This window comes from Sphingomonas sp. 8AM, assembly GCF_902506455.1.
In the GTDB taxonomy this organism is placed as follows: domain Bacteria; phylum Pseudomonadota; class Alphaproteobacteria; order Sphingomonadales; family Sphingomonadaceae; genus Sphingomonas.
Genome location: NZ_LR733844.1, coordinates 7,501 through 61,904 on the forward strand (window position 1 = coordinate 7,501; position 54,404 = coordinate 61,904).

Annotated in this window: 56 protein-coding genes, 3 pseudogenes and 1 riboswitch (2 of these 60 only partly in view); of the genes and pseudogenes, 25 read left to right on the top strand and 34 right to left on the bottom strand. The window is 68.3% G+C overall.

Annotation, left to right across the window (positions count from 1 at the left end; translation table 11 throughout):
- Positions 1-217, top strand: the 3' portion of a protein-coding gene (locus BACI71_RS00045) for a Txe/YoeB family addiction module toxin (protein ID WP_159753339.1). It extends 50 nt beyond the left edge of the window; only the last 217 of its 267 coding nucleotides appear in the window; the start codon falls outside the window, past its left edge; its stop codon occupies positions 215-217.
- A gap of 66 nt (positions 218-283) precedes the next feature.
- Here the strand turns inward: BACI71_RS00045 and thiC are convergent, their stop codons facing one another.
- The 6 genes from thiC to BACI71_RS00075 form a co-directional block, all read right to left on the bottom strand.
- Positions 284-2,131 (bottom strand): phosphomethylpyrimidine synthase ThiC, encoded by a 1,848-nt coding sequence (thiC, locus tag BACI71_RS00050; RefSeq protein ID WP_159753342.1) that lies wholly within the window; start codon positions 2,129-2,131, stop codon positions 284-286.
- Between the two features lie 40 nt (positions 2,132-2,171).
- Positions 2,172-2,282: riboswitch (TPP riboswitch) on the bottom strand.
- Between the two features lie 90 nt (positions 2,283-2,372).
- Positions 2,373-3,428, bottom strand: coding sequence for a ferritin-like domain-containing protein (locus tag BACI71_RS00055; RefSeq protein ID WP_159753345.1), 1,056 nt, complete (start codon positions 3,426-3,428; stop codon positions 2,373-2,375).
- 63 nt (positions 3,429-3,491) lie between these two features.
- Positions 3,492-4,538 (bottom strand): ferritin-like domain-containing protein, encoded by a 1,047-nt coding sequence (locus BACI71_RS00060; RefSeq protein WP_159753348.1) that lies wholly within the window; start codon positions 4,536-4,538, stop codon positions 3,492-3,494.
- A gap of 298 nt (positions 4,539-4,836) precedes the next feature.
- Positions 4,837-5,658, bottom strand: coding sequence for a MipA/OmpV family protein (locus BACI71_RS00065; RefSeq protein ID WP_159760676.1), 822 nt, complete (start codon positions 5,656-5,658; stop codon positions 4,837-4,839).
- A gap of 122 nt (positions 5,659-5,780) precedes the next feature.
- Complete coding sequence (locus BACI71_RS00070) at positions 5,781-6,167, bottom strand: DUF2141 domain-containing protein (RefSeq protein WP_443018489.1); 387 nt, start codon at positions 6,165-6,167, stop codon at positions 5,781-5,783.
- Positions 6,070-6,942: a sterol desaturase family protein gene (locus BACI71_RS00075; RefSeq protein ID WP_159753351.1), complete on the bottom strand. Its 873-nt coding sequence runs from the start codon at positions 6,940-6,942 to the stop codon at positions 6,070-6,072. Before BACI71_RS00075 ends, BACI71_RS00070 begins: the two co-directional genes overlap by 98 nt.
- 46 nt (positions 6,943-6,988) lie before the next feature.
- Here BACI71_RS00075 and BACI71_RS00080 point away from each other — a divergent pair, with 46 nt between their 5' ends.
- Positions 6,989-7,807: an inositol monophosphatase family protein gene (locus BACI71_RS00080; RefSeq protein WP_159753354.1), complete on the top strand. Its 819-nt coding sequence runs from the start codon at positions 6,989-6,991 to the stop codon at positions 7,805-7,807.
- A gap of 102 nt (positions 7,808-7,909) precedes the next feature.
- On the opposite strand, the pseudogene BACI71_RS00085 reads toward BACI71_RS00080, so the two are convergent.
- From BACI71_RS00085 to hisS, 6 genes and pseudogenes are all read right to left on the bottom strand, one after another.
- Positions 7,910-8,014, bottom strand: a pseudogene (locus BACI71_RS00085) (IS630 family transposase); the annotation flags it as partial.
- A gap of 373 nt (positions 8,015-8,387) precedes the next feature.
- Complete coding sequence (locus tag BACI71_RS00090; RefSeq protein ID WP_159753375.1) at positions 8,388-8,828, bottom strand: CBS domain-containing protein; 441 nt, start codon at positions 8,826-8,828, stop codon at positions 8,388-8,390.
- Positions 8,829-8,972: 144 nt separating this feature from the next.
- The gene (locus BACI71_RS00095; protein WP_328803959.1) at positions 8,973-9,944 is read right to left on the bottom strand and encodes a DUF4167 domain-containing protein; all 972 of its coding nucleotides are present in this window, start codon (positions 9,942-9,944) and stop codon (positions 8,973-8,975) included.
- A gap of 91 nt (positions 9,945-10,035) precedes the next feature.
- A complete protein-coding gene (gene prmC, locus BACI71_RS00100) occupies positions 10,036-10,857 on the bottom strand; it encodes a peptide chain release factor N(5)-glutamine methyltransferase (RefSeq protein WP_159753394.1) in 822 nt (273 codons plus the stop codon).
- A 548-nt stretch (positions 10,858-11,405) separates the two neighbouring features.
- Entirely contained in the window at positions 11,406-12,482 is a 1,077-nt protein-coding gene (gene prfA, locus BACI71_RS00105) for a peptide chain release factor 1 (RefSeq protein WP_159753397.1), read from the bottom strand.
- Positions 12,483-12,759: 277 nt separating this feature from the next.
- Positions 12,760-13,983: a histidine--tRNA ligase gene (gene hisS, locus BACI71_RS00110; protein ID WP_159753400.1), complete on the bottom strand. Its 1,224-nt coding sequence runs from the start codon at positions 13,981-13,983 to the stop codon at positions 12,760-12,762.
- 52 nt (positions 13,984-14,035) lie between these two features.
- On the opposite strand from hisS, the gene BACI71_RS00115 reads away from it, so the two are divergent.
- From BACI71_RS00115 to ppa, 3 genes are all read left to right on the top strand, one after another.
- Positions 14,036-14,686, top strand: a complete 651-nt coding sequence (locus BACI71_RS00115) for a DUF1345 domain-containing protein (RefSeq protein WP_159753403.1) — start codon at positions 14,036-14,038, stop codon at positions 14,684-14,686.
- A gap of 70 nt (positions 14,687-14,756) precedes the next feature.
- A complete protein-coding gene (locus BACI71_RS00120; RefSeq protein ID WP_159753406.1) occupies positions 14,757-16,679 on the top strand; it encodes a M61 family metallopeptidase in 1,923 nt (640 codons plus the stop codon).
- Positions 16,680-16,712: 33 nt separating this feature from the next.
- Positions 16,713-17,291: an inorganic diphosphatase gene (gene ppa / locus BACI71_RS00125; RefSeq protein ID WP_159753409.1), complete on the top strand. Its 579-nt coding sequence runs from the start codon at positions 16,713-16,715 to the stop codon at positions 17,289-17,291.
- Positions 17,292-17,549: 258 nt separating this feature from the next.
- Here ppa and BACI71_RS00130 read toward each other — a convergent pair whose 3' ends face one another.
- The 7 genes from BACI71_RS00130 to ispG all read right to left on the bottom strand — a co-directional run bounded on the left by BACI71_RS00130 (position 17,550) and on the right by ispG (position 21,603).
- Positions 17,550-17,921: a TfoX/Sxy family protein gene (locus tag BACI71_RS00130; RefSeq protein WP_159753412.1), complete on the bottom strand. Its 372-nt coding sequence runs from the start codon at positions 17,919-17,921 to the stop codon at positions 17,550-17,552.
- Between the two features lie 4 nt (positions 17,922-17,925).
- Positions 17,926-18,246 carry a DMT family transporter gene (locus BACI71_RS00135; RefSeq protein WP_159753415.1) on the bottom strand — a complete coding sequence of 107 codons (321 nt, stop codon included), beginning with the start codon at positions 18,244-18,246 and terminating at the stop codon, positions 17,926-17,928.
- Positions 18,246-18,728 (bottom strand): GNAT family N-acetyltransferase, encoded by a 483-nt coding sequence (locus BACI71_RS00140; RefSeq protein ID WP_159753418.1) that lies wholly within the window; start codon positions 18,726-18,728, stop codon positions 18,246-18,248. Before BACI71_RS00140 ends, BACI71_RS00135 begins: the two co-directional genes overlap by 1 nt.
- 149 nt (positions 18,729-18,877) lie before the next feature.
- A complete protein-coding gene (locus BACI71_RS00145; RefSeq protein ID WP_236552745.1) occupies positions 18,878-19,792 on the bottom strand; it encodes a DMT family transporter in 915 nt (304 codons plus the stop codon).
- A complete protein-coding gene (locus tag BACI71_RS00150; RefSeq protein WP_159753421.1) occupies positions 19,785-19,952 on the bottom strand; it encodes an AbrB/MazE/SpoVT family DNA-binding domain-containing protein in 168 nt (55 codons plus the stop codon). Before BACI71_RS00150 ends, BACI71_RS00145 begins: the two co-directional genes overlap by 8 nt.
- Positions 19,937-20,473: a hypothetical protein gene (locus BACI71_RS00155; RefSeq protein ID WP_159753424.1), complete on the bottom strand. Its 537-nt coding sequence runs from the start codon at positions 20,471-20,473 to the stop codon at positions 19,937-19,939. Before BACI71_RS00155 ends, BACI71_RS00150 begins: the two co-directional genes overlap by 16 nt.
- Before the next feature lie 5 nt (positions 20,474-20,478).
- A complete protein-coding gene (gene ispG, locus BACI71_RS00160) occupies positions 20,479-21,603 on the bottom strand; it encodes a flavodoxin-dependent (E)-4-hydroxy-3-methylbut-2-enyl-diphosphate synthase (RefSeq protein WP_159753427.1) in 1,125 nt (374 codons plus the stop codon).
- A 72-nt stretch (positions 21,604-21,675) separates the two neighbouring features.
- On the opposite strand from ispG, the gene BACI71_RS00165 reads away from it, so the two are divergent.
- Positions 21,676-22,842 (top strand): acyltransferase family protein, encoded by a 1,167-nt coding sequence (locus BACI71_RS00165; protein ID WP_159753430.1) that lies wholly within the window; start codon positions 21,676-21,678, stop codon positions 22,840-22,842.
- A gap of 156 nt (positions 22,843-22,998) precedes the next feature.
- On the opposite strand, the gene BACI71_RS00170 is transcribed toward BACI71_RS00165, so the two are convergent.
- The 13 genes from BACI71_RS00170 to BACI71_RS00230 all read right to left on the bottom strand — a co-directional run bounded on the left by BACI71_RS00170 (position 22,999) and on the right by BACI71_RS00230 (position 34,042).
- Positions 22,999-23,901 (bottom strand): flagellar motor protein MotB, encoded by a 903-nt coding sequence (locus BACI71_RS00170; RefSeq protein WP_159753433.1) that lies wholly within the window; start codon positions 23,899-23,901, stop codon positions 22,999-23,001.
- Positions 23,902-23,906: 5 nt separating this feature from the next.
- A complete protein-coding gene (gene motA, locus BACI71_RS00175) occupies positions 23,907-24,770 on the bottom strand; it encodes a flagellar motor stator protein MotA (RefSeq protein ID WP_159753436.1) in 864 nt (287 codons plus the stop codon).
- Positions 24,771-25,006: 236 nt separating this feature from the next.
- Complete coding sequence (locus BACI71_RS00180; RefSeq protein WP_159753440.1) at positions 25,007-25,846, bottom strand: flagellin N-terminal helical domain-containing protein; 840 nt, start codon at positions 25,844-25,846, stop codon at positions 25,007-25,009.
- A gap of 62 nt (positions 25,847-25,908) precedes the next feature.
- Positions 25,909-27,252, bottom strand: coding sequence for a flagellar hook-associated protein FlgK (flgK, locus tag BACI71_RS00185; protein ID WP_159753443.1), 1,344 nt, complete (start codon positions 27,250-27,252; stop codon positions 25,909-25,911).
- Between the two features lie 193 nt (positions 27,253-27,445).
- Positions 27,446-27,799, bottom strand: coding sequence for a rod-binding protein (locus tag BACI71_RS00190; protein WP_159753446.1), 354 nt, complete (start codon positions 27,797-27,799; stop codon positions 27,446-27,448).
- Complete coding sequence (locus tag BACI71_RS00195) at positions 27,799-28,893, bottom strand: flagellar basal body P-ring protein FlgI (RefSeq protein WP_159753449.1); 1,095 nt, start codon at positions 28,891-28,893, stop codon at positions 27,799-27,801. Before BACI71_RS00195 ends, BACI71_RS00190 begins: the two co-directional genes overlap by 1 nt.
- Positions 28,893-29,618 (bottom strand): flagellar basal body L-ring protein FlgH, encoded by a 726-nt coding sequence (locus tag BACI71_RS00200; protein ID WP_443018490.1) that lies wholly within the window; start codon positions 29,616-29,618, stop codon positions 28,893-28,895. The genes BACI71_RS00195 and BACI71_RS00200 overlap by 1 nt, the downstream gene beginning before the upstream one ends.
- A gap of 14 nt (positions 29,619-29,632) precedes the next feature.
- A complete protein-coding gene (gene flgG / locus BACI71_RS00205; protein ID WP_028967528.1) occupies positions 29,633-30,424 on the bottom strand; it encodes a flagellar basal-body rod protein FlgG in 792 nt (263 codons plus the stop codon).
- 14 nt (positions 30,425-30,438) lie between these two features.
- Positions 30,439-31,191: a flagellar basal body rod protein FlgF gene (locus BACI71_RS00210; protein WP_159753455.1), complete on the bottom strand. Its 753-nt coding sequence runs from the start codon at positions 31,189-31,191 to the stop codon at positions 30,439-30,441.
- Positions 31,192-31,223: 32 nt separating this feature from the next.
- Positions 31,224-32,510 (bottom strand): flagellar hook protein FlgE, encoded by a 1,287-nt coding sequence (locus BACI71_RS00215; protein ID WP_159753458.1) that lies wholly within the window; start codon positions 32,508-32,510, stop codon positions 31,224-31,226.
- 39 nt (positions 32,511-32,549) lie between these two features.
- Positions 32,550-33,275 (bottom strand): flagellar hook assembly protein FlgD, encoded by a 726-nt coding sequence (locus tag BACI71_RS00220; RefSeq protein WP_159753460.1) that lies wholly within the window; start codon positions 33,273-33,275, stop codon positions 32,550-32,552.
- Positions 33,276-33,277: 2 nt separating this feature from the next.
- Entirely contained in the window at positions 33,278-33,688 is a 411-nt protein-coding gene (flgC, locus tag BACI71_RS00225; protein ID WP_028967532.1) for a flagellar basal body rod protein FlgC, read from the bottom strand.
- Positions 33,689-33,691: 3 nt separating this feature from the next.
- Entirely contained in the window at positions 33,692-34,042 is a 351-nt protein-coding gene (locus BACI71_RS00230) for a flagellar basal body rod protein FlgB (protein ID WP_159760682.1), read from the bottom strand.
- Between the two features lie 311 nt (positions 34,043-34,353).
- Here BACI71_RS00230 and BACI71_RS00235 point away from each other — a divergent pair, with 311 nt between their 5' ends.
- The 9 genes from BACI71_RS00235 to BACI71_RS18010 all read left to right on the top strand — a co-directional run bounded on the left by BACI71_RS00235 (position 34,354) and on the right by BACI71_RS18010 (position 40,829).
- Positions 34,354-35,043 (top strand): motility protein A, encoded by a 690-nt coding sequence (locus BACI71_RS00235; RefSeq protein ID WP_159753463.1) that lies wholly within the window; start codon positions 34,354-34,356, stop codon positions 35,041-35,043.
- Positions 35,040-35,570 (top strand): OmpA family protein, encoded by a 531-nt coding sequence (locus BACI71_RS00240; RefSeq protein ID WP_236552747.1) that lies wholly within the window; start codon positions 35,040-35,042, stop codon positions 35,568-35,570. The genes BACI71_RS00235 and BACI71_RS00240 overlap by 4 nt, the downstream gene beginning before the upstream one ends.
- Positions 35,567-36,076, top strand: a complete 510-nt coding sequence (locus BACI71_RS00245; protein WP_159753466.1) for a flagella basal body P-ring formation protein FlgA — start codon at positions 35,567-35,569, stop codon at positions 36,074-36,076. Before BACI71_RS00240 ends, BACI71_RS00245 begins: the two co-directional genes overlap by 4 nt.
- 68 nt (positions 36,077-36,144) lie before the next feature.
- Positions 36,145-36,453 carry a flagellar biosynthesis anti-sigma factor FlgM gene (flgM, locus tag BACI71_RS00250; RefSeq protein WP_236553042.1) on the top strand — a complete coding sequence of 103 codons (309 nt, stop codon included), beginning with the start codon at positions 36,145-36,147 and terminating at the stop codon, positions 36,451-36,453.
- Entirely contained in the window at positions 36,440-36,751 is a 312-nt protein-coding gene (locus tag BACI71_RS00255; RefSeq protein ID WP_159753472.1) for a flagellar protein FlgN, read from the top strand. Before flgM ends, BACI71_RS00255 begins: the two co-directional genes overlap by 14 nt.
- A 184-nt stretch (positions 36,752-36,935) precedes the next feature.
- Positions 36,936-37,775 (top strand): transglycosylase SLT domain-containing protein, encoded by an 840-nt coding sequence (locus BACI71_RS00260; RefSeq protein WP_159753475.1) that lies wholly within the window; start codon positions 36,936-36,938, stop codon positions 37,773-37,775.
- 3 nt (positions 37,776-37,778) lie between these two features.
- Positions 37,779-39,842 carry a flagellar biosynthesis protein FlhA gene (gene flhA, locus BACI71_RS00265; RefSeq protein WP_159753478.1) on the top strand — a complete coding sequence of 688 codons (2,064 nt, stop codon included), beginning with the start codon at positions 37,779-37,781 and terminating at the stop codon, positions 39,840-39,842.
- Positions 39,839-40,636, top strand: coding sequence for a sigma-70 family RNA polymerase sigma factor (locus BACI71_RS00270; RefSeq protein ID WP_159753481.1), 798 nt, complete (start codon positions 39,839-39,841; stop codon positions 40,634-40,636). The genes flhA and BACI71_RS00270 overlap by 4 nt, the downstream gene beginning before the upstream one ends.
- A 58-nt stretch (positions 40,637-40,694) precedes the next feature.
- On the top strand, positions 40,695-40,829 hold the full coding sequence (locus BACI71_RS18010; protein WP_268894049.1) for a hypothetical protein: 135 nt from the start codon (positions 40,695-40,697) through the stop codon (positions 40,827-40,829).
- Positions 40,830-41,781: 952 nt separating this feature from the next.
- Here BACI71_RS18010 and BACI71_RS18170 read toward each other — a convergent pair.
- Both BACI71_RS18170 and BACI71_RS18175 read right to left on the bottom strand, forming a co-directional pair.
- Positions 41,782-42,036, bottom strand: a pseudogene (locus tag BACI71_RS18170) (flagellin); the annotation flags it as partial.
- Between the two features lie 714 nt (positions 42,037-42,750).
- Positions 42,751-43,158, bottom strand: a pseudogene (locus BACI71_RS18175) (flagellin N-terminal helical domain-containing protein); the annotation flags it as partial.
- A gap of 259 nt (positions 43,159-43,417) precedes the next feature.
- Between BACI71_RS18175 and BACI71_RS00280 the strand changes: the two are divergent.
- The 10 genes in view from BACI71_RS00280 to BACI71_RS00325 are tightly spaced (at most 57 nt apart) and all read left to right on the top strand, a layout consistent with a single transcriptional unit that may run on beyond the window.
- Entirely contained in the window at positions 43,418-44,686 is a 1,269-nt protein-coding gene (locus BACI71_RS00280) for a sigma-54 interaction domain-containing protein (protein ID WP_159753487.1), read from the top strand.
- A complete protein-coding gene (gene fliE, locus BACI71_RS00285) occupies positions 44,683-45,045 on the top strand; it encodes a flagellar hook-basal body complex protein FliE (protein WP_159753490.1) in 363 nt (120 codons plus the stop codon). The genes BACI71_RS00280 and fliE overlap by 4 nt, the downstream gene beginning before the upstream one ends.
- Before the next feature lies 1 nt (position 45,046).
- The gene (gene fliF / locus BACI71_RS00290) at positions 45,047-46,780 is read left to right on the top strand and encodes a flagellar basal-body MS-ring/collar protein FliF (RefSeq protein ID WP_159753493.1); all 1,734 of its coding nucleotides are present in this window, start codon (positions 45,047-45,049) and stop codon (positions 46,778-46,780) included.
- On the top strand, positions 46,777-47,814 hold the full coding sequence (gene fliG / locus BACI71_RS00295) for a flagellar motor switch protein FliG (RefSeq protein ID WP_268894050.1): 1,038 nt from the start codon (positions 46,777-46,779) through the stop codon (positions 47,812-47,814). Before fliF ends, fliG begins: the two co-directional genes overlap by 4 nt.
- Positions 47,807-48,577: a FliH/SctL family protein gene (locus BACI71_RS00300; protein ID WP_159753496.1), complete on the top strand. Its 771-nt coding sequence runs from the start codon at positions 47,807-47,809 to the stop codon at positions 48,575-48,577. The genes fliG and BACI71_RS00300 overlap by 8 nt, the downstream gene beginning before the upstream one ends.
- Positions 48,571-49,902 (top strand): FliI/YscN family ATPase, encoded by a 1,332-nt coding sequence (locus BACI71_RS00305; protein ID WP_159753499.1) that lies wholly within the window; start codon positions 48,571-48,573, stop codon positions 49,900-49,902. Before BACI71_RS00300 ends, BACI71_RS00305 begins: the two co-directional genes overlap by 7 nt.
- Positions 49,895-50,302 (top strand): hypothetical protein, encoded by a 408-nt coding sequence (locus BACI71_RS00310; protein WP_236552748.1) that lies wholly within the window; start codon positions 49,895-49,897, stop codon positions 50,300-50,302. The genes BACI71_RS00305 and BACI71_RS00310 overlap by 8 nt, the downstream gene beginning before the upstream one ends.
- 57 nt (positions 50,303-50,359) lie before the next feature.
- Entirely contained in the window at positions 50,360-52,852 is a 2,493-nt protein-coding gene (locus BACI71_RS00315; RefSeq protein WP_159753502.1) for a flagellar hook-length control protein FliK, read from the top strand.
- 16 nt (positions 52,853-52,868) lie between these two features.
- A complete protein-coding gene (locus BACI71_RS00320) occupies positions 52,869-53,534 on the top strand; it encodes a flagellar basal body-associated FliL family protein (protein WP_159753505.1) in 666 nt (221 codons plus the stop codon).
- 6 nt (positions 53,535-53,540) lie between these two features.
- Positions 53,541-54,404, top strand: the 5' portion of a protein-coding gene (locus tag BACI71_RS00325; protein ID WP_159753508.1) for a flagellar motor switch protein FliM. Its footprint extends 75 nt past the window's final position; 864 of the gene's 939 nt are visible here — the first part of the coding sequence; the start codon lies at positions 53,541-53,543; the stop codon falls past the right edge of the window.

A 54,404-nucleotide genomic window follows, 5' to 3' on the forward strand; every position in this document is an offset into this window, starting at 1 on the left:
TGCTCACGACGCCAAGCTGTTCGCCAAGGTCAACGCGCTGATCGAGGAATGTCGGCGGCATCCGTTCAGGGGCACGGGCAAGCCGGAGCCGCTCGGAGGCAATTTGTCAGGCTGGTGGTCGCGCCGGATCAGTCATGAGCATCGGCTGGTGTATCGGGTCGCGGGAAGCGGCGAGGAGCGGGTGCTGCAGGTGGCGCAGTGTCGGTATCATTATTGAGCCCGGCGCTCTGACCGCCGGGCTCCTGTTGACCGCCTGATTTAAGAGGCCGGATGAGCGGAAAGCTTACTCCGCTGCCGGCAGATAAACCTCGCCGCCCTTCTCCTTGAACCGCTCGCTCATCTCCGCCATCCCGGCCTCGGCTTCCTCCGCCGCGACGAACGTCTCCACCGGCGCATTCTGCTTCGCCGCGAAGTCTCTCACCTCCTGCGTAATCTTCATCGAGCAGAATTTCGGCCCGCACATCGAGCAGAAATGCGCGGTCTTCGCGCCTTCCGCCGGAAGCGTCTGGTCATGGTACGATTCCGCCGTATCGGGATCGAGCGACAGATTGAACTGGTCGCGCCAGCGGAACTCGAAGCGCGCGCGGCTCAGTGCGTCGTCGCGCAGCTTGGCGGCGGGGTGGCCCTTGGCCAGATCGGCGGCGTGCGCGGCGAGCTTGTAGGTCACCACGCCGACCTTCACGTCGTCGCGATCGGGCAGCCCCAGATGCTCCTTGGGCGTGACGTAGCAAAGCATCGCGGTGCCGTACCAACCGATCATCGCCGCGCCGATGCCCGACGTGATGTGGTCGTAACCCGGCGCGATGTCGGTGGTGAGCGGCCCGAGCGTGTAGAAGGGCGCTTCGCCGCACGCTTCGAGCTGCTTTTCCATGTTCTGCTTGATCTTGTGCATCGGCACATGGCCGGGGCCCTCGATCATCACCTGCACGTCCTGTTCCCAGGCGCGCTTGGTCAACTCGCCGAGCGTGTACAGCTCGGCGAACTGCGCCTCGTCATTGGCATCGGCGATGCTGCCGGGGCGCAGGCCGTCGCCGAGCGAATAGGCGATGTCATACGCCTTCATGATCTCGGTGATCTCGTCGAAGCGTTCGTAGAGGAACGATTCCTTGTGATGGCTGAGGCACCATTTCGCCATGATGCTGCCGCCGCGCGAGACGATCCCGGTGACGCGCTTCGCGGTGAGCGGGACGTAGGGCAGGCGGACGCCGGCGTGGATCGTGAAGTAATCGACGCCCTGTTCGGCCTGTTCGATCAGCGTGTCGCGGAAGATTTCCCACGTCAGCTCCTCGGCGATCCCGCCGACCTTCTCCAGCGCCTGATAGATCGGCACGGTGCCGATCGGCACCGGCGAGTTGCGGATGATCCACTCGCGCGTGTCGTGGATATTGCGCCCGGTCGACAGGTCCATGACGGTGTCCGCGCCCCAGCGGATCGACCAGACGAGCTTGTCGACCTCCGCCGCGACGTTCGAGGCGACCGCGCTGTTGCCGATATTGGCGTTGATCTTGACCAGGAAGTTGCGGCCGATCGCCATCGGTTCGGATTCGGGATGGTTGATGTTGTTCGGAATGATCGCGCGGCCGCGCGCGACCTCGTCGCGGACGAACTCGGGGGTCACGTAATCGGGGATGCTCGCGCCGAAGCTCTCGCCGTCGCGGACGTATTCGCGGAGCATCTCGCGGCCGAGATTTTCGCGGGTCGCGACATATTCCATCTCGGCGGTGATGATGCCGCGGCGGGCGTAATGCATCTGGCTGACGTTCGCGCCGGCTTTTGCGCGCAGCGGGCGGCGGTTGACGTTCGGGAAGGGCTGGACGCCGCCCGACCGGTCGGGGCCGAGCTGGCCGTTGTCCTCGGGACGCAGTTCGCGGGCGTCATAGGCCTCGACATCGCCCCGCCCGATGATCCACTCGCGACGCAGCGCAGGCAGGCCCGCACCAATGTCGATGCGCTCGGTCGGGTCCGTGTACGGGCCGGAGGTGTCGTAAACGTTGAGCGGCGGTTCGCCGGACGACGGGTCGAGGTCAATTGCACGCATCGCGACGTTCAGCGGGCCGACATGGACCTTGCGGCTGCCGCGGATCGGGCCGGTGGTGACACCGATTTCGGTACGGGCGGGAACGTCGGCCATCACGTCTTCTCCTCTAGTCCGGGAGAAGGAAGGGTGGTCCGGAGACGCCGCATCCACTCCCTACGCCGGTGTCAGCCGGATCAGGTTCAGCGGGTCGAGGGCTGCGGCCCTCCTCTCAACCGCAGCATCGGCGGTCCCCCGGGGAGTGGCCGGTATACGCGCGCCAACGCCGCGACACCAACGAAAAAGGCCGCGCTCCGACGGTTGCGGAGCGCGGCCCTGCCGGCATCGGAAAGACGGATCAGCTTGCCTTGCTGAAGTCGCCGCTGGTGCGCAGCGCCTCGATCGAATTGTTGGTGCCGGCCGGAAAGAAGCCGCCCGAGGTCTTCGCCGCATCGGTCAGGTAGACGATGTTGTGGACCTGCAGCGTCGAGCGGCTGAACGCGATCCCGTTGCTGTCAGCGGGGACGATGTTGGCCACCTCCGCCCCGCTGACCGTGGCAGTGATCCCTTGGTCGAGATCCTTGCGGTCGGTCGCGCCGTCGAGGGGCCTGCCATCGAGCGAGTCCCGCGCGTCGGAGATCTTGTTCGCCTTGACCCGCGCTTCCGAGCCGCGGCGGTAAAGCTCGGCACGGATCAGGCCGGCGTGATACGCCTCCGCCGCGAGAATGCCTGCGGCGGCTTCCAGGTAGATCGCGCTGCTGATCAGCGGCGACGCGCCCTTGTAGGCGGTGACCCCGACATCCTCGAACAGATAGGCGGCAAGCAGGAAATTGTCGTCGTTGAGGTACGGATCGAATTCGCCGTTGCCGTCCGCAATCCCCGCTGCGCGCGCAGCGGCGCTGAACGCGCCGGTCGCCCCGCCGTCGATGTTGATCGCCGGCTGGTGGATCACCTGCGCGGCGCTGACCGAGGTAATGACGGCGCGCAGCGCGTTGACATGCGCCAGTTCGTCGGCGGCGATCTCGCGCGCATAGCTGGCGATGATCGGGTCCGAGAAGGTGACCTTGCGCCCGCCGGTCACGCCACCGCGCGTACCGACCGTGCCGGTGAGGCTCGCCTCGGGCAGCGAACGCCCGAACGCCGCGAACGAATAGAATTGGGCCTCGAGATATTCGAGGTTGAGCGCCAGTTGCAGGATCGCGACGTCGGTGGAGACGCTGCCGGTCGCGGTCGGCGTCGGGGTGGGAGTCGGACTTGGCGTCGTGCTGTTGTTGTTGTCGCTGCCGCAGGCGGACAACAGCGCGAGCCCGCCGGCCGCGGCGGTGCCAGCGCCGGCCAGCTTGAGGAAGCGGCGGCGCTCGGCCCGGCGGGCCTCGGCGAGTTCGAGCGCGGCGAAAACGGAATCCTTGATCATGGCGTCATTCCCTGTTGCGGGGCGTATGGGCAAAGGCGGGGAGGCGGTGCGAGCCGCCTCGCGTCAGGCCGATGCCGCGCTTGTCTTGATGTTGCCGTTGACCCCGGCCGGGAAGAAGCCGCCGCTCGGTACCGCCGCCTGGTTGAGATAGACGATGTTGAGCACCTGCAGCGGCGTGCGGCTGAACGCGATGCCGTTGCTGTTGAGCGGCGCGATGTTCGATACGTCGAGCGACACGCCATTGTCGACGATGGTGCCGGTCGCCAGCCCCGTATCGTCGACGGGGCCGATGCCGCGAACCAGGTCCTCGGTCGGGCTGCCGTCCAGCGTGTCGCGCGCCCTGGAAATGCCGGTGGTCGCCTCGATGAGCTGGAGCGAGGGCGTCTGCAGCCCCTTGCGATACAGCACGGAGCGGATGATCGCGGCGTGATACGCCTCGACCGCGAGGATGCCGGCGGCGGCCTCCAGATAAATCTTGCTGTTGATGAGCGCGGGCGCGGCGCCCTTGTAGGCGGTGACGCCGACATCCTCGAACAGATAAGCGCCGAGCAGGAATGCCTCGTCCGAGCCATAAGGGTCGAAGGCGACACCCTCGCCGACCAGCCCGGCACGGCGTGCGGCGGTGCTGAATGCGCCCGACGCGCTGGTGCCGAGGTCGATCACAGGCTGAGCGAGCCGTGATGTATCGGTGAACTGCGCGCGCAGGAAGCGGACGTGCGCCAGCTCGTCCTGATAGATTTCCTGCGCATATTGCTGGACGATCGGGTCCTTGAACCCGACCGCGCGCCCGCCCGTGGCTGCACCGGCGGTGCCGACCGAGCCGCTGATGTCCGCGGCGGCGAGCCCGCTGCCGGTGACAGCGAAGGAATAGTAATTCGCCTCGAGATATTCGAGGTTCAGCGCGAAGTTGAGCACGTCGACCTCGGTGAAGGTCGGAGTGGGGGTGGGCGAGGGCGACGGGGTGGGAGTCGCGGTCTGCGCCTGCGCGGCGCCCGACAATGTTGCGGCGGCGGCCGCGGCACCCAGCGCACCGGTGAAGAAGGCGCGACGCGAATCGCGGCGACGCACGCGCGCGTCGAGCGTCTCGATCAGCTGCTCGCTATCGGTCATGGCAGGCTCGTCCCTTCTGTTACTCGCGCCGGTACGCGGCGTTGAGGCGCGTGATAGGCCAGCAGCGCGCGAGGGGCAAAGACGGGATTTGATTTTTTGGAAAGCGCGTACCTTCGCCGCTCCCGCGGACTTGATACGGGGCTCTGCCTTTTCTCGGGAAAGGTGAAGAGAGCGCCCCTATCGGCTCCCGGGGCAATGGGTCGCCGCGGCAAAGCTGCGTCGTCGGTCGGGGCGAGGCCCCGCCGGCCGGTCTCGGGCGAGGTCGACGGAGCTGCGCTCCGGCGACCCGCCCTGCGAATTAAAACGTATATCCCAGACCAATCGCCGCGAGCCACTGGCTACGCGACCCCGCGATCGACACCACCGGCGTGTCGCCGAAATCGTTGAGCATCTTCTTGTAGGTGACGCCGCCGATCGCTTTCCAGCCTTTCAGCAGATTGCCGGTCAGCGAATAGGTGCCGGCCATGCCGACCGTCCAATGCTTCCAACCGCCGCGCGTGCGATATTGCGGTAGCCCGCTTGCCAGCGACTGTGCTGCGTCGACATCGAAATAGGTGCGTGCGAAACCGCGCTCGACGCGCTCGGCGGAGGCGAACAGCCCGACGCCGGCCTTCAGGCTGAGCGGGGTGAAGTAATTGACCGACGGCGACCAGATGCCGCTGTCGTGTACGCCGCTGACGTCGTGGCGATAGCTGAGCGAGGCCGACAGCTTGTCATACGGGCTGGTGAGCACGCCCGTCTTCCCAAGCCCGACGTAGCCGCCCAGCTCGATCGCGGTGTCGCGCTCACCCAACGCACGGATGCGGCGGTCGTCGATCGAATTGTTGTTGGTGCGGTTGAAGTTGATGACGCCGACCGGCCCGGCCTGCACGTCCCAGCTTGGCCCCGAGGCGTTCGGGATCAGATCGATCGAGGCACGGTTGCCGATCACCTGGAATGCAAAATTGTGGAACGAGCCAATCGCCGCCGGCCCGGGGACGACGCGATAATGGTCCGAGCCTTCGTAGTCGGGCAGATAGGCCGCCGCGACTGCCACCGTCACCGTATCGCCGACCAGCGCCGGGTCGGGCGCGGGGTTGGGCTCGGCCGGGACGGATGCGCCTTGCGCGAGCGCCGGCATCGCGACACAGGCAAGCCCGGCGGCGAGCAGCGCGCGAGCGGCAGAACGATTGACGTGCACGTAAATTCCCCTTCGATCTGCGCGCCCAACCGTTCGCGGGGAATTTTGCTCCATGTTGCTCGTCAGAGCATGTAGCGCATCCGGATCTGTTGCTCTTGGGCATCAGTGGTCAGCGAGAACCGTGCCGCCGAGAAGCGCGGCGGGCCGAACCGGATCGCGGGATTGCGCGAGAAGCCGAAGCCTTCCTTGGGTATGCCCGCGAACGTGTCCAGCTTCCTGTTGCCATTCTCGTCGTGGATCACCGCCACCGCATAATCGCCGCGCGGCAGGCCCGGGAAACGAATGCTGGTCTGCCCCGCCGGCACCGAGCGCGTTACCGCGTCGCGATCGTCGACGCAGTTCGGGAAATTGTCAGGATCGGCGGTCAGGCACAGCCGCAGCATCCCCTTGGCCGAGCGCAGATGGTCGATGTCCACCTGCAGCGAGCCGACCGGCGCCGCGCCGATCAGCGGCACCGCCAGCAACGCCAGACCCGACACGGCGAGCCGCTTTCGCGTGATCGCGCGCGAAATCGCCGAGCCCGTCGTCGGTGCCACAGAGCCGGTCCCAGAAGCGGAAATATAGGCCATAGTTACATCCGTACCGTTCATGGTGCCGCTGGTGATGGCTGGCGGTAATCAGCCACCGGCCCACCCGTCCCCCCCACATGAACCGCGGGAACATTTCCCAGCCCATATGATTGGTCACACCCATAATCGTCATGATCGTCAGCACCACCCCCAGTGCGGTGACATGGATCGGAATCACGAACACCAGTAGCGGAATGGCAACAGCGCCGGTCACCGCTTCGATCGGGTGAAACGCCATTGCCGCCCATGCCGTCGGCGGGCGGCTGGCATGATGCACCGCATGCGCCAGCTTGAAGACGCGCGGGCGATGCATCCAGCGATGCGTCCAGTAGAACCACGTGTCGTGCGCGATCAGATAGAGCAGCACCGACACCGGCAAATACCATAAAGGCCAGGCATGGACGTCGTCGTAGATCCGCGTCCAGCCGCGATTCTGCCAGCCCCAGGCGATGATGCCGGCAGGTACGCCATAGATACCGGCCGAGGCGAGGCTCCACAGGATCTCGCGGCGGATCTGCGGATCGAGCCCTGCGTAGAGCCGCGGGTGCTTCAGCCGCGTGGCGAGCGCGAAGCCGGCGCTCGCGGCCAGATAGCGCACGCCGACGATGAGGCTCATCGCCAGCGCCGACAACAGGATAGCGATTGCAGCGGACATGGGCATGGCTTCTAGCGCATCGCCGACGGGCGCGATAGGCAGGGCCATGCCTGTACGCCCCGCCGATATCGCGCTCGCCCACCGCCTCGCCGACGCCGCCGGCGCGGTGATCCGTCCGTACTTCCGCCAGCCGGCCGGGCTGGAGCTGAAGGAGGACCGCTCCCCGGTGACGCGCGCCGACCGTGAGGCCGAGGAGGCGATGCGGCGGCTGCTCGACGCCGAATGTCCCGGCGACGGCGTGGTCGGCGAGGAACATGGCGTGAAGGAGGGCGTGACCGGGCGGCGCTGGGTGCTCGACCCGATCGACGGCACGCGCAGCTTCACCGCCGGCCGCGCGATCTTTGGAACACTGATCGCGCTGGTCGAGGATGGCTGGCCGGTGCTGGGGATCATCGACCAGCCGGTGCAGCGCGAGCGCTGGACGGGCGTGACCGGGCGACCGACCCTGCTCAACGACGCGCCGGTGCGGACGCGGGCGTGTGCGGCGCTGGAGGGGGCGATCGTCGCGACGACCAGCCCGCATCTGTTCGAGGACGCCGACGTGCCGCATTTCATGGCGCTGGTGACCGCGGCGAGCGGCGGCGCACCGCGGCAGGGACCGGTCTATGGCGGCGACTGCTACAATTACGGGCTACTGGCGAGCGGCTTCCTCGACATCGTCTGCGAATCCGGGCTCAAGCTGTACGACTTCGCGGCGCTGGCGCCGATCGTCGAGGGCGCTGGCGGGCGGATGTGCGACTGGAACGGCGATCCGCTGACCGCCGACAGCGCCGGCCATGTGCTCGCGATCGGCGATCCGGCGCGGGCCGACGAGGTGCTGGACGCATTGCACCACGTCGGAGGGCATGATCACCACGATCATTGAGCGTCCTTCCGCCGCCCCGGCCTCCTGAGCTGCCGAAGGGACCGGCAGGGCGGAATCTGGCGGCGGGCGGCACGGGCCGATCGCCGCTAGAGTGCGATCCATCTAAGTTGAAGCGTAGCCGCTGTTGCGGAGATAGTTGGCGCATTCGTGGGGTGGGAAGGCGTCGAGAAGCGAGCCGATCTGCTGCCATGTCGTCTCGACCGATCGGGATGGAAAACGTAAAAAAGACACATGAAACGACTTAACTTCTGACGAACCCTCACACACCTTGAATGTGCAAGACCCGCAGAGCCGCCGCCCACATGTCCCTTCATCTTACCTACAATGTCAAAGAGCCCGCCGACAACAAACCGGACAATCGATCAATCCCGCTATCTCTAGCGAAAGACCGCTGTCCGTCTATGTGGCGACCAACAGAACCGCGCCTCAGTGGTGCGCCCCGTCGGTGAAAAGCCCTCTACGGGGAGGAGCCAAGGTCGTCAAACACTTTTTGCAATTTTATGTCGCTGCGCGCGGAAAAGCGCGGAAAACCGTCGCTTTCCCGCGTCGCTCCCGTCCTCCACCCGTCACAAACCACGAATCACGCCTGCTGGATGTAGTCGCGCATCGCCGCGGCATCGGCTTCAATGCGGTCGATGCGGTGCTTGACGAGATCACCGATCGAGACGATCCCGACCAGACGGCTGTCCTCGACGACGGGGAGATGCCGGATTCGCCGGTGCGTCATCAGCGAGAGCGCCGCGAGAATCGAATCGTCGCGCGTGGCTGTCAGCGGTTCGGCGGTCATGACCGATCCGACCGGCGTCGACAGCAACGCGGACGCCGCATCGCCGGCATCGGCGAGCAAGCGGACCATGTCGCGTTCGGAGAAGATGCCGCGCACCGCACCATCGTTACCGACCACTGGTAAGGCGCCGATGCGGTGCTGCGCCAGCATCGCGATCGCCCGTGACAAGGGAAGGTCGGTCGGGATGGAGACGACGTCCGTCCCCTTTTGCGCGAGAATGGCTGCGATCGTCATGATCCCCTCCGATGCTGTCCGCGATCTAGCGTCGCCTGCGCATCATCCTCTCTTTGCGCGCAAAAACAAGCACTGCCGGAAACGACAACGGCCGGCGCTCCCCTTCGGGAACGCCGGCCGTGCATCGGCAGGTCAGCCCTCGCCTTATTCGGCTGCGGCCGCCTCGGAAGGCGTGGCGCGCACGCGGCGACGTCGCGGCTTGGGCGCCTCGGCTTCCTCACTGCTCACCGGCTCGGCGGTGACGCCGAGTGCCGGCGGGAGGCGATCCGCGTCAAATGCCGGCGCCTGTTCGACGGGAGCGACCGCCTCTTCGCGCGGCTTGCGAGCGCGGCGGCGCCGCGGGGCGGTATCGTCCTCGCCGGTCGCGACGGTCACGTCGGGTTCCGGCGCGACGACCTGCTCGGGCTGCTGCTGCTCGGCGTAGGCCGGGCGGTTGTCGCGCTGGCGCTCGCCTCGTGGCCGGTCGTCGCGCTGGCGGTCGTCACGCTGACGATCGTCACGCGGCCGGTCGTCACGGGGACGATCGTCGCGTTGCTGCGCACGCTGGTCGCGGAAGCGTTCGCCGCGGCCGTTATTCTCGGTCTCGCTGGCGCGCGGCTGCTCCTCGGCGCGGATCGCATCGCCCTCGTCGCCGAAATCGTCGCCGTCATCGAACTGGTCGAAGTCGTCGCGCTGACGCCGCATCGGCTGCTGATCGTCCGACCGGCCGCGCTGGTCCGCAAGAACCCGGAAATAATGATCCGCGAATTGCAGATAATATTCGGTGTTGACGCGATCACCCGCCATCTGCGCGTCGCGGGCCATGTTCTTGTACTTTTCGAGCAACTGCGGCGCATTGCCGCGTGCGCGACTGTCGATCCGGTTGCCGCTGTCACGCTGTCCATGACCGCCGCCGCCCTGACGCTGCGGCTGGCCACCACCACGGCCGCGACGGCGACCGTTCTGACGGTTGTTGATCAATTCACTGTCCTCGTCCTGGAACCAAAACCGGCATTCGCTCCCGATGCACGGGGTGCAATCGTTCCCCGGCGCCGCGACCTGTTCGGTAACGCGGGCCTGCCATGGCCACCGGACTGCAGCGGCTGATGACGAAGGGAGGGCAGGCGCGCCATCCAACGTATGTCGGTGAGTTCGCGAGCCCCTGCGCCGTCTCTAGACGCCCGGCCGGCGTTCTCAAAGCAAAATATTGGAGCGCGTCCCGCCAAATTCAAGGCGTGACCACCAGACAGCGATCGTGATCACCCAGATCGCGCCGCACCGTGACCGACAATCCCGCCGCGCGGAACAGGGCTGCGGCGGACCGCCCCTGCGTCGCGCCGATCTCCACGCACGCCACCGCGCCGGGCGCGAGCAGCGCCGGGAGTTGCGTGGCAATGCGGCGATAGTCGTCGAGCCCGTCGCTTCCGGCGAACAGCGCGGCGGCAGGCTCGTAGCGCGCGACCTCGTCGGGGAGCGTCGTATCCGTCTCGATATAGGGGGGGTTCGCGAGAATGAGGTCGAAGGTCTCGGCGATGTCGTCCGCCCAATTGCCATGGGCGAAGCGCGCGCGATCGGCTATCCCGAGCGCGGTTGCGTTGCGGCGGGCATAATCGAGCGCGACCGGCGAGGCGTCCACGCCCTGCCCCGTCGCCGCCGGCCATTGATCGAGCGCGGCGAGCAGCAACGTGCCCGGCCCGCTGCCGAGGTCGAGGATGCGGCGCGGACCAATCGTCCCGGCGAAATGATCGACCGCCGCCTCGATCAGCGTCTCGCTGTCGGCGCGCGGGATGAGGACGCCGGGGCCGACTTCGAGATCGATCGTCCAGAAGGCGCGGGTGCCGGTGAGATAGGCGACCGGCTCGTGACGCGCGCGGCGGTCAACAAGGTCGGCGAAGGCGGGCGGGACGTCGTGGTCGTCGAGTGAGAGCAGCAGGCGGTTGCGGTCGATGCCGAGCGCGTGCGCGAGCAGCAGCTCGGCGTCCAGCCGCGCGGTCGGCGAGAAGGCGAAACGCGCGGCGGCGTCGCGGAGAGCGTCGCGGGGGGTGGTCATGCGGGGATGCGCGGCGTGAATGTTGCGAATGTTGAGACGGTGGCGGGGTGTCTCAACGTTCGGGATTGGGGGTGTGGATTGGTGTTGTGGACGGTCGAGAGTGGGCCGTTTCGGCTGTAATGGGTTGATCTTGCGCATTCTTCTGTCGCCCCGGCCTTGAGCCGGGGTCCCGCTTTCACTTCGGTCGGCAAGAAGCGGGGCCCCGGCTCAAGGCCGGGGCGACGGGGGTATGGTGTGGCTTGTGGTTGGCCCCTTGCGTGAGTGCCGCATGTGAAGGTTGGGACGGTGGCATTGCGCCTTAACATTCGTGGTCCAGCCGTCATTGCGAGCATAGCGAAGCAATCCAGAGCGTCCGGGCGAAAACCCCGGATTGCTTCGCTGCGCTCGCAATGACGATGGGGCATGGGGACCGTTCTTACCGAAAGAAGGGAGGATAGCGTGACAGGGCGGCTGTAGGACAGCGCCGCGGCAAAGCCGCGTCGTCGGTCGAGGCGCTGCCCCGCCGGCCGGGCTTGCGCGAGTCTTGCCGCGGCACGCAGCAAGCCGCGTCAAGCCTCCAGCGTCGCCAGCCGTTCCGCTTCGTCCTCGGCAATCAACGCCCCGATCAGCTCGTCCATCTCGCCCGCCAGTATCTCCGGCAAGCGGTGGAGCGTCAGGTTGATGCGGTGGTCGGTGACGCGCCCCTGCGGGAAATTGTAGGTGCGGATGCGTTCCGAGCGGTCGCCCGAGCCGACCATCGCCTTGCGCGTGCCCGAGCGTTCCGCCGCCAGCCGCTCGCGCTCCGCCTCGTAGAGCCGGGTGCGCAACACCTTGAGCGCCTTGGCCTTGTTCTTGTGCTGCGATTTCTCGTCCTGCTGGATCACCACCAGCCCGGTCGGCAAGTGGGTGATCCGCACCGCCGAATCGGTGGTGTTGACCGACTGCCCGCCCGGCCCCGACGAGCGGTACACGTCGATGCGCAGGTCCCTGGCCTCGTCGATCTGGACGTCGACGTCCTCCGCCTCGGGCAGCACCGCGACGGTCGCCGCGGAGGTGTGGATGCGTCCGCCGCTTTCGGTCGCGGGGACGCGCTGGACGCGGTGGACGCCGCTCTCGAATTTGAGCTTCGCGAACACGCCCGAGCCGGTGACGCTGGCGACGACTTCCTTATACCCTCCGGCATCGCTGTCGGAGGCGGAGATCAGCTCGACGCGCCAGCCCTGCCGCTCGGCATAGCGCTGGTACATGCGGAACAGGTCACCCGCGAACAGCGCCGCCTCGTCGCCGCCGGTGCCGGCGCGGAGCTCGAGCATCGCCGAGCGCTGGTCGGCGGTGTCGCGCGGGAGCAATGCGAGCGCGAGCTTGCGGTCCGCGCCGTCGAGGGCGGCGCGGTTCTCGCGCAATTCCTCTTCGGCCATTGCCCGCAGTTCGGCGTCGGCGTCGCTCGCCATGAAGGCAAGGCTCTCGGCCTCCTGCCGCAGCCGCCGCACCTCGCTGGCGGCCTGCGCGACGGGTTCGAGTTCGGCATATTCCTTCGATACCGACACGAAGCGGTCGCCGTCGAGATTGCCGGTCGCCATCTGCGCGGCGAGTTCGTCGCGGCGCGCCTCGATCTGGCGGATGCGGTCGATCGAGATACTGGTCATGCGCGACCTGCCTCCGTCACCCCGGACTTGTTCCGGGGTCCCGCTTTTGCGAGACCTTTGCGAACGTGCGGGATCTCGCGTTCCTGCAACCGTACCCCGGCGGAGGCCGGGGTCCAGTTGGAAAGGTGTTTCAGGTACTTACCGGTGCCTCCCAACTGGGCCCCGGCCTTCGCCGGGGTACGAAAGGCAGACGTTCGCAACGGTGTTGCTTCTATCGCCGCGTCGGAAAGGAAGCGGGGCCCCGGCTCAAGGCCGGGGCGACGACGAGGGGGAAGGATCACGCGAGGATCTCGGCGACGCGCGAGGTGTCGCCGCGCAGCACGCGTCCGCGCGTCGTGACCGTATCGCCGTCCATCGCAAACGTCAGCGTTTCGGCCGGATCGAGCTTGAGCGCCTTGTCGTAGCGCTTCTTGGGCGAACCGGTCGCGACCAGCTCCGCCGCCACCCCCGCGCGACGCAGCTTTGCGAGCGTCGCGACCGCCTCAATATGCGCGGCGTCGTTCTCGACCACCAGCACGACGTCAGGCCGCGCCGCCGCCGGCTCTTCCAGCAGCATCGCGAGCCGCTCGACGCCCGCCGCCCAGCCCACGCCCGCCGTCGCCGGGCCGCCGAGGCTCTCGACCAGCCCGTCATAGCGCCCGCCAGCCAGCACCGTGCCCTGCGCACCAAGCCGGTCCGTGACGAACTCGAACGCGGTGTGGCGATAGTAATCGAGACCGCGCACCAGCCGCTCGTTGCGGGTCCAGTGCACGCCGGCCGCGTCGAGGCCCTTCTGGACGCTCTCGAAGAACGCGCCGGCCTCGGCGCTCATGTAGGAATCGATGCCCGGTGCGGCGTCGGCGATCGGGCGGTCGCGCGGGTCCTTGCTGTCGAGGATGCGCAGCGGGTTCTTGTCGAGCCGGGTCAGGCTGTCTTCGGACAGCTCCCCGCGATGCGCCTCGAAATGCGCGACCAGGGCATCGCGCCATGCATCGCGGGTCGCGGCATCGCCGAGCGTGTTGAGTTGCAGCGTCACGCCGTCCGCGACGCCCAGCTCCTGCAAGAGCTGATCGGCGAGCGTCAGCAGCTCGACGTCCGCCGCCGGCTCGGGCGCACCGAGCACCTCGGCGTCGATCTGGTGGAACTGGCGATAGCGGCCCTTTTGCGGGCGTTCGTAGCGGAACACCGCACCGCTGGTGACCAGCTTGAGCGGCGCGAACTGCTGCCAGCCATTGGTGATATAGGCGCGCGCGATCCCGGCGGTGAATTCGGGACGCAGTGTCAGCAGGTCGTCGCCCTTGTCGGGGAAGGTGTACATCTCCTTCGAGACGACGTCGGTGGTCTCGCCGATCGAGCGCGCGAACACCTGCGTGTCCTCGAACACCGGCACCTCGACGCGCTCGAAGCAATAGAGCCGGCGGACGCGGTCGAAGGTGTCGAGCACGTGCGCGAAGCGGCGCTGCTCGTCACGGAAGATGTCCTGCGTGCCGCGCACGCGCTGCGGGGTGGGAATACGGGCCATAAGAACGTGCGCTACTAGTCGGCGCGTCGCGCAAGCGCTAGCGGCTGTTCGCATGAACGATCGCGCGCGCTGGTGGGGATTGGGACGGCGGATCGCACCGCCGCGCTTCGTGCTGTTCGCGGCGGTACTGGTCGTGGCGATCGCGGCTTTGTGGTCGCCGTTTGGCGAAGGCCGCGCGGCGATGGCGGGGTTCGATATCGCGGCGGTCGTCTTCCTGCTCAGCATGATCCGGCTGCCGCGCCACGACAGCCCGGCGCAGATGCGCGTCGTGGCGCAGGCCAACGACGCCAATCGCACCCTGCTGCTGGCGATCACCGCGGCGGTGATGCTGGTGATCCTGACCGCGGTGCATGAGGAATTGCAGGGGCGGCAGAGCAACCCGATGCGGTTGCTGGTGATCGTCACGCTGGCGCTGGCGTGGCTGTTCTCGAACATGGTCTATGCGCTGCATTATGCGCATCTGTTCTATATGCCCGGCGAGGACGGAAAGGATGCGGGCGGGATCGACTTTCCGGGGACCGACACGCCCGATTACTGGGACTTCGTCTATTTCAGCTACACGCTGGGGATGACGTTCCAGACCTCCGACGTCTCGATCCGCTCCGGCACGGTGCGGCGCGCGGTGCTGGGACAGTGCCTGGCCGGGTTCGTGTTCAACCTCGGGGTGATCGCGTTCAGCATCAACGTGCTGGGCGCCAACTGAGCGGCGGGACTGGACGCGGGGCGCGCGGGCTGATTAACCGGGTCAGTCACCCTGTCCTTTGGGAGCCCCGATGATCGCCCGTTTCGCGTCCGCCGCCCTTCTCGCCTCCGTCGCCCTCACCCCGCTCGCCGCGCAGGTGCCCGCCGGCAACAGCGCGCCGCAACCGGTGCCGTTCACCGACACGATCCCCGCGCCGCGCGACGTGCGCTTCCCCGGTACGCTCAAGCTGAACGTCGACGCCAGCGATCCGTCGCAGGGGATCTTCCGCGTGACGGAGACGATCCCGGTGCCGCAGGCCGGGCATATGGTGCTGCTGTTCCCGAAATGGCTGCCCGGCGCGCATAGCCCGCGCGGCGAGATCGAGAAGCTGGCCGGGCTCATCATCACCGCGAACGGCAAGCGCGTGGAATGGACGCGCGACCCGGTCGACGTCTTCGCCTTCCATATCGACGTGCCGACGGGCGCGAAGACGGTCGAGGCGCAGTTCCAGTTCATCTCGGCGACGCAGACCAATCAGGGTCGGATCGTGATGACCCCGACGATGATCTCGCTCCAGCCAAATTCGGTCAGCCTGTATCCGGCCGGGTATTTCACGCGGCAGATCCCGGTCCAGATGAATGTGAAATACCCCGAGGGCTGGACCGCGGCGGGCGCGATCCCGGCCAGGAAGGCAGGGTCGACCTATAGCTATGACACCACCAATTACGAGGTGCTTGTCGACTCGCCGGTGCTGGCGGGCAAGTATGGCAAGGTCTGGCCGCTGTCCCCACGCGTCAACCTGAACGTCTTCGCCGACGATCCCGCCGAGCTGGCCGCGACGCCCGAACAGATCGCCGGGCACCAGCGGCTGGTCGAGCAGGCGGTGAAGACCTTCGGCGCGCAGCATTACGACAAATACGAATTCCTGCTGTCGATCACCGACAAGCTGGGCGGGATCGGGCTGGAGCATCACCGGTCGAGCGAGAATGGCGTGACGCCGGGCTATTTCACCAAGTGGAACGACGGCCCCGGCCGCCGCAACCTGCTGCCGCACGAGTTCACGCATAGCTGGGACGGCAAGTTCCGGCGCGGTGCCGACCTGTGGACTCCCGACTTCCGCACCCCGATGCGCGGGTCGCTGCTGTGGGTCTATGAAGGGCAGACGCAATTCTGGGGCTATGTGCTCCAGGCGCGTTCGGGGCTGGTGAGCAAGCAGGACACGCTCGACCAATATGCTGCGATCATGGCGCTCTACGACAGTCAGCCAGCCCGGGCGTGGCGGTCGCTGGTCGACACCACCAACGATCCGGTGATCTCGCAGCGCCGGCCGAAGGGCTGGACGAGCTGGCAGCGCAGCGAGGATTATTACAACGAAGGGCTGCTCGTCTGGATGGACGTGGACTCGCTGCTGCGCGAGAAGTCGGGCGGCGCGAAGTCGATCGATGATTTCGCCAAGGCGTTCTTCGGCATCCGCGACGGCGACTGGGGCGAGGTGACCTATACGATCGACGATGTCGCCAAAACGCTGAGCGGCATCGTGCCGTTCGACTGGGCGGGTTATCTGCGCCGGCGGCTGACCGAACATGCCGCGGGCGCGCCGACCGACGGATTCGCGCGCAACGGCTACCAATTGTCCTATAGCGAGACGCCGACGTCGTCGTTCAAGGCCGCCGAAGCCGCGGCCAAGTCGACCAACCTGACCTATTCAGGCGGCATGGTGCTCGACTCTGCGGGCACGCTGACCGGCGTCACGTGGGACAGCGCGGCCTTCAAGGCGGGTTTCACCGTCGGCGACCAGATCGTCGCGGTCGATGGCGAGGCGTATAGCGCCGACAAACTGAAGGCCGCGATCACCGCCGCGAAGGGCACGAAGACCGCTATCCCGTTGACCGTGAAGCAAGGCGACCGGTTCCGCAGTGCAGCACTCGACTATCATAATGGCTTGCGTTACCCGCGCCTTCAGAAGATCGGCACCGGCGAGACCGGTCTCGATCGTCTTCTTGCGCCCCGCTGATCCGGGGCGTTTGCACCTCAAGAGGGGAAGAGAATGCGTATCGACCTGATCCCGGTGGGGAAGAACCCGCCCGACGACCTGAACGTGGTGATCGAGGTGCCGACCGGCGGCGAGCCGGTGAAGTATGAGTTCGACAAGGCATCGGGGGCGCTGTTCGTCGACCGCATCCTGCACACGCCGATGCGCTATCCCGCGAACTACGGCTTCGTGCCGCACACGCTGTCGCCGGACGGCGATCCGCTCGACGCGCTGGTGATCGCGCGCTCGCCGTTCATCCCGGGCTGCGTCGTCCGCGCGCGCCCGATCGCGGTGCTGAACCTCGAGGACGAGGCCGGCGGCGACGAGAAGCTGGTGTGCGTCCCCGTCGACGAGGTGTTCCCTTATTACTCGAACGTCGATGGCCGCGCCGACGTGCCGGAGATCGTGTTCGAGCAGATCGAGCACTTCTTCACGCACTACAAGGACCTCGAGAAGAAGAAGTGGGTCCGCGTCGGCGTCTGGGGCGACCGCGACGAGGCGCGTCGCATCACGCTGGAAGCGATCGAGCGCTACAACGCCGCCAAGTCGCAGGGTGAAGAACCGCACGATCACGACGTGCCGGGTCGCGACTGAGACCTGATCGACATTTCCGGCTCACGCCCGTCATTCCGGACCTGATCCGGGATTCCGCTTCGGCCTCGCCCGCCACGAAGAAGCGGGGCCCCGGATCAGGTCCGGGGCGACGAGGCAGGAGGTATCCCGACTGAAGTCGGGCGGTCCGCCTTGAAACCCTAAATGTCGATCGGCCCTTGCAGCTGACCGTTTCCCTTGAGGCTGGCCCCAGGAGGCGACGTTCCAACCATCAGCCGGCACCCCGGCGATGAAGCGTGATCAAGCCCGCTGCTTCCGGGAGGCGGGCTTTTTCTTCGCCGGTGCGCGCCGCCCCGCCGCCACGCCAAGCAGCGCCCATTGGCGCAGCGCCTCGCCGTCGTCGTAGCAATCCGCGGGCGCACGCCGATAGTTCATCGACGCCACCGTCCCGTCGCTGCGCGCATAGGTGAAGCGCGCGCACTCCGCGGCGTCCCAGGCCGCATCACTCTCGGCATCGCTCTTGAACCACAGGCTGCCGTCGCCATCGACGATCGCGAAGACCGCGCCATCGAGGTAGAGCGTCGCCCCGCCCATCATCCGGCGGTGGGTGACGCTGCCGTCCGCCGCCAGCGCCTCCGCGACCCAGTCGATCAGCCCGTGGTCCAGCGCCATCGTCTCAATGCCCTGCGGTCAGCTTGAGCCCGGCGATACACCCGACCGCGCCGAGGATCAGCAACAGCCGCACCGGCGTCGCCGCCTCGCCGTAGAAGAAAATGCCGGTCAGGACGGTGCCGAGCGCGCCGATCCCGGTCCATACCGCATAGGCGGTGCCCATCGGGATGCTGCGCGCGGCGATTTCCAGCAGCAGCATCGACATCGACACCGAAGCAAGAAAGGCGAACGTCCAGCCGATGTGGCGAAAGCCGTCGGCGTTGCGCAGGCACGTGGTGAAGCCGACCTCGAACAGCCCGCCGACGATCAGCCAGACCCACGCCATCAGCCCCGCCCTGCCAGCGCCAGCAATGCCGCGCCGTCGACGCGCTGCACGGTCCATTCGTCCTGCGCGACCGCCCCCTTGGCGCGATAGAAGTCGATCGCGGGGGTGTTCCAGTCGAGCACCCACCATTCGAAGCGCGCATAGCCACGATCGACCGCGATCCCGGCCAGCGCCTTGAGCAATGCCGCGCCCGCGCCCTGCCCGCGCGCCTCGGGGGCGATGTAGAGGTCGTCGAGCCAAATGCCGCGTTTGCCGGTCCAGGTCGAGAAGGTGAGATAGAAGATCGCGAAACCGACCGCGCGGCCGTCGAGATCGGCGATCAGCGCCTCTACGGCCGGTTGCGCGCCGAACAATGCGTCGTGGAGCATCGGTTCGGTCGCCTCGACCGCGTCCGGCGCCTTTTCGAACGCGGCGAGATCGCGGACGAAGCCAAGCATTTTGGGCACGTCGGCGGGCGTGGCGGGACGGATCGTGAGCGTCATGCGCGTGGGTCTAGCGTGTCTTGGCGCGTCTGCCCAAGCCTCTCACGTTATTCCCGCCCAGGCGGGAATCCAGAGCTTCCGACCTTCCGCTTCGATCGACAGACCCGCGCGTCTGGATTCCCGCTTTCGCGGGAATGACGTATGCGTGGTTAAGCCGCACCCTCAAGCGCGCCCTGCGGCACCGTCCGCCGGCCCGCGGCATAGAGGCACGCCGCGACGATCACGCCCGCGCCCACCAGCGTCGTCGGCGCAACCCGCTCGCCGAAGCACAGCCAGCCCAGCACCGCGGCATAGACGAACGAGGTATATTCGGTCGTCGCCAGAAACCCGGCCTCGGCATGCGCATAGGCCCAGCCGAGCAGGAACAGCGACGCAGACGCGAGCAGCCCGGCGACCGCGATCTTCCACCACAACGCGATGGCGGGCGGCGACGCCAGCCACGGCGCGGCGCACAGCAGCAGGAGTGCGATGATCGCGGACTGCACGAAGGCGATCTCGCCGGGCGTCGCGGCCTGGCTCTGGAGCCGCGCGACGATCAGGTTAACCGCGTAAAGGATCGCCGAGGCGAGGATCGCGCCCGCCCCAACCAGCGCGTCGGGCCCGAGCGTCATCCGCGTCTGCCCGGCGAGGATCACCGCCACACCCGCCAGCGCCGCGAGCGACGCGCCCACCACCCGCGCGCCGACGCGCTCACCCAGCAACCATGCGCCGAGCAGCAACGCGAGCAGCGGCGCGATGTAGGTCAGCGCGATCGCCTGCGCCATCGGGACGCGCGCCAGCCCCCAGAAGAACAGGAGCGCCATCGCGGTGGTCAACGTGCCACGGGCGAGATGCAGCCGCAACGCCCGCGCCGCGATCCGCCGCCCGCCGCCGACGCGCCACGCCGCGCCGCCGATCAGGGTCTGGAGCGCCGTCCGCCACAGCAAGGCATTGTAGACGCCGATCGCCAGCACCAGCGACTTCATGAACGCGTCCATGATCGAGAACAGCCCGATCCCGCCCGCCGCGACGCCGAGCGCCAGCGCGGGGGAGAGGTGGCGCGGGATGGTCATCGGATCAGTCATGCGGCCCGTCGTCGCGCGGATCGCGGCGATCAATGCGGATGCCGCCGTCGATCAATTCGAGCGTCACCTCGTCGCCCTCTGCCAAGCCGCAATCGCGGAGCAGATCGGGCGGGATCGTGATGGCGCCGTCGGGGTCGACCGTCGTCAGAAGATGTTCCACCATGGCCTCTTGGTGACCGGCGTGGCGTTTTCGACGATCGTGAAGGTCGCGCCGCTGACCGCATCGTAGCGGTGGCCAGTGATCGCTTCCATGATCGCGACGGGGATGTCGAAGAGGTGATCGACCTCGCCGCCCTCGTCATCCCGTTCGCGCGCCTGCGCCTCCGCGACGATCGGCGCGAAGGAGGCGGGCCAGTCGCCGGCGAGTTCCCCTTCTTCGTCGCCGCGATAGCTGAGCGACCAGCGTGCCGCGCCATCGTCGACGTGCAGGTCGGCGGCCATGACGCCTTCGTGCACCATCAGCGTCGCGACCGCCGGGCGCGGCGTCATGCCGGTCAGGCGCGAGGCATCTGCCCAGTCGCAGTCATTGGCCCAGACGATCGTCCAGCCGCCCGGCAATTCGGCCGCCGACAGCGGCGCCTCGTTCGCCTCGTCGATTTCCCCGGTGTCGGTCAGCCCCAGATGCGACAGCACCGCCGCCTTGTCGGCCTTCGCCGCCAGCTGGCTGATGCGATAGCCCATCGCCGTTACGCCGCCGCCAGTTTCGCCGCCGCGTCGATCGCCTCGATCTCGGCGGCCTTCGCCTCGACCAGCCTGACGATATGCTCGATCATGTCGGTGTCCTGCACATGGTGGTCGGTCACGCCCGAGAGATAGACCATGTGCTTGCCATTGCCGCCGCCGGTGATGCCGATGTCGGTCTCGCGCGCCTCGCCGGGGCCGTTGACGACGCAGCCGAGCACCGACAGGCTCATCGGGGTGCGGATATGCTGGAGCCGTTCCTCCAGCGCCTGCACGGTGCGGATCACGTCGAAGCCCTGTCGCGCGCAACTCGGGCAACTCACCACGCGCACGCCGCGGTTGCGGATGCCGAGCGCCTTGAGGATCTCGAACCCGACGCGGACTTCTTCCTCCGGCTCGGCCGACAAGGACACGCGGATCGTGTCGCCGATCCCGAACCACAAGAGCGAGCCCATGCCGATCGACGACTTCACCGTCCCGCCGATCAACCCGCCCGCCTCGGTGATGCCGAGGTGGAGCGGGCAATCGACCGCATCGGCGAGTTGCTGATAGGCGGCGACCGCCAGGAAAACGTCCGACGCCTTCACCGCGACCTTATATTCGTGAAAATCGTGGTCCTGCAGCAGCTTGATATGGTCGAGTGCCGATTCGACCAGCGCCTCCGGGCACGGCTCGCCATATTTCTCGAGCAGGTCCTTCTCGAGCGACCCCGCATTGACGCCGATGCGGATCGCGCAGCCATTGGCCTTGGCGGCGCGCACCACCTCCGCGACACGATCCGACGAGCCGATGTTGCCGGGGTTGATGCGCAGGCACGCCGCGCCGGCATCGGCGGCTTCGAGCGCGCGCTTGTAGTGGAAGTGGATGTCGGCGACGATCGGCACCTTCGCGGCGCGGACGATCTGGCCGAGCGCGGCGGTGGAGGCAACGTCGGGGCAGCTGACGCGGACGATGTCCGCCCCGGCCTCCTCGCAGCGGCGGATCTGGTCGATCGTCGCGGCGGCATCCTCGGTCGGGGTGTTGGTCATCGTCTGCACGGTGACCGGGGCATCCCCGCCGACGGGGACATTGCCGACCATGATCTGGCGGCTGGGACGACGCGCGATATCGCGCCACGGACGGATCGACATGCCCGCCCTATACGCGCGTGGCGTGGCAGTTCAAAGTCGCGGCACGCGGCAAGCGGTGCTACGCGCCGGGAAATGCAGCGTCACTATGGACTTGACTGGCTCCGCATCGGGGCGTTCGCGATCCTGATCCTGTATCACGTCGGGATGGTGTTCGTGCCGTGGGACTTCCATGCGAAGCTGCCCGGCGCGTGGTGGGTGGCGGTGCCGATGATGGCGTCGAACCCGTGGCGGCTGGCGTTGCTGTTCCTCGTCTCGGGCTATGCGAGCCGCGCGCTGATGCTGCGCAACAAGGCGCCGTGGCGGTTCGCGCGGCAGCGCTCGCTGCGGCTGCTGGTGCCGCTGGTCTTCGGGATGGCGGTGATCGTCCCGGTGCAGCCGTGGGTCGAGCTGGTCGAGAAGCACGGTTATGCCGGGGGCTTCGTGCACTTCTGGCTGCACGATTATTTTCGCTTCGGCGCGCTCGGGCCGCTGTTCCTGCCGGCGTGGAACCACCTGTGGTTCGTCGCCTATCTGTGGGTGTATACGCTGGTGCTCGCAGGCGGGGCGCTGCTGCTGCCGCAGGTCGTGCGGCGCACGATCCAGCGCGGCTTCACATGGACGATGCGCGGCCCGGCGTTGCTGATCGTGCCGATCGCGTGGATGGTGCTGGTCAGCTTCTGGCTGTTCCCCGGCGGGCGCGAGACGCATGCGCTGGTCGACGACTGGGTCGCGCACTTCAGCTACTTTCCGTTCTTCCTGTTCGGCTACGCACTGGCGTGTGCGCCGGAAACGCTGGCGGCGCTGGTCGCGCGGTGGAAACCGTCGGCGGCGATCGCGCTGGTCGCCTATGCGGTGGTCGCCGGGATCGAAATCCGCTGGCCCGGGAGCAGCATGCCGTATCCGTGGGGGATCGTCTTCTCGGTGGCGCGGTCGGTCGAGGGCTGGGCGGCGGTCGCGGCGCTGATCGGCTATGCCGACGGCCACTGGAACCGCGACCGGTCGTGGCGGCGGATGCTGACCGAGGCGGTGTTCCCCTTCTACATCGTCCACCAGTCGATCATCGTGCTGGTCGCCTTCTGGCTCGCGCCGCTCGGGCTGCCGGGCGCGGTGGCGTTCGCGGTGCTGGTGGTGGCGACGCTCGCGGGGTGCTGGGCGTTTTATATGGGCGGACGTGCGATCGGGCCGCTCCGTCCGCTGATCGGGCTGCGGCGACATGCGTCACGGCGGACGCATGTCGATCCGCGGCCGGCGATCGTGTGAAGCCCCGGCGATCGCCGCCGTCGTGGCGTAGGGCGAGTGTATCAACCTCAACCGTCATTGCGAGCGTAGCGAAGCAATCCAGGGCGTCTCGGTCCGGCTCTGGATTGCTTCGCTACGCTCGCAATGACGGAAAGGGGCTGGCCGACGCCGTCGCGCCTACTGCCCGAACGTGCCCGCGCGGTAGAGCAGCGTGATCGCGACGCGGCGGTTGCGCGGGTCCTGCGGGTTGTCGGCGATCATCGGTTCGCGATCCGCCACGCCCTCAATCCGGTTGAAGCGCGTCTCGGGAAGGCCGCCCAGCGCCAGCCGGCGGCGCGTCGCCTCGGCGCGGCCCGATGACAGCATCCAGTTGTTCATCGCGCGCGGATCGCCATACGGCAGGCTGTCGGTATAGCCGCGGATCATGATCGGGTTCTGCGTCTCCTTGATCCCTTGCGCGACCAGCCCGATCAGCGCCGAGGCATCGGTCGCGAGCGCGGTCGTGCCGACCGCGAACATCGAATAATCGGCGTCGTCGACCAGATCGATGCGCATCCCGTCCGGCGTCATCGTGAAGCGGATATGCTTCGCGAGCTTCGCCAGCTCGCGCTGCGCCATGATCTTCTGCATGACCTGCTGGCGCAGCTTGGCGAAGTTCTTGGCGTCTTCCTTGGCGACCGCGCTGCTGCTGCGCAGCGAGCCCTTCTTGCCGAAGCCCTTGGCCTCGCCGACCGGATCGGTGGTGACCAGTGCCAGCGCGTGAAGGTCCGACGTGCCCGCCTTCGGCCCGATCTTCTCCTTCGAGGTCAGCGATTCGCCGCCGAACATGCCGTTGCCGCCGATCCCGACGCGCTTCTTGTCGATCAGCGTCGGCGCGAAATAGTCGGCGATGCCCTTGCGCTGCTTCTCGGTCGTCGCGCCGAGCAGCCACAACAGCAGGAAGAACGCCATCATCGCGGTCACGAAATCGGCATAGGCGACCTTCCACGCGCCGCCATGGTGTCCCCCGGCGACAACGGTGATCTTCTTGACGATGACGATCTTGGGCGGCTCGTTCTTGCCATGCGGTGCCTTGGCCATCGCGCTTACTTACCGCGCAGGCCGTCGAAGACCTCGGCGAAGCCGGGCTGGTTCTTGTGGTCGATGCCCGAGCGCGCCGCCTCGATCACCAGCGGCTGCGGATGGCCGTGGAGCGAGGCGATGATGATCTGCTTGACGACGTGATAGATCGCCGCATCCGCCGAAATCACCTGTTTGAGCCGCCCGGCGAACGGATTGACGATCCCGTACGCCAGCAACACGCCCATGAAGGTACCGACCAGCGCCGAGCCGATCATACCGCCGAGCACCGACGGCGGCTTGTCGATCGAGCCCATCGTCTTCACGATCCCGAGCACCGCCGCGACGATACCGAGCGCGGGCAGCGCGTCGGCGAGGCTCTGCAGCGTGTGCTCAGGCCCCTCGACCTCGTGGTGGTGGGTCTTGATGGCGTTGTCCATGACCTCCTCGACCGCATGGACGTCGAGCGTGCCCGAGGACACCACGACCAGCCGCAGCGTGTCGGCTATCAGGTTGACCAGCGTGTGGTCCTTCAGGAGCTTGGGATATTCGGCGAACACCGCCGAGGACTTCGGGTCCTCGACATGCGGCTCCAGCGCGATCGGCCCTTCCATCCGCAGCATCTTCATCAGCTTGCTGACGAGGAAGATGACGTCGAGATAATCCTGCTTCTTGTACTTCGGGCCCTTGAAGACCTTGCCGAGCCCGCCGCCGACCGCCTTCAGTTCCTTGCCGGAATTGCCGATAACCAACGCGCCTGCCGCCGCACCGCCGATGATGAGCATCTCGTGCGGGATCGCCTCGAACACCGGGCCGAGATTGCCGCCGGTGATAGCGAAGCCGCCGAACACCATGCCGAGGAGGATGACGAGGCCAATGGCCGGGAACATACGTTTTTCCCCAATAAGCTTGCGGGATGATTCTCGAGGGGAGTGGTTAACCCGCCAGCGGTGGAGAAGTGGTTACCGCAGGGGTGTTTATGCGGCGTTTGCCATTCGGGGGCTGACTGACCCTTTGCTCGTCCCGCCAACGTCATTGCGAGCGTAGCGAAGCAATCCAGGGCCGCATCACGGCCCCCTGGATTGCTTCGCTACGCTCGCAATGACGGATGAGGTCGCGACGGGGATCAGCGCAGGTAGCTGAACAGCGACAGCTGCGACAATTTCGAGAAGCTCGACTGCGTCGCGTTGAGGATCGTCATCGTCTTGGCGAATTCCGCCGCGGTCGCGGTCATGTCGGTATCCTCGAGCGACGAGCGCAGCTCCTCGCGGTCGGCCGAGACATTCTCCTGCAGCGTCTGCTGAAGCTCGACCCGCGCTGCGCGCGCGCCGACTGACGACTGGACGATCGACACCTGGTCGGTGGCGCTGTTGACCTTGTCGAGCGCGCCGCGCGCCGCCTCGCCGGTCGGGTCGCCACCCTGCAACGCCGCGGCGAGCTGCGACAGGATCGCGAGCGTGTCGCCGCCCGGGCTCTGGAAGATGCGCGCGGCGGTCTCGGTCGGCTGGATCGACATGTTGTCGGCGATCGGCACCTCCGACAGGGCCGGCGCGGTATTGTAGGTGAAGGTGCCGTCGTCCTTCTTCGTGATCGCCGCGTCGCCGCTGGCGCTGCCGAACAGCGAACGGCCGTTCGAATCGGTGACGTTGCCCAGCCCGATCAGCGTGTCGACGACCGCCTTCATCTCGTCGCCGATGACCTTACGGTCCTGCACGCTGAGCGAGCCGTTGCTGGCGCGCACCGTCAGTTCGGTCGCGCGCTGCATCTGCGTGTAGATCGAATCGAGCGTCGTGTCGGCCTGCGACAGCAACGACGACGACATGTTCATGTTCGACGTGTAGGCGGCGGCGTCGATATTCTTGCGATCGAATTCGGCGAGCTGCTGCCCGACCGCGACATTCTCGGACGGTGAGGTGAATTTCTTGCCGGTCGCCAGCTGGGTCTGGAGCTTGACCGCGTTCGACATCAACGACCCCATCCGGGCCGCGGACCGATCGAACATGAGGCTGCTAGAGATCTGCATGACGGTTACCTGATCTCGAGGATCGACTGGAAGGTTTCCTTGGCGACCTGGATGACGCGACTCGAGGCCTGATACGCCTGCTGATATTTCAGCAGGTCGACCGCTTCGTTATCCAGATTGACCCCGGTCAGTTCGGAGCGTGTGGTGATCGCGCCGTCGCGGATCGTGGTCTGCGCCTCCGCGACCAGCCGCCGCTGCTTGAGCGTGGCGGCATTGTCGGTGACGAGCCCCTGCACGCTGCCCTCGAACCCCATGGTGCTGCGCTTGCCGGCGAGTGACACGAGATTCGACGCGTCGCGGGATCCGCCGGCGCGCCCCGCGGCGGCGATCTGGTCGCCGCCGGTCAGGATCACCTTGAATTGCGTCGGGTCGGTGGTGCTCGCCTCGAAAAAATCGGTGCCGGCATTGCCCTTCAGGTCGTCGCCCGCGGCTTGCAGCGTATTGACGGTCTCGGTCAGATCCTTGGCGATGCGGCCCAGCGCATCACGGGTGGTGGCGATCCGTTGCGCGCCCTCGACCATCCCCGCGAGCGACCCGCCTTCGGGATCGAACACGGTCGGCGAGCCGCTCGGCGGACGGACCGCCAGCGCGACATTGCTGCCGGTGCGACCATAAGCCACCTCGCTGGCGTCGCGCGGATCGACCAGCACCGGGCCGTTCGGGCCGGCGGCGCGGACGGTAGCACGGCCGTAATCGTCGATCTTGACGTCGATGTCGGTCAGCGCGCTCATCTGCTGGAGCAGGTCGTCGCGCTGGTCCATCAACCCGGCCATCGCCGAGGTGCCGGGCGCGGTCTTCACCAGCCCCTGATTGACCTTGAGCACCGCCTGATTGAGCCGGGTGAGCTCGGCGGCGGCCTGTCCGGCCTGCCCGTCCAGCTCGGCGGCCGAATCGTCGAGCGCGCGCGCGGTGACGCCGAACGCATCGGCGACCGACGAGCCGGCGCTCAGCATCCCGGCGCGCAGCGCGGTGGAGGACGGATCGGCCTGCAGCGCAGTGCCGGCGGCGAAGAAGGCGGTCATCCGCGACGACAGTCCGCCGCTGCCCAGCGCGGTCTCGATCCGCTCCAGCCAGACCGAGCCGGCCTCGGTCCGTGACAGGTCCGACGCGGCGGTGCGCAGCGTCTGGTCGGCATAGGCGTTGCCGGCGCGCAGGATGTTGAAGGCCGACGACCCCATCCCGTTCGGCGACGAGGTATTGAAGCCGGTGCCGCCGGTGATCTCGCGGATGCTGGGGGTGCGCCGCACATAGGACGCATTGCCGGCATTGGCGATGTTCTCCGACGTCGTCGCCAGCGCCGTCTGATACGTGCGCACGCCCGAAGCGCCAAGGGAGAGCAGATCACTCATGCGGTGAGAGTCGCACGATTCGGGTTAAGATCGGGTTTATACGGTGATTGACAGGCGTTTGGCTCATTGCCCGGTCTTTGGGGGAGGCAAGGCTCGCCTCAAGGTCGTCGTCATTGCGAGCGGAGCGAAGCAATCCAGGGCGTCCGGGTCCGGCTCCGGATTGCTTCGCTCCGCTCGCAATGACGAACAAGGGTCAGGGCTTCGGCGTGGCCGCCGCCGCCCCGTCCGCAGCCGTACCCATCTCCGGCTGCGACTGCGCCAGAAACTTGCTCATCGCCTGCCCGATGCCGAGCGGGTGGTGCTCGGCCATGTTCTGGACGACCTTCTGGTCGCTCATGTCGCGGAACGTATCCATCGCCTTGCTGTCGATCAGCGGGTCGGCGAGCTTCGCCTGTCGCATCGATTTCAGCATCATGCCGGTGAACACCGACTCAAATTGCTGCGCGGCCTTGTCGAGGTTCTGCTTCGTCGCCGCGCGGGCGAGCCCCGTATCGAGCCCGGTCTGGCCGGAGATGCTGCCGCCGATCGCGGAGGGCGCGTCGCCCATCACAGCACCACCAGTTCGGCCTTGAGCGCGCCGGCTTCCTTGAGCGCCTCGAGGATTGCGACCAGATCGGCGGGTGACGCGCCGATCGCGTTCACCGCCTTCACGACATCGGCCAGCTTCGGGCCGGGCGACAGCAGGAACATCGGCTTCTTCTCCTCGGTGACCTGCACGTTCGAGCGGTTCTCCAGCGCGGTCTGGCCGTTGCTGAGCGGCGCGGGCTGGCTGACGCGCTGGCTCTCGTCGACGCGGACGGTCAGCTTGCCGTGCGTCACCGCCGCAGGGGCGAGCCGCACCGCGGAGTTGATGACGACGGTGCCGGTGCGCGCGTTGACGATCACCTTGGCGGGCGGCTCGGCACTGTCGACGTTGAGGTTCTCGATCTCGCTCATCAGCGTCGCACGGACGTCGGCGCCGACCGGCGCGCGCACCGCCACCGACACCGCATCGGTCGCCTGCGCCGAGCCAAAGCCGAGCTTGCGGTTGATCGCCGCGGCGACGTTCTGCGCGGTGGTGAAATCGGCGCGCGCGAGATTGTAGGTGAGGAACGGCGTGTCGGCGAAGCCGGTCGCGACCGCGCGCTCGACCGTGGCCCCCTCCGGGATGCGGCCGGTCGAGGGGACGTTGACGACGATCTTCGATCCGTCCGCACCCTCCGCGCCAAGGCCGCCGACCGCGAGATTGCCCTGCGCCATCGCATAGACCTGCCCGTCGGCGCCCAGCAGCGGGGTGAGCACCAATGCGCCGCCGCGCAACGACTTGGCCTTACCCATCGAGGCGACGGTAATGTCGATCCGCTGCCCGGGCTTGGCGAAGGGCGGCAGCTCGGCGGTGATCAGCACCACCGCGGCGTTCTTCAGCCCCGGATTGGCACTGGCGGGCAGTTGCAGCCCGAAGCGCGAGGCGACCGCCTTCACCGACTGCACGGTATATTCGAGATTGTCGTCGCCGGTGCCGGGCAGCCCGACCACCACGCCGTAACCGGTCAGCTGGTTCGAGCGGATGCCCTGGAACCCGCCGAGATCCTTGATCCGGTCGGCGTGCGCCGGAAATGAAACCAGCAGCGCGACCAGCGCGATGAACAGCGTGCGCAGCATCAGAACGGGCTCACCACCTGGAAGAAGCGGGACAGCCAGCCCTGACGGCTGGCGCGGGCGACGTCGCCCTTGCCGGTATAGGCGATCTGCGCATCGGCGACGCGGGTCGAGGGCACGCGATTGTCGCGGTCGACATCGGCGAAGCGGACGATCCCCTTGATCTGCACGAACTCGTCGCCGCGGTTGAGCGTCACGCGCTTCTGCCCGCGCACCAGCATCGTGCCGTTGGGATAGACTTCGGCAACGGTCACCGACACTTCGCCGGACAGCGAGTTCGACTGGTCGGCCGCGCCGGTGCCGTTGAAGCCGCGGTTGCCGCTGGCACCGACGTCGCTGGAGCTGAGCAGGCCGCCGAGCGGCCCGGTGCTCGGCGGTGTCAGCCCGAACGAACCCTTGGAATCGATCTTCGACGCCGACGACTTCGAGGCGGCGGTACGCTCGACCAGCACGATCGTCAGCGGATCGCCGACGCGGCGCGCCCGCCAGCCTTCATAGAGCGCTGCATAGCCGGTCGACGCCTGGAAGATCGCACCATCGGCGACTGGCGCGGTCGGCACCGGGGCAACCGGCTCGACGCGCGCGGCGCTGAAGTCCTCGCCCGGCTTCTTCTTGAGCAGCTTGCCGAACACGCTGGCGTGCGCCGGGGCGGGCACCAAAGCGACCGCGGCGGCGGCGCCGAGCACGCCGCCCACGATCACGCGGAGCCGACGAAAAGAGAGCGACATCATCATGATGCGACTCATGACAGATTTTGGTTAACGGTTTTCAGCATGTCGTCGGTGGCGGAGATCATCTTTGAGTTGACCTCATAGGCGCGCTGCGTCTCGATCATGTCGACCAGCTCCTCGACGACGTTGACGTTGCTCGCCTCCAGCGTTCCCTGCCGCACGCGGCCGCGCCCGTCCTCGCCGGGCACGCCCATGTTGGCCGCGCCGCTGGACGCGGTTTCGAGCAGGAAGTTGTCGCCGTTCGATTCGAGCCCCGCCGAGTTCGGGAAGCTGGCGACCTGGATCTGGCCGAGGTTCTGCCCCTCGGCCTGCCCCGGGATCGTCGCCGTGACGGTGCCGTCGGTGCCGATCGTGATCTGCGTGGCGTTGGTCGGCACGGTGATCCCGGGCATCACCTGATAGCCCTGGCTGGTGATGAGCAAGCCCTCCGGCGAGCGCGAGAAATTGCCGGCGCGGGTATAGCCGAGCTGCCCGCCGGGCATCTGCACCTGGAAATAGCCGTTGCCGTCGAGCGCGAGGTCGAGGCTGTTGCCGGTCTGGCTCATCGACCCCTGCGTCTCGGTGCGCGACGTGCCCTGCACGCGCACGCCGGTGCCGAGGTTGAGCCCGGTGGCGTATTTGGTCTCACCGGTCGACTGCGCGCCCGGCGCGGTGACGACCTGATAGGACAGCGTCTCGAACGCGGCGCGGTCGCGCTTGAACCCGGTCGTGCTGACGTTGGCGAGGTTGTTCGAAATGACGCGCATCCGCGTGTCCTGGGCGTCGAGCCCGGTGCGCGCGATGTGCATGGCGGCGGTGGTCATCAGTCAGTCCTTCCTCAGCCCGGCAGGCGCATCACCGATGCGCTCGATTCGTCCATGGAGCGGGCCTCTTTCAGCAAGTTGGCCTGCACTTCGTAGCTGCGCTGGTTCTCGATCATGTCGACCAGCGCCTGGGTCATGTTGACGTTGGAGCCTTCCAGCGCACCGCCGGCGACCTTGGCGTCGAGATCGGCCGGCATCGTGCCGCCGCCGCGCACGCGCATCAGATTGTCGAGCCCCTTCACGGAATCAGTGCCCTTGCTCGACACCACCTTCAGGCGGTCGACGACGGTGACCTGCCCGGTCTTGTCGCCCTGCGGCACGATCGAGATCGAGCCGTCCGACCCGATGCTGATCGAATCGTACGGCGGCAGGGTGATCGGGCCGCCTTGCCCCATGACAAGGAAGCCGTCGCCGGTCTGGAGCGTCCCCGACTCGGAAACCGACAGGTCGCCGCGCCGCGTATAGGCCTCAGAGCCGTCCGACGCCTGCACCGCCAGCCATTTGTCGGCATCGCCGAGCGCGACGTCGAGCGGACGCCCGGTCTGCTGGACGACGCCCGGCGCGCGATCGGCGTCGCGCACCTCTTCCGAGGTCGGCTGGCGCGCCGAAAGCTGCGTCGAGCCGTCGGACAGGATGATCCGGTCGAACACCACGCGATCGGCGCGGAACCCGGTGGTGGAGACGTTCGCCATGTTGTTGGCGATCGCGGCCTGCGACTGCATGTGCGCGCGCAGGCCCGTCGCCGCGGTATAGACCAGTTTGTCCACTTACATCCTCTCCGACGTCTCGACCGACTGCATCAGCCGCGGATGTTGAGGATCGCCTGCGACACCTGCGTCGCGGTATCGAGCGCCTTCGAGTTCGCCTGGAAGTTGCGCTGCGCGGCGATCAGGTTGACGAGTTCCTCGGTGATGTCGACGTTCGAGCCTTCGAGCTGGCCCGACTTCAGGCTGCCGAAGCCCTCGGCGGCGGCGAAGCCGAGCGTCGCCTTCCCCGAGATGCCCGTCGCCTGCCAATAGTTGCTGCCTGCCTGACGCAGCCCGGTCGGCGCCGAGAATTTCGCGATCGCCACCTTGCCGAGCGGCACGATGTCCGAGTTGGAATAGCTGGCCTTGATGATGCCCGCGTCGTCGACGGTGATGCCGACCAGCTGGCCAACCGCGACACCGTCCTGCACGCGGTTGCTGACCGCGGCAGCGGCCGAGGTCTGCGTGGAGCCCGACAGGTCGAGCTTGATCGTCTGCTGCGCCGCGCCCGAGGCCGGGATGAACGGCTTGAACTGGATCGCGGTCGGCGCGACCAGCGCGCCGGTCGTGTCATACTTTTGCGTGACCGGGCCGGGGCCGGTCGCCACGCCGTCGTCCGGGGTCAGCATCTGGTCGCCGACATAGGTGAAGACCTGCCACGTGCCCGTGTTCGGCGGGGTCGCGGTCGGCGCGCCCTCGGCGGTGCGGACATAATAGCTGGTCATCGTCATCGAATTGCCGTTCGCGTCATAGACGCGCGTCGCGACCGAGTTGTTGTAGGTGCCGGTGTCGGTGCGCTTGAACGCCGCCGCGTCCTTGACGGTCGCGGTCGACGGGATCTGCACTTTGGTGGCAACGTTCTTGGTCGGGCTCGGCGAGCCGCTGGTCGGCTGGATCTGCAGGTTGGTCAGCGACTTGTCGCCGGTTGCGGTGACGTTGCCGTCGTTATCGACCGGATAGACCATCAGATAGCTGCCCTGCGCGTCAATCACGTTGCGGCTGTCGTCGACGGTGAAGGCGCCGGTACGGGTGTAGTTGACCTGGTCCGACAGGCCGGTCGACTTCACGACGAAGAAGCCTTCGCCGAGGATCTGCATGTCGAGCGCGCTCTTGGTCTGGTTCGACGAACCGTCCGAGAACTGCTGCACGGTGCCCTTCACCGACACGCCCGAGCCGACCATCTTGCGCGGATCGGTCGAGACGTTCGACGAGATGACGTCGGCGAATGCGGTGCGGCTCTTCTTGAAGCCGTTGGTCGAGACGTTGGCGAGGTTGTGGCTGATGACCGACATGTCGGTCTGCATGGCCTGGAGGCCCGAAAGCGAGGTGAAGAAGGACATGGGAGGTACTCCTGCGGAAATATGTAGAGGGGAAGAGGGTCAGGCGACCTTGCGGACCGCGGCGGGATCGACCTTGCCGAGCCCGGTGACGTTCAGGACCGGCTCGGCGCCCGCGCTCAGGCTGACGGTTTCGACCGGCGCCCACACCAGCGACTTGGCGGGGACGATCGTGCTGCCGTTCGCTGCCTCGACGGTGACGGTGTAGGGGCCGTTCTCGACCTTGTTGCCGGCGTTGTCCTTGCCGTCCCAGCTATAGTCGACCGCGCCGGCCTCCTGCTTGCCGAGCTGGATGTTCTTGACTGCCAGTCCGTTCTTGTCGGTGATCGTGACATCGACGTCGGTCGCCGAGTTCGGCAGCTCGACCGCGCCCATGATCCCGCCCGCCGACCGCTCGTAGGCGGTCTTGCCCTCGGTCAGCACGGTGCGCCCGACGAAGCTCATCGCGTCGCTCGACGAGGTCGTGCCCAGCCGGTTGGCAATCCCGGCGAGCGTGCTGCTCATCTCGCTGATGCCGGCAACCTGCGAGAAGGTCGCCATCTGCGCGACCATCTGCGTATTGTCCTGCGGGTTCATCGGATCCTGGAACTGGAGCTGCGCGGTCATCAGGCGCACGAAGTCCTTCTGACCGAGCGTCGACTTGCCGACGTTCGCGCCGGCGTCGGTCGTGCCGGTGACGGAGTTGGAACGCGCGACTCCGGCGGAGGAGAAGATCGCGTCCTGCGCGGCCTTGTCGGCCCCGCTGGTATTGGCGGAAATGCTGGTCATGGTCAGCGACCCATCTTGAGAGTGTCGAGGATCAGCGTCTTGGCGGTCTGCATCACCTCGACGTTGTTCTGATAGCTGCGCGCGGTCTCCATCATGTCGACCAGCTCGCGCGATTCATCGACCGCGGCGTCGAAGACGTTGCCGTCCTTGTCGGCCAGCGGATGATTGGGGTCGTAGCGCTTGGTGGGCTTCTCGCCCGCGGTGACGATCTGCTGCACGTCGACGGTCGACAGTCCGCTCGCCTCGTCGAAGCTGGTGCGGAACACCGGCTTCATCGTCTTGTAGGCGGCATCCTCGGTGCCCGCGACGCCGCCGGCATTGGCGAGGTTCGAGGCGGTGGTGTTCATCCGCGTCAGCTGCGCCGACATCGCGCGGCCCGCGACCTGGAAGACCGTCATCGGGGTACCCGACATGGCTTATTCTCCCTTCAGCGCGCGGGTGATCTGCCCGATGCGTCCGTTGAGGAAAGCGAGCGTGCTCTGATATTGCACGGCGTTTTCGGCGAAGGCGGTCTGCTCGGTGGACAATTCCACCGTGTTGCCGTCCATCGACGGGTTGGTGGGGACGCGATACTTGAGCGCGCCGCCCAGATCGGTGCCGACGCCGCCCGGCTGACTCTCGACCGCGTTGAGCGCGGTGGTGAAGTCGATGTCGCGCGCCTTGAAATTGGGCGTCGATGCATTGGCGATGTTCGACGCCAGCACGCCCATGCGCTGTGAACGCACCTCCAGCGCGGCAGCGTGAACTCCGAACAATCCCTCGGCCATCGGCCCCAACTCCTCCATGCACGACAGGTGCACGAAGCTGTTGAGCAAAGGCCGTGCCAAATGGGTCGGGCAACGCATCGCCTTGACGCGCCTGGCAAAAAATTCCCTCGTCATTGCGAGCGCAGCGAAGCAATCCAGTGCCGGACCAGGACGCCCTGGATGGCTTCGCTGTGCTCGCAATGACGGGGGAGAGGGTAGCCGACCGGCAAAGCCTTGCCGGTTGCCGGCAAATCCACTTGCCGCCCGGCGGTGCCGTGGCCGCCTGCACCGGCGGCCGACTCACTTGGCCCGCGGCTTGCAACGGGGCGGGCATGACTCCCGCGCTGCTCTTCGACCCCGTGGCGCTGGCGATCGTGCTGGGCGGCACGATGCTGGCGACCATCCTGCGCACCCCGCTGCGCGATCTTGCGCGGGCGCTGTTCGCGACCACGACGCTGCCGCGCCGCCGCTTCCGCGCGGACGCGCGGCTGGAGCAGATCGCGACGCTGGCGCGGATCGCGCAGCGTCACGGCGTCCACGCGCTCGACCGCAGCGTGATCCGCGACACCGACATCGCCGCGGCGATCGTGCTGATCGTCGACGGTGCGCAAGCAGCGGTGGTGACCGAGACGCTCGACACCGCGCGCCGCCAGCGCGCCGAGCGGCACCGGATCGTCGTCGAATGCTGGACCGGCATCGCCGAGACCGCCCCCGCCATGGGGATGATCGGCACGCTGATCGGGCTGGTCGCGATGTTCACGCGGATGAGCGATCCGCAGGCGATCGGCGCGGCAATGGCGGTCGCGCTGCTGGCGACGCTATATGGCGCGCTGGTCGCCAATCTGGTTGCGATGCCGATCGCGGCGCGGCTGCGCACCGCGGCGCGCGCCGAACTGCTCGAGCGCGAGCGACTGGTCGCGCCGCTTGCCGGTCTCGCCGAGCGCGAGGCGCCGCGTGTTCGCGCCCGCGCACACGACCACGAAACATCGCTGGCGATCGTTGCACAGGACGAGGCGGCATGAGCGACGACGCACTGCTCGATGTCCAGCCCGGCCGGCCGCTGTGGCTCATCACGCTTGCCGATCTGGCGTTGCTGCTGGTCGGCTTCTTCGTGCTGCTCCAGGCCAATCAGACGATGACGCCGCGCGATCTGGCCCGCGGCATCGCCGAGGGGTTCGGTGTCGAGCCCGCCCCGGTCGCGATGCCGGTCGCCAGCCACGGGATTGCGGGGTTCGCGCCCGGCTCGGCGGTGTTGCCGCAATCGACCGACGCGCTTGTTACCTGGGCCCGCGCCGAGCTGCGTGATCCGCGCGTGCGGCTGACGGTCACCGCCAGCACCGACGGTAGCGCCACCGACGTCGATCCCGCGTCGCGCAGCGCGACGGTGCTCGCCGCCGACCGCGCGCGCGCCGTCGCCGCCGCGCTTGCCGCGGGCGGAGTGCCCGATGCGCGGCTGCTGCTTTCCACGACCCCCGCGCACGGTCCGCGCGCGGTGGCCGTCACGCTCGCCTTTGCCGGCGAGACCCCCTCGCAAGGAACACCCCGATGATCGCGCTGCTCGCCGCCGCCTCGCTCGTCTTTCAGGATACCGTCGCGATCGACCGCGCGGTCGCCGCCTTTACGACGCGTCCGATCGGTGCCGAGGGCGGCGCCCGCGCGCCGGTCGACGCGCGGCTGCGGCTCGCCACCTGCGGGATGGTCGCGCTGTCGTGGCGCACCGACGCGCATGACGCGGTGGTGGTCGCCTGCGCCGACCCGGCCTGGCGAATCTTCGTGCCGGTGATCGCACCGCCGCGCGCCGCCACCGCGGCCCCGGCGGTTCTACATGCCGGGGCGGTCGCCCCCGCAGCGCGGGTTGAACCGGTGATCCGGCGCGGCGATTCCGTGACGATCGAGGCCGGCTCGGACGGTTTCTCGATCACCCGAGAAGGCGTCGCGATGGCTGATGCAGCCCCCGGCGGGCGCGTGATGGTACGGGTCACCGACTCCGCGCGTCCGGTGCAGGCGGTGGCCGTCGACGCGGGCCGCGCGACGCTGCCCGGCTGGACGGAATAAAAAAGTGCTAAAGCCGCCCGTCCAACGGTCGTTTCTGCCGGTGTCAGCGGAAACCCACGGGTGTGGACATGGTGGAATCAATAGGATCAGCGACGATCAGAACGGGGGTTTCCTCCGTTGCGGCCGTCCAGCCGGCCGCAAAGGCCGCCCCGGTCGCCAAGTTGGCACCGGTCACGAAGCAGGCGGGCACCGATGCCGCGCAGGCGCCGGGTGCGCTGGCCAGCGCGATGGCGGCCGAGCCGCCGGTCAACGCGGACCGCGTGCAGCAGATCAAGACCGCGCTCGCCAACGGGACCTTCCCGTTGTCGCCGTCGACGATCGCCGATCAGTTCATCGCCCTGCGCTACGATTGGATGTCCCGTAATGAACAGGCGTGATGCGCTGGTGCGCGTGATCGACATGCTCCATGCCGAGATCACCGCGCTCAAGACCAACGATATGAACGCGCTGGAGCGCGCGACGTCGAACAAGCTGCGGGCGATCGAGGAATTGCAGCAGCTCGGCGACGGCCCCGCCACCCCGGAGCTGCGCGGACTGGTCGAGGAGGCGGATCGCCTCAACGACACCTGCCGCATCTACGTGAACCTGATGGCGGCAAATGTTCGCCGCCGCCTGCAACTTCTTTCCGGTCAGGGCGGCAGCTCCTATGGCCGCAGCGCCGCCGCCTACGCCTGACCGATTGCCCGACCGCTGACACGACGACGCCCCGGCCCACCGCCGGGGCGTTGTGATTCTGCCCTTACTTCGTCATTGCGAGCGGAGCGAAGCAATCCAGAGCCGGACCAGGACGCCCTGGATTGCTTCGCTACGCTCGCAATGACGGAGAGCGCTTGGCACGCCCCTTGCACATATGCCGGGCATGACCGTTGCCACGATCACCTCTGCCACCCAGCGGGTCACCTCCGCGATCCAGCGCGCTGCGCAGCGCACGGGCGTCGACTTTGATTACCTGATGGGTCAGGCACGGCTGGAGAGCGGGCTCAACGCCAATGCGCGTTCGGGCACCTCGTCCGCGACCGGCCTGTACCAGTTCCTCGACCAGAGCTGGCTCGCGGTCGTCAAGCAGCATGGCGCCGAGCATGGGCTGAGCTGGGCCGCCGACAGCATCCAGAAGTCGGGCGGGCGCTACACCGTCGCCGGCGGCAACCGCGAGGCGATCCTCGCGCTGCGCAAGAACCCGGAAGTCTCGGCCTTGATGGCCGCCGAGCATGCTAGCGACAACAAGGGCGCGATCGAGGCGGTCACCGGGCGCGAGGCGACCGGCACCGATCTGTACATGGCGCATTTCCTCGGCATCGGCGGTGCGCGCACCTTCCTGTCGGCGATGCAGAGCAATCCCGATCGCAGCGCGGCGGCGGTCTTCCCGACCGCGGCGCGCGCGAACCGCAGCGTGTTCTTCGAGCGCGACGGCTCCGCCCGCTCGCTGTCGGAGGTCTACAAGCGCTTCGCCGATAAGCTCGGCAACGGGTCGGACGCGGCGGCGACCGCCAAGGCGAACAACCAGTGGCAGTTCGCCGCGCAGGCGCTGTCGATAGGCGAGGACGCCACCGTCGTCACCGGCACCGGGCAGAGCGCCACCGACGCGCTCGACTGGGCGAAATCGGCGCTCGGCCAGCGTGGCAATCAGGCCAGCCTGCTGCGCCCGTCGCCCGACAATGCCCGGCTCGCCTATATGATGCTCGCCGGGCTGGGGCGCTAGACGATGAAGATTCTCGCCGCCATGCGCCAGGGCGCGCTGCCCGCCGCGACGCTGTTGCTCGTCGTGCTGATGGTCGTGCCGATTCCGGCCTTCATGCTCGACGTGTTCTTCATCATGAACATCACGATCAGCCTCGCGGTGCTGATGGTCGCGCTCAACGCCGAGAAGCCGCTCGACTTCTCGTCCTTCCCGACCGTGCTGCTGTTCGCGACCCTGTTCCGGCTCGGCCTGAACGTCGCGTCGACGCGCATTGTGCTGGTCCACGGCCACACCGGCTCGGCGGCGGCGGGGCATGTCATCGAGGCGTTCGGTTCGTTCGTGATCGGCGGCGACTATGTCGTCGGCCTGTTCGTGTTCGCGATCATCGTCATCATCAACCTGATCGTCGTCACCAAGGGTGCGGGCCGCGTCTCCGAAGTGTCGGCACGCTTCACGCTCGACGCCCTGCCGGGCAAGCAGATGGCGATCGACGCCGATCTCAACGCCGGGCTCATCACCCCGGACGAGGCCAAGAAGCGCCGCGTCGACGTCGCGACCGAGGCCGAATTCTACGGCTCCATGGACGGTTCGTCGAAGTTCGTGAAGGGCGACGCGGTCGCCGGCCTGCTGATCCTCGCCGCGAACATCGTCGGCGGGCTGATCCTCGGCCCCGTCAGCCACGGGCTGACGATCGCCAAGGCCGCGCAGACCTACACCATGCTCGCGATCGGCGACGCGCTGGTCGCGCAGGTGCCCGCGCTGCTGCTGTCGATCGCCGCCGCCGCCATCGTCACCCGCGTGAAGTCCGAGAAGGACCTCGCGGGCCAGATCGGCAGCCAGTTCGGCTCGGCGCGCACCTGGACGCCGGTGGCGGTGATCCTCGTGCTGCTCGGCGTGATGCCGGGGATGCCGCATTTCGTCATCCTGCCGCTCGCCGGCGCCGCCGGGTTCGCCGCGTGGAAGCTGAACCAGATCGCCAAGCGCCCCGCAATCGTCGAAGCGCCGCCTGCGGTCGAGGCACCCGATCCCTCCAAGATCGGCTGGGACGAAGTGTCGGAGACGATGCTGGTCAATCTCGACATCGGTTACGGGCTGGTCCCGCTGGTCGACGAGCGTCGCGGTGCGCCGCTGATGGGCCGGATCACCGGCGTGCGCCGCCAGCTGTCGAAGGAACTCGGCTTCGTGGTGCCGCAGGTGCGCGTCCGCGACGACATCAACCTGCCACCCTACACCTATCGCGTGATGCTGGGCGGCGTGTGCGTCGGCGAGGATCAGGTTTCGCCCGACGAGATGCTGGCGCTCGATACCGGTCAGGGCTTCGGCGAGCTGATCGGCAAGAAGGCCAAGGACCCGACCTTCGGGCTCGACGCGACGTGGATCGCCACCGGCGACGCCGATGTCGCGACCGGTCAGGGCTATCTGGTCGTCGATTCGGGCACCGTCATCGCCACGCACCTCAACCATGCGCTGGGCGCCAATGCCGGCGACCTGCTGGGCGCGGACGAGGTCCAGTCGCTGCTCGACGAGCTGAAAGAGCGCGCGCCGCAACTGGTCGCCGCACTGGCGCCGCTGCCGCTCACCTCATTGGCGACCGTGCTCAAGGGGCTGTTGTCGGAAGGCATCCAGCTCCGCGAATTCCGCCGCATCGCCGCTGCGATCTCGCTCGCCGCACAGCGCAGCGTCGACCCGGTCGAGATCATCGAACTGATCCGCCCGGAACTCGGCTCGCTGATCATCGCCAAGCTGGCCGGCGTGCGCGAACCGTTGCGCGTGATGACGCTGGAGGGTGGGCTGGAGCAGTTGCTCGGCCAGGCCGCGCGCAGCGACCCCGGCCGCCACGTCATCGAACCCGAACTCGGCCGTCGCATCGTCGACGCGCTGCAAGCCGCGGCCCAGCCGCTCATTGCGGAAGCGAAGCCGTTCGCGCTGGTCGTCCAGCCCGCGATCCGCGTCGCCATCCGCAAACTCGTCCGCACTGTTCTACCGGATACGCCCGTCATGAGCTTCTTCGAAGTCCCCGAGGACAAGGCCGTCGAGGTCGTCGCGATCATCGGCAATCAGCCGCAGCAGCAGGCGCTGGCGGCATGAGCGCCGAACCGATGCCGCAGGCGTTCACCGGCGCCCAGCCCGTCTCGCTGCCCGCCATCCCGGCCGCCGCGCTGCCGCTCGACGGCGCGCCGCTCACCTACAGGCCGCGAGCCCGCGCGCGCGACGAGAATGCGCTGGTGCGCGAGCATCTGCCGCTCGTCCGCCGGCTGGCGTGGCATGTCCACGGCTCGGTCTCGACCGCGATCGAGGTGGAGGATCTGGTGCAGGTCGGGCTGGTCGCCTTGGTCGAGGCGGTCGCCGCGTTCGAGGATCGCGGGCAGGTGACGCTCAGGCAATATCTGGTCACCCGCCTGCGCGGCGCAATGATCGACGAGCTGCGCCGCCACGCGGCAATGACCCGCGGCGCGATCCGCCGGAAGCGCGAATATGCCCGCGCGGTCAACCAGCTGAGCCATCAATACGGCCGCGCGCCGACCGAGCGCGAGCTGGCTTCGCGGCTGGAGGTGACGCCGGAGAAACTGCGCACCGAATATGCCGCGGCCGAGGCGATCAAATATGAGTCGATCGACGAGGTCTATGCCGACGACCAGCCGTGGTTCGCCAGCAATGAGCCCGATGCCTTCGAGCAGCTTTCCGATACGCAGACGCGCGACCGGCTGATCGCCGCGATCGCGGCGCTGCCCGAGCGCGAGCAGCTGGTGATCCAGCTGTATCACGTCGAGGAACTTAACCTCGAGGAAATCGGCCAGGTGCTCGGCATCGGCGCGGCGCGGGTCTGCCAGATCAAGAGCGCGGCACACGCCCGGCTCAAGAAGGCGCTGGCGCAGCGGTGAGGGTTGCGACCTTCGCCGGTGGCCGCGCGTTGGTGCGGCGATCAGGAGGAGGAACGCGATGACCGAACCCCGCAGCCACCCCGCGCTCAGCGAAGACCAGCGCGATCCCGACGGCGGCGATGCCCCGGACGATCTGCCGGCGGGTGAGCCGGACGACAACCCCGACGACCTGACGGTGTCGGACGACGCGTGAACGAGAACCCCGGGGGCCGGATGCGGTCGCCGGGTTTTTTGTTTGTGGGTGGCGGCCGGCGGGGTCGAGCTGAGCCTCCCGTCCCTGTCGCCCCTGCGCAGGCAGGGGCCCATGGCTGCCACGTGTTGCGCAACGCTGACACAGATCCGACCTGCCTGTGTCAGATCCGGCACCCGGACGAGACAGACATAGGCCCCTGCCTGCACAGGGGCGACGGGCGTGAGGTAACTGACTGCGGCGGCTTCCATCACCTTCCAGGCAGCCGACCCACGGCACGTCGCCTCGTCACCGAAGGGCCGAGCCGCCATCCCATTAGCCTCGCGCGCTGCGACGTAGCGGAGGTCCCGGATCTAATCGGGGACGACGAGGGAACAGCGGGCCGCAGCGGTCCCCTTCATTCACCGTCGCTCCTGCGAAGGCAGGAGCCTATGACTGCATCGTCTCGCGCGTCGCCGACACGTTAACCAGCGCGCCTGTGTCACAACGCCCACCCAACCGCTGCAGACATGGGCCCCTGCCTGCGCAGGGCGACGACGGGTGGTGCGTGCCGGACAGACGGACCGCTCGCTTCGACCTCCGGCCACCCTCACCTTCCTTCTCGGTTATAACCAGCTCGCCCAAGCCGCTGCGACGTAGCGGGGTTCCGCATCAAGTCCGGGACGACGAGGGAGCAGAGGGTCGAAGCCGTCCCCTTCATTCACCGTCGCTCCTGCGCAGGCAGGAGCCTATGACTGCATCGTCTCTCACAACGCCGACCCGCTAACCGGCCCACCTGTGTCACGCCGCTCACCCGGACGATACAGCCAAGGGCCCCTGCCTGCGCCGGGGTAACGGACAGCCTCCCCCCGAAAACGAGAAAACCCCCGCCAGCCTTGCGGCTGACGGGGGTCTTTCTGTCCGGCACCGGCCCCGCTCTGATCGGGGGCGAGAGGCCGGTGGTCGGCTGCCGGACTTAGCCGAGCAGCTTCATCACGCCCTGCTGCGACTGGTTGGCCTGCGCCAGCATCGCGGTCGAGGCCTGGCCGAGGATCTGCGCCTTGGCGAGCGCGGTCGTCTCGGTCGAGAAGTCAGCGTCCTCGATACGGCTCTTGGCATCCGACAGGTTGGTCGCGGTGGTGGTCAGGTTGTTGACCGTCGATTCCAGCCGGTTCTGCGCCGCACCCATCGTGCCACGCGCCGACGAGATCTTGTCGAGCGCGTTGTCGATCACCGCCATCGCTGCCGAGGCACCAGCCTGGGTTGCGATCGAGACCGTACCGGCGGTCTTGCCGGCGGTGAAGCCCGCGTTCGCCGGGGTCGTGCCATCGATGTTGATGCCGGTGCCCGACATGTCTTCCAGCGATACCGCGCCGACCGCGGTCGCGGCCCCGGTCAGGGTGATCGCCGCATTCTGATTGTCAGTCGCCGACGTGAAGATGCTCTTGACCGAGTCGTCGATGGCGATGTTGCTGCCGTCCTTGCTGGTCAACACCAGATTGCCGCTCTTGTCCGCGCTGGCGGTGACCTGCGATCCGGTACCGTTCAGCGTCTGGTTGATGCGAGCAGCAAGCGAGGTCACGTCCTTTTCCGCGTTCGTCAACGTGACGGTCGTGCCGTCAATTTTCAGCGTGTTGTCCTTCACCAGCTTCGAGGTGTCGACGACCGCGCTGACCGTGTTCTTCGCGGTCGCGACCACGCCGGAGTCGTTGGTCTTGACGTTGATGGCTGCCGCGATCTGCGCCGCATCACCTGCGGTGGTCGATCCGATGGTCGCGCCGTTGATCTTGAGGTCGCCCGAGCCGAGCGCCCCGGTCGGAACCACGCCCTGCTTGGAGGCGGTCAGGCCCAGCGACGAGGTGCGGGTGTCGGTCAGCTTCATGTCGATGGTCTGGTCGGCGTTGATGCCGGTCTGCAGCTTGACGTTGTCGGCGCTGCCGTCGAGCAGATTGACGCCGTTGAACGAGGTGGTCTTCGCGACGTTTGAGATTTCCTGCGTCAGCTGGGTCATTTCCGACTGGAGCGCGGTGCGATCCGAGTCCTTCAGCGTGCCGTTGGCCGACTGGGTCGACAGTTCCTTCATGCGGGTCAGCATGTTGGTGACTTCGCCCATCGCGCCTTCGGCGGTCTGCGCCAGGCTGATGCCGTCGTTGGCGTTGCGGACGGCCATCGCCATGCTCTTGGTCTGGCTCGCCATGCGGTTGGCGATCGCGAGGCCGGCGGCGTCGTCCTTCGCCGAGTTGATGCGCTTGCCGGTCGACAGGCGCTCCATCGAGGTCGACAGCGCCTTGCTCGCCATCGTCGAAGCGTTGGTGGCGCGCATCGCCGAGGTGTTGGTGTTGATCACGGTCATGGGAAAATCTCCATCTACCGGCCCGTCCCGCCGCCCCCGAATGAGCAGGTGGCCGTGCCGTCACCGCATCAAACGGCTGCCCGCGCCGGACCTTTAGCGTTGCCGTGAAGGATTTTTTCGTCGGGGCGGGCCCCGATCCCTTCCCTACGTATACGCGCGCGCACGCCCGGAAAAAACCTGCCGGTCTGCCGGCAACTATACCGCGCGTTAACCACCGCGGCCGCATCACGTTCGCACTGATTCGAGGGAATTTCTCGCCATGCGTTCGATCATGCCGACAGCCATCGTGGAGCGCGCGCACCTGACGCTCGTGTCCTCGCTGCGCGCGCAGGGCTTTGCCGTGCAGGCGCCCGCCGTGCGGCCGCAGCCGAACGTCGCCTATCTCGTCGCCGAGGGCGAGGCGGTGCCCGCCCCGGCGCGCACGCTGATCGTCGGCAATGCCGGACGCGAAGTAATCCCGTTCCGCGACGGCCAGCCGGCGCGCATCGCCTACGGCCACGAGGATGCGGCGGTCGGCAACGCCTTCGCGCGCGCGCTGGTCGGCGGGCCGGAGCTGCCGACCGCCGCCGATCCCGAGTCGCTGGCGCTGCTGGCGCTCGCCGAGCGCGTCGCGCAGGCCGACATCACCGTGCTCATCAACGGCCCGACCGGTACCGGCAAGGAAGTGCTGGCGCGCACGATCCACCTGAACTCGTCGCGTCGTGACGGCCCGTTCGTCGCGATCAACTGCGCCGCGCTCCCCGAGACGATGCTGGAGGCGATGCTGTTCGGCCATCAGAAGGGCGCGTTCACCGGCGCGTCGTCGGGCGGCGAGGGCTTCTTCCGCGCCGCGAACGGCGGCACGCTGCTGCTCGACGAGATCGCGGAGATGCCGCTCAACCTGCAGGCCAAGCTGCTGCGGGTGTTGCAGGAGCGCGAGGTGGTGCCGATCGGCGCGACGATGCCGCAGGCGGTCGACGTCCGCGTTGTCGCCTGCGCCAACCGCGATCTTCAGGCCGAGGTGGCCGCGGGCCGGTTCCGCGCCGATCTTTATTACCGCCTGTCGGTGTTCCCGCTGTCGACCCGCGCACTCGCCGAGCGGACGCAGGACATTCCCGCGCTCGCCGCGACGATGATCCTGCGCCATGCCGGCACGCGCGCCTCGGTGCCGTGGCCGAGCGACGCGGCAATCGCGCGACTGGTCGCGCACGACTGGCCGGGCAACGTCCGCGAGCTGGAGAACGTGATCCAGCGCGCGCTGCTGTTCGCGGGAGGCGACACGATCGAGGCCGAGCACATCGTGTTCGATCGTCCGGCCGCGCCGCGCCTCGCTCCCGTCAACGGCGGTGACGACAATACGCTCGGGCAGGTCGTGCAATTTTCCGAATTCGCCGCGATCCGCGAGACGCTGGCGGCGTGCGGCGGCAGCCGGATCGAGACCGCCAGGCGGCTCGGCATCTCCGAGCGGACGCTACGCTATCGCCTCGCCAAGGCGCGCGAGCAGGGTGACGACCTCGCCGCCGGCACCAGCCGGATGCTGTCGGCATGAGCGCGATCGGAGGCGTCGGCGGCGTTGACCGGGTGATGGCGCTGCGCGCGCAGATCCTCGAGCGCAACGCCGCACTGAACCGCGCCGGCGGCGCCGCATCGGCGACCCCCGCCCCGGCTACCGGTGGCGCGGCCAACGCGACCAGCTTCGCCGATACGATGCAGTCGGCAATCGCCAAGGTGAACGACGGCCAGCAAAAGGCCTCGGCGCTGTCGGAGCAGTACGAACGCGGCGAAACCGTCGACATCGCCAAGGTGATGCTCGCGCGTCAGGAAGCGTCGGTCGGCTTCGAGGCGACCCTGCAGGTCCGCAACAAGATCCTGTCCGCGTACAAGGACATCATGAGCATGCCGGTCTGATATGAGCAACGCTCTCACCCCGCAGAACCCGGTGCCGGTCACGCTGGTCCCCGAGAAGTTCGCCAATCCGCTGCGCCAGATCCAGGGCGTGATGGCGCAGCCCGCGGTGCGGCGCGCCGGGCCGATGGCGTTGATGGTCGGGCTGATCGGCGCGGCCGGGCTCGCCTGGTCGGCGCTGTCGACGCCGCCGCAGAAGACGTTGTTCGCCGGCCTGCCCGATGCGGACAAGGCGGCGGTTACCACGGCGCTGTCGGCCGCGAACATCCCCAGCCATATCGACGATTCGCAGGGCACGCTGACCGTCAACGAGGAGGATTTCTCCAAGGCGCGGCTGCTGCTCGCCGGACAGGGGCTGCCGAAGGCGGCGCCGGGTGGCTATGCGATCCTCGACGAGCTGCCGATGGGCGTCAGCCGCGCGGTCGAGGGCGAACGCCTTCGCCAGGCGCGCGAGACCGAGCTGGCCCGCTCGATCCAGGAGATCGATGCGGTCGCCGAGGCGCGCGTCCATCTCGCGATGCCCGAGGCGAGCGTGTTCGTGCGCGACAATGCCGCGCCGTCCGCGTCGATCGTGGTCAAGCTGCAGGGCGGCCGCTCGCTGAGCGACGCGCAGGTCCAGTCGATCGTGAACCTGGTCGCCTCGTCGGTGCCGGGGCTGAAGCCCGACGCCGTGACGGTCGTCGACCAGATGGGCGGGCTGCTCACCAAATCGGGCGACGGCCCCGACAGCGCCAACGACAAGCGCATCGAATTCCAGCGTCGCGTCGAGGACAAGTATCGCCAGCAGCTGATCCAGTTGCTGACCCCGCTGGTCGGCGCGGGCAATTTCACCGCCGAGGTACAGGCCGACGTCAACCTCGACGAGACCAGCGCGACGCGCGAGAGCTACGACAAGGAAGGCCGGCTGCGCGCCGAGACCGGCAACTGGACCGGCAACATGGCGACGAACGCGCCGCCCGGCGGCATTCCGGGTGCACTGAGCAACACGCCCCCGCCCGCCTCGCAGCTTTCCACACCGCAGCCCGCGACCGGCAACCCCGGCACGCCCGCGCCGCAGCCCGCCGCGGGCGGCCCCGCGCCCGACGCGGCCAAGCAGACCGATGCGTTCCAGCGCGCCTATGATCTGAACAAGGAAGTCTCGGTCACGCGCGCCGCGCCGGGCAACATCAAGCGGCTGTCGGTCGCGGTGCTGCTCCGCGATCCGGAGAAGGCCAAGCGCACCGCAATGGAAATCCAGCAGATCAACGATCTGGTGAAGAGCGCGGTCGGTTTCGACCAGGCGCGCAACGACAATGTCACGGTTATCAGCCGCAAGTTCGCCGACGCCAGCGCCGATGCCGCCGCCGCGCCCAAGTGGTACGACAATGCGCTGGTGCCGATGCTCGCGCGCAACCTGACCGCGCTCGTCATCGCGTTGCTGGTGCTGCTGCTCGGCGTGCGTCCGATCGCCAAGGCGCTGATGAAGAAGCGCGAGGACGCCACCACGGCCAAGGAAGCCGCCGCGTTGGCGGACGGCACCAAGAGCGGCGGCGCGGCGCTGACCGATGCCGCGGGTGCAACGGCCGTCGGCCCGGACGGCGAGCAGATCGCGGTCCAGCAACCCGTCAGCCTCGACCAGATCGAGACCAGCCAGAGCTACGAGGAGCGGATCGACGCGGTGCGCGGCTTCACGCGCGACAATCCCGCGCGCGCGGCGCTGGCGGTGCGTGACATGCTGGTCGCGGACGCCAAGCCGTGACCGAAGTCGCCACCGCCCCGCGCATCTTCACCGGCGTCGAGCGCGCCGCGGTGCTGATGATGCTCGTCGGCGAGGAAGAGGCCGCCGCGATCCTCCAGAAGCTCGACCCCGAAGAGGTCCGCAAGCTGGGCACCGCGATGTTCGCGGTCGCCGACGTCAGCGAGGACGAGGTCGAGCTGGTGCTCGACGATTTCGTCGGCAAGGCGCGCGAGCGCACCGGCATCACCTTCAACCCCGGCCCCAAGGTCGAGGCGGTGATGACGCGCGCGCTCGGCCGCGACAAGGCCGAGAGCGTGCTGGCGCAGATCACCCCCGCCGAGGCGGTGTGCGAGATCGACCTGCTCGACTGGCTCGACGCCAAGGAGATCGCGGCGATGCTCGACAAGGAGCATCCGCAGATCTGTGCGGTGATGATCGCCAATCTCGATCCGTCGATCGGCAGCCAGGTGCTCGAACTGCTGCCCGAGCTGACGCAGCCCGATATCCTGCACCGCATTGCGCGGCTGGGGCCGATCACGCCCGACGCGGTCGACGCGCTGCGCACGCTGATCGCCAGCCGCACCGGCGGCGGCAGCGCGAGCGGCGGCGGTGGCGGGTCGTCGACCGCGCTGCAACTGGGTGGCGCACGCGAGGCGGCGAAGATCCTGCAGGGCGCGCGCAAGTCGACCGAACAGCGTGTCATGCCGAAACTGCTCAAGATGGACCGCGATATCGCGCGACAGATCGAGGAGGCGATGTTCGTCTTCGACAATTTGCTGGAGCTGGACGACAAGGGGCTGGGCACGCTCATCCGCAACGTCGACGGCGACACGCTGGGTCGCGCGCTGAAGGGTGTGGACGAGGCGGCGCGCAACCGCATCCTCGGCTGCATGTCGGCACGCGCCGCATCGGGCATTCGCGACGATATGGAAGCACGCGGACCGATGAAGCTGAGCGAAGTGCTCGAAGCGCAGAAGGCGATCATCCAGATCGCCCGCAACCTTGCCAAGGACGGCACCATCAACCTCGGGGCAGGCGACGACGATTATGTCTGAGGCGGATTTCGTCAGTGGTATGCCCTCGCGCGCCGATGCGGCGGCGCTCAGCCGCACGCGCGCGCAATCCGGGATCGCGCCGGGCTTCACGCCCGCGGACCTGATCGCGCGCATCGAACAGGCGTTCGGTGCACGCTCCCCCGCACCGTCGTTCACGGAGGAAATGTCGGACGAGGCGGCGGGCGACCAGCCGCGCCACTTCTCCCCCGCCGATCGCGAGTCCGATCCGACCGCCGGCTGGGACATGCTGGACGCCGACGCGCCGATCCCGGCCTGCGTCGAACAGATCGAGGCGGCGCGGATCGCCGGCTATCACGAAGGGCTCGCCGACGCCGCGATGGCGGCGGACGCGGTGGTGTCGCGTGAGCGCGAGCTGCTGGAGGCGGTCGCGGGCGCGATGAAGGCCGGCGGCGCGATCGACCGCGTCGCGCTGGCCGAGGCGCTGCGCCGCACCGTCACGATGCTGGTGACGCAATTGGTCGGCGAGATCGGCGTGTCCGCGCCGTTGCTCGCTGCGCGCGTCGAGGCCGCGACCGAGCTTCTGGCGGACGCCAGCGAGTCGGCGATGCTGCGCGTCCACCCCGAGGATCTGCCGCTGCTCGAAGGCCGCGTGCCCGGCACCGTCTTCCCGGTCGCCGACGAAAGCGTCGAACGCGGCAGCTTCGTCATGGAGGCCGCGTCGACGATCGTCGAGGACGGCCCGGCGATGTGGCTGGAGCAACTCTCCTCCGCGATCGAGCGCGCGGCAGTGCCGGCGTGCTGAACCAGTTCGCCGAGGATTACCTCGGCACGCTCGCTCTCGCCGGCCCGCGGCCCAAGGCGCGCGTCGCCGGTCGGCTATCGTCCTACGACGGCTTGCTGATGGAAGCGGTCGGACTGTCGTTGCCGGTCGGCACCGTCTGCAAGATCGGCGCGGAGGGCGGGCAGCAGGTCGAGGCCGAGGTCATCGGCTTCCGCAACGGCCGCACGTTGATGATGAACCTCGGCGGCCCCGCCGCCCTGCTCCCCAACGCGCCCGTCCGCCCGCTCGGCGCGCCGGGTGAGGCGGAGGTCGGCGCAGCGATGCTCGGGCGCGTCGTCGACGGCGCGGGCAATCCGATCGACGGGCTCGGCCCGATCCGTGGCGCGGGCCGCTGGCCGCTCGCCGGGCATATGCAGTCGCCGCTCGACCGTGGCCGCGTGCTCGCGCCGATGGACGTCGGGGTGCGCGCGATCAACGGCTTGCTCACCGTCGGGCAGGGCCAGCGCGTCGGGATCATGGCCGGCTCGGGCGTCGGCAAGTCGGTGCTGCTCGGGATGATGGTGCGCGCGGCGCAGGCCGATGTCGTCGTGATCGGGTTGATCGGCGAGCGCAGCCGTGAGGTCGCCGACTTTCTCGAAACCAAGGTCGCGGGCGAGGCGCGCAAGCGCTCGGTGGTGGTGGCGGTGCCCGCCAACCACTCGCCGGTGCTCCGCATCCGCGGCGCGCTGCGCGCCACCGCGATCGCCGAGGCGTTCCGCGCCGAGGGCAAGAGCGTGCTGCTCATCATCGATTCGCTGACCCGCGTCGCGCACGCCGGGCGCGAGATCGGGCTCGCGCTGGGCGAGCCCGCCTCCGCGCGCGGCTATCCGCCGTCGGCGATCGCGATGCTTCCCAATCTGCTGGAGCGCGCCGGGTCGGACGTGCACACCGGCGGATCGATCACCGGCATCTACACCGTGCTGGCGGATGGCGACGACGGCAACGACCCGGTCGTCGACTCGGCGCGCTCGATCCTCGACGGGCATATCGTGCTGAGCCGCGCGATGGCCGAACGGGCGGTCTATCCGGCGATCGACATCTCCAAATCGATCAGCCGCGTGATGAACGACATCGTGCCGCAGCATCACCAGCAGGCCGCGCGCGTCCTGCGCCGCCATCTGGCAACCTATGAGGAAAATCGCGATCTCGTGCTGATGGGCGCGTATCGCAGCGGCAGTGATCCGGCGATCGACGCCGCGATCGCCTATCAACCCGCGATCATGGAATTCGTGCGCCAGGACACGCACCAGATGGTGTCGCTGGACGATGCCGAGATGGAGCTGGTCGGCGTCTTCGGCGATGCCTGACGCCAAGCGGCTGAAGCGTCTGCACCGCGTCCGCACGCTCCAGCTCGGGCTGGCGCGCGCCGACGAGGCCCGCACCCAGGCGCAGCTGAGCAGCGAGACGCAATTGGCGCAGCGTATCGCGCAGCTCGCCGATGCGGTCGCCCCTGCCCCCGCCACGCTCGCCGGCGCGGCCAATCTCGCCGCGACCGCGCATTTCCGCGAGCGGCTGCATCGCTCGGCCGAGGCCGCGATGAACCGCGTCCGCGCCGCCGAGGCGCAGGTCGAACGCAGCACCGAGGCGACGCGCGGCGCCCGCCGCGACCAGAGCGCGGTCGAAAAGCTGATGGAGCGGCAGCACGCCGCCGATCTGCGCGCCGAGATGAAGGCGCTCGAGGACGTGCCCGCGCGCCCGAAGAAGTAAACGGCACGCTCCTTGCAACGTGGCCGGCGAACCCTGTCCACGAAAGCGGCCTGACCCTTGACCACGATCGCAAGCCTTCTCCTGACGACGGCACCGGGCGCGATGCTGCCGGGTGCGGCCTCACCCACGCCGGGCGTGGCGGGCGCGAGCGGCGACTTCCTGAAGCTGGTGCTGCCCGGTTGCGGCGATGGTGTAGCGGTCGGCGCGGTCGGCGTCGCGCCGGGGACGGGTGGCGCGGGGCGGCAGGATCTTGCCGGCTCCGGCACCGGGCTGCCGCTGGTCGATGCCGTGGTGCCGACCGGCGAGGCGGCGCTGGCGTGGCTGGCCGACGCGACCGGCGTCGCCATCCCCCCGCCGCCACCCGCGCTGGCGCTGGCGGAGGTGTCGCCCGTCGCGACCCCCGCGACGCCGGTGGCAGTCCCCATTGTTGCGGCGTCCAAGGCGGCCGCGCCGGTCGCGCTCCCCGACACGCCGGTACAGGCCGCGCGACCACGGCTGCGCGTCGTCACCCCCGACGTGCCGGTGCAGGTGCCCGGGAGCGATCATGTCGACCCGCTGCCCGACGCCGCCGAGGAGGCGAAGCCCGCAACCCATGAGGATCGCGATCCGGCGGCCACGCTGATGGTGGCCGTCGCACCATCGACCGTCACGATCGCCGCCCCGGCTGCGCCTGTGCCCGCCCCGACGCCCGACGCCGCGCCCGTCCCATCGGCGGCTGCGCCGACCGCCACACCTGCGATCGAAGCTGCCCGTCCGGCACCCGTTGCTGCGACGACGCCGGCACGCGGTCAGGCGACCCCAACCGTCGATCGGCCCGCGACCGGGAATGCCCCGGCACCGGAGCCGGGCGCCACCAGCCAGCCGACCCTGACCGCAACCGCCACCGACACGCCTGACGCGACGACCACGACCGGCGATACCCCTGCCGTCACGGCCGCGCGCACGCCTGACGCAATCGCCACGTCCGGCGACACTGTTGCCGCCGCGCCAAACCTCCGGCCCTCCCGCACGACCGCTCCCGCTCCCACCGCCGCCCCGCGTTCCGCGCCGACCGCCGCTCCCGCGCCCGATGCACGCCCGGCGGGACCGCTTCCGCTGGCGTCGAAAGCCGCGGTCGAAGCATCGCAGCCGCCTCGCCGTGGCCAGCGCGTCGAGGCGCAGCCCCGGTCCGGGCCCGCCGCGCCCGCCACCGCGTCGCCCGTCGACGGCGATGCGCCCTCGCCGGTCGTCGAAGTGACCGCCGACACCGCCGCGGCGACCATCACCGACGCCGCGCGCCCCGTCGCGCGTCAGCGCACCACCGTAACGCCGGCCGTGACACCGGCGGAGGTCGCGCCCACGCCCGCGGCGGATATGCCGGCCGCTGCGCAACCGAGCGCCGCCGCCCCGCCGGCTCCCGCCGCCACCGCGCCGGCGGACGTCGCGCCGCCGCGCACGGTCGACGTGCCGGCCTCCCGCGTCCCGCCCCCCCTCGCGCCGCAGGCAAACGCCGCAACACCAGCGCCTGCAGCGGCCCCGGTCGAGCAGCCGCCGCTTGCCGCCGACGCGCCGATCGCGACCGCATCCGTGGACACGCCGCATCGGGAGGCCGCCCCTCGTCCCGCCGACGTCCTTGCGTCCGCAGCGCCCCTGCCGTCCGCTCCGCGTGTCGAGACCGCACCGCCCCGCGCCCAAGCACCCGTGGCAACGACGGTCGCCGCACCCGCGCCCGCCACCCCGGTGATCGCCAGCGCGGCGACGGTACGCGTCGATGCGCCAGTCACGCCGCAGGCGGCAAGCCCCGCCACACCCGCGGTTCCGCTGACGACGCTCCCCGCAGCGTCGCAGCCGCTACCGACCGCTTCCGTGACCACCCCGGAAGCGCCCGTTGGCGACACACAGGGGCCTATTTTCGCGGGCGAGGCGGCACCGGCGGCCCGCGAAACCGCACGCATTGCGCCCGCACCGGTCGCCGCCGACGCCGCCCCCGCTCCGGTGATCGCCTCCGCCGCGCGCACCTTCGCCGAGGCGATCCACCGCGCGGTCACCGCCGAGGATCGCGCCCGCCCCGCCGATCCGACCGCGCCGGTCACGCAGCCACAGGCGACCGCCGCCATCTCCGCCGCCGCGGTCACCGCGACCGGCCAGGCGCAGCAGCAGACGCTCGACATGCGCCAGCCGCACTGGCCCGCCGCGATGATCCAGCACATCGAGAAGCTGCGCGACATGGCCGATTCCAACGACATGCGCATCCGCGTCGTCCCCGATGCGCTCGGCGCGATCGACGTCGCGCTGCGGCGTGAGGGCGATACGGTGCAGGTCCAGCTCACCGCGGAACAGCCGCAGACGCGCGCGCTGCTCGCCGATGCGCAACCGCGGCTGACCGAGATGGCCGAGGCGCGCGGGTTGAAGCTCCACCATGCGCAGCCCGGCGGCACGACCGCGCAGGGCGACCGCCAGCCGTCGCAGCAACAACAGCAACAACGTGCCGCGCCGGTTCCGGCCGCGCCGCCGTCCGCCCTTCGCGCCGCCACCGCGGACGCCGACGATACCGAACAACGAATCGCCTGATTGAGGGAATCGAACGATGAGTGATGCTCCGGCCGCAGACGCCGCGCCCAAGAAAAAGGGCAAGATGAAGATGATCGTGATTGGCGCCGTCGGCGTCATCGTCCTGTTGGGCGGTGGCGTCGGCGCCGGTCTGTATGCCGCGGGCTCGGGCATGGTCGGCGGCGGCGGCAAGCCCGTCGCGCACGAGGATCCCAACAAGCCCAAGCTCGTCCCCAAAAGCGAGCAGAAGCACCCCGGCGAGGGTGGCGAAGGTGGCGAGGGCGGACATGGCGGCGGCGAAGCCGCGGCCGAGGGCGGCGAAGGTGGCGAGGGCGGCGGCGAGGCACATGGCGCGCCGACCCCCGAGGGCCATGGCGGCGAGCCCTATGCCTCGAACTATTTCTCGATGGAAAAGGAGTTCACCTCCAACCTTCAGGATTCGGTGCACTTCATCCAGATCGGGCTCGCGGTGTCGACGCCCTATGACGACAAGGTCATCACAAATCTGAAGACCAACGACATCGCGATTCGCTCTGCGATCCTGCTGACCCTCGGCGATACGACCGAGGATCAGGTGTTCACCGGCGCCGGCAAGGCGCAGCTCCAGAAACGGCTCGTCGCAACGATCAACCAGGTTCTGCGGGAAAAGGAAGGCTTTGGCGGGATCAGTAACGTCTACTTTACCACTTTCGTGGTTCAGTGAACGTAGATGGTTAACAGGCCCGCCTCCCCCGACGCCGGATTCGACTCCGGTACGCCGATCGGCACCGCTGCCGCATTGGGCGGGGGGGCGGGTGCGCCTGCCAAGCTGCACCCGTTCGGCGATCTGCACACGCTGCAGCATCTGTCGGCGCGTGCCGCGCGCGGGGTGCGCCAGACCTTCGAGAGCTATTGGCGCGCCGAGACGCGCGCCTGGGCCGAGCCGCTGGAGGTGCTGCGCCTCGCCGACTATCGCGCGGCGCGCGGCGACAAGCTGACGGCGTGGCTGCCGCTGTCGATGGACGGTCGCCCGGCGCTGTGCGTCGTCGACAGCCAGTTCGTGGTCGAGATCATCGACCTGTTCTTCGGCGGCACCGGCGACGTCTCGCCGGTGCTGGCGCTCGAATTCACCCCCGCGTGCGACGTGATCGTCGCGCGCATCGCCAAGGCATTGGCGCGCGCGCTGGAAACCGCATGGGAACCGCTGGCGCGCGCGCGTTTCACCGCCGAGCCGTTCGAGCTGGGCGGGAACATGATCCCGGGTGTCGAGGCCGACGAGGTGGTGATCGCCACCCGCTTCGCGATCGCGCGCGGCAGCGCCAAGCCCGCGTTCGTCGACATCCTCTATCCGGTCGCGACGCTGAAGCCGCACACGGTCGCGCTGACCGGCAAGGTCGTCGCCAAGCCCAGCGAGGTCGACGCCGAATGGCGCACCCAGTTGACCCGGGCGGCGATGGGCGTGCGCTTCCCGGTCCGCTCGGTGCTCGCCGAGCCGACCATCCCGCTCTCGCGGCTCATGGATCTCAAGGAAGGCGACATCATCCCGATCAGTTTCGGCGCCGACGTGCCGATCGTGGTTGGCGGGATGGCGCTG

Coding starts and splice junctions, on each gene's coding strand:
- BACI71_RS00200 (WP_443018490.1), bottom strand. CDS start 29,618: ATGTCGCTCTCTTTTCGTCGGCTCCGCGTGATCGTGGGCGGCGTGCTC.
- prmC (WP_159753394.1), bottom strand. CDS start 10,857: ATGACCACCCCCCGCGACGCTCTCCGCGACGCCGCCGCGCGTTTCGCC.
- BACI71_RS00140 (WP_159753418.1), bottom strand. CDS start 18,728: ATGACGCTCACGATCCGTCCCGCCACGCCCGCCGACGTGCCCAAAATG.
- BACI71_RS00220 (WP_159753460.1), bottom strand. CDS start 33,275: ATGACCAGCATTTCCGCCAATACCAGCGGGGCCGACAAGGCCGCGCAG.
- BACI71_RS00055 (WP_159753345.1), bottom strand. CDS start 3,428: ATGATCAAGGATTCCGTTTTCGCCGCGCTCGAACTCGCCGAGGCCCGC.
- BACI71_RS00240 (WP_236552747.1), top strand. CDS start 35,040: ATGAGCGACGACGCACTGCTCGATGTCCAGCCCGGCCGGCCGCTGTGG.
- BACI71_RS00215 (WP_159753458.1), bottom strand. CDS start 32,510: ATGTCCTTCTTCACCTCGCTTTCGGGCCTCCAGGCCATGCAGACCGAC.
- hisS (WP_159753400.1), bottom strand. CDS start 13,983: ATGGCCCGTATTCCCACCCCGCAGCGCGTGCGCGGCACGCAGGACATC.
- BACI71_RS00255 (WP_159753472.1), top strand. CDS start 36,440: ATGAACAGGCGTGATGCGCTGGTGCGCGTGATCGACATGCTCCATGCC.
- BACI71_RS00230 (WP_159760682.1), bottom strand. CDS start 34,042: ATGGCCGAGGGATTGTTCGGAGTTCACGCTGCCGCGCTGGAGGTGCGT.
- BACI71_RS00180 (WP_159753440.1), bottom strand. CDS start 25,846: ATGTCGAACGCGGTCAAGCTCCAGACCCAGCTGGCGACCGGCAAGAAA.
- fliF (WP_159753493.1), top strand. CDS start 45,047: ATGAGCAACGCTCTCACCCCGCAGAACCCGGTGCCGGTCACGCTGGTC.
- BACI71_RS00130 (WP_159753412.1), bottom strand. CDS start 17,921: ATGGCGCTGGACCACGGGCTGATCGACTGGGTCGCGGAGGCGCTGGCG.
- ppa (WP_159753409.1), top strand. CDS start 16,713: ATGCGTATCGACCTGATCCCGGTGGGGAAGAACCCGCCCGACGACCTG.
- BACI71_RS00195 (WP_159753449.1), bottom strand. CDS start 28,893: ATGCTGCGCACGCTGTTCATCGCGCTGGTCGCGCTGCTGGTTTCATTT.
- flhA (WP_159753478.1), top strand. CDS start 37,779: ATGAAGATTCTCGCCGCCATGCGCCAGGGCGCGCTGCCCGCCGCGACG.
- BACI71_RS00170 (WP_159753433.1), bottom strand. CDS start 23,901: ATGGCCAAGGCACCGCATGGCAAGAACGAGCCGCCCAAGATCGTCATC.
- prfA (WP_159753397.1), bottom strand. CDS start 12,482: ATGACCAGTATCTCGATCGACCGCATCCGCCAGATCGAGGCGCGCCGC.
- BACI71_RS00065 (WP_159760676.1), bottom strand. CDS start 5,658: ATGCCGGCGCTCGCGCAAGGCGCATCCGTCCCGGCCGAGCCCAACCCC.
- BACI71_RS00060 (WP_159753348.1), bottom strand. CDS start 4,538: ATGACCGATAGCGAGCAGCTGATCGAGACGCTCGACGCGCGCGTGCGT.
- thiC (WP_159753342.1), bottom strand. CDS start 2,131: ATGGCCGACGTTCCCGCCCGTACCGAAATCGGTGTCACCACCGGCCCG.
- BACI71_RS00235 (WP_159753463.1), top strand. CDS start 34,354: ATGACTCCCGCGCTGCTCTTCGACCCCGTGGCGCTGGCGATCGTGCTG.
- BACI71_RS00260 (WP_159753475.1), top strand. CDS start 36,936: ATGACCGTTGCCACGATCACCTCTGCCACCCAGCGGGTCACCTCCGCG.
- flgG (WP_028967528.1), bottom strand. CDS start 30,424: ATGACCACCGCCGCCATGCACATCGCGCGCACCGGGCTCGACGCCCAG.
- BACI71_RS00280 (WP_159753487.1), top strand. CDS start 43,418: ATGCGTTCGATCATGCCGACAGCCATCGTGGAGCGCGCGCACCTGACG.
- motA (WP_159753436.1), bottom strand. CDS start 24,770: ATGTTCCCGGCCATTGGCCTCGTCATCCTCCTCGGCATGGTGTTCGGC.
- ispG (WP_159753427.1), bottom strand. CDS start 21,603: ATGTCGATCCGTCCGTGGCGCGATATCGCGCGTCGTCCCAGCCGCCAG.
- fliE (WP_159753490.1), top strand. CDS start 44,683: ATGAGCGCGATCGGAGGCGTCGGCGGCGTTGACCGGGTGATGGCGCTG.
- BACI71_RS00090 (WP_159753375.1), bottom strand. CDS start 8,828: ATGACGATCGCAGCCATTCTCGCGCAAAAGGGGACGGACGTCGTCTCC.
- BACI71_RS00270 (WP_159753481.1), top strand. CDS start 39,839: ATGAGCGCCGAACCGATGCCGCAGGCGTTCACCGGCGCCCAGCCCGTC.
- flgK (WP_159753443.1), bottom strand. CDS start 27,252: ATGAGTGATCTGCTCTCCCTTGGCGCTTCGGGCGTGCGCACGTATCAG.
- BACI71_RS00245 (WP_159753466.1), top strand. CDS start 35,567: ATGATCGCGCTGCTCGCCGCCGCCTCGCTCGTCTTTCAGGATACCGTC.
- flgM (WP_236553042.1), top strand. CDS start 36,145: ATGGTGGAATCAATAGGATCAGCGACGATCAGAACGGGGGTTTCCTCC.
- BACI71_RS00165 (WP_159753430.1), top strand. CDS start 21,676: ATGCAGCGTCACTATGGACTTGACTGGCTCCGCATCGGGGCGTTCGCG.
- BACI71_RS18010 (WP_268894049.1), top strand. CDS start 40,695: ATGACCGAACCCCGCAGCCACCCCGCGCTCAGCGAAGACCAGCGCGAT.
- BACI71_RS00080 (WP_159753354.1), top strand. CDS start 6,989: ATGCCTGTACGCCCCGCCGATATCGCGCTCGCCCACCGCCTCGCCGAC.
- BACI71_RS00115 (WP_159753403.1), top strand. CDS start 14,036: ATGAACGATCGCGCGCGCTGGTGGGGATTGGGACGGCGGATCGCACCG.
- BACI71_RS00145 (WP_236552745.1), bottom strand. CDS start 19,792: ATGACTGATCCGATGACCATCCCGCGCCACCTCTCCCCCGCGCTGGCG.
- BACI71_RS00155 (WP_159753424.1), bottom strand. CDS start 20,473: ATGGGCTATCGCATCAGCCAGCTGGCGGCGAAGGCCGACAAGGCGGCG.
- flgC (WP_028967532.1), bottom strand. CDS start 33,688: ATGTCGGGTACCCCGATGACGGTCTTCCAGGTCGCGGGCCGCGCGATG.
- BACI71_RS00310 (WP_236552748.1), top strand. CDS start 49,895: ATGCCTGACGCCAAGCGGCTGAAGCGTCTGCACCGCGTCCGCACGCTC.
- BACI71_RS00120 (WP_159753406.1), top strand. CDS start 14,757: ATGATCGCCCGTTTCGCGTCCGCCGCCCTTCTCGCCTCCGTCGCCCTC.
- BACI71_RS00075 (WP_159753351.1), bottom strand. CDS start 6,942: ATGTCCGCTGCAATCGCTATCCTGTTGTCGGCGCTGGCGATGAGCCTC.
- BACI71_RS00190 (WP_159753446.1), bottom strand. CDS start 27,799: ATGGGCGACGCGCCCTCCGCGATCGGCGGCAGCATCTCCGGCCAGACC.
- BACI71_RS00300 (WP_159753496.1), top strand. CDS start 47,807: ATGTCTGAGGCGGATTTCGTCAGTGGTATGCCCTCGCGCGCCGATGCG.
- BACI71_RS00320 (WP_159753505.1), top strand. CDS start 52,869: ATGAGTGATGCTCCGGCCGCAGACGCCGCGCCCAAGAAAAAGGGCAAG.
- BACI71_RS00135 (WP_159753415.1), bottom strand. CDS start 18,246: ATGGCGTGGGTCTGGCTGATCGTCGGCGGGCTGTTCGAGGTCGGCTTC.